Here is a 48,711-nt window from a genome sequence, read left to right as displayed (position 1 = left end):
GGTGATCGTGCCCCGCGCGAAGGCGGCGGGGAACGCCGCAGCTTCGGTGCTGGCGGTGCCGGTGACCGGAAACCGCCCTACAGCGGTGGCGATAACCGGAAACCCTTTGGCAGCCGTGATGACCGGCCCGCGCGCAGCTTTGACCGTGATGACCGGCCGGCCCGCAGCTTTGACCGTGATGACCGGCCGGCCCGCAGCTTTGACCGTGATGACCGGCCGGCCCGCAGCTTTGACCGCGGCGACTCCGGTCCCCGCCAGTTCGGCCGCGACCGGGCAGAAGACCGCCCCGTCCGCGTCCCTAACGCCCGGGACCTCCGCAGCGCCAACCGACCCGACCGCGAGCGTTCACCGCAGATCGACGACGACGTTACGGGCAAGGAACTGGACCGCGCCACTCAGCACCAGATCAAGACCCTCGAGGAAAACAGCGCCGAGTGGGTGGCCCGGCACCTCGTGATGGCCGGCCGCCTCATCGACGACGAACCGGAACTGGCCTTCCAGCACGCCCTCGCCGCCAGCCGGCGCGGAGGCCGTCTCGCGGCCGTCCGCGAAGCCGTGGGCCTGACGGCTTACGCCGCCGGCCACTACGGCGAAGCCCTGCGCGAATTCCGCACCTACCGTCGGATCAGCGGTTCCAACATGCACCTGCCTGTCATGGCCGACTGCGAACGTGGACTCGGCCGGCCCGACCGCGCCCTGGAAATGGCCCGCTCCGAGGAAGCCAAGGACCTCGACGCCCCCGGCAAGGCAGAACTGGCCATTGTGGCCGCCGGCGCGCGCACCGATCTGGACCAGCTCGATGCTGCCGTCTCCGAACTGGAAATCGCCCAGCTCGACATCAACCGGGCGTTCTCCTACAGCCCGCGGCTGTTCCGCGCCTACGCAGAAGCCCTCGCCGCAGTGGGCCGGACAGCCGAAGCGGAGAAGTGGCAGCGCCAGGCCGCCGTCGCCGAGAACGCCCTCGGCCTCGACGTCTCGGAAGATCCGGACATCATCGATCTTGGCTGGGACGAGGAAGAGGAAGCCCGCGAGGAACATCAGCAGCGCCGGCTCCTCGCCGAGCAGGCCGCCCAGCGGTCCGCCGCGGCTGCCCCGCAGGAAGAGTCGCCGCGTGCCGCCAGCGCCGGGGCCGTGGCCGGACTCCCGGAAACGGCTGCGGCAGCCAACACCCTCGACGAAGGAACCGACGACGCCGAATCCGACTTCTGGGAGTCCGACGACGCTGAGTCCGACGACGACTCCGTGGAAAAAGACGCTCTGGACCGCTCCGAGGTCCTCACCGGCGACGATTCCGGACTTGACGATTCCGGACTTGACGATTCCGGCGAGTCCGGAGACGACTCCGGACACAGCGAGTCCCACGACGCCGACTCCCGCGAGCCGGAACGCTCCGAGGGCTGATCCAAAATGGCCGCACCGGAGCTGATCTCCGCCTTCGACGCCCTGATCTCCGCCTTCGACGCCCTGCTCGCCGACCTCGACGGCGTCGTCTATGCGGGGCCGCACGCCATCCCTGGCGCCGTGGAATCATTGCGCCGGCTCGCCGGCATCGGCGTCGGCCTCGGCTACGTCACGAACAACGCCTCCCGGACGCCGGCGCAGGTGGCGCAGCACCTGCGCGATCTGGGTGCCCCGGCGGAGGACCGCCAGGTGGTCAGCTCCTCGCAGGCCGCGGGCGAACTGCTCGCTTCGCTGCTGCCGGCGGGTGCCCGCGTGCTGGTCACCGGCGGAGACTCGCTGGCCCAGGAGATTGAGCTCGCCGGCCTGGTAGCGGTCCGCAGCGAAGCGGAGCAGCCCGTCGCCGTCGTACAGGGATTCCATCCGGACCTCGGGTGGAAAGACCTCGCGGAAGCCGCCTACGTCATTGCCGGCGGGGCCCTGTGGGTGGCCACCAACACGGACATGTCCATTCCCCAGGCCCGCGGCATGGCACCGGGCAACGGGACGCTGGTTGCGGCCGTGGCCGCCGCCACCGGGCAGCGGCCCCTGGTGGCCGGCAAGCCGGAAGCGCCGCTGTTCCACGCCGCCGCGAAACGCCTGGCCGCAGACCGGCCGCTGGTCGTCGGCGACCGGCTGGACACCGACATCCTCGGCGGGAACAGGGCCGGCTTCGCCACCGTTGCGGTGCTGACCGGCGTCGACACCCGCGAAACGATCCTGGCCGCCCGCACGCTGGAACGGCCCGGCTACCTCATCAACGACCTCACGGACCTGTACCGCCCCTACCCGGCGGTTGCGTTCGACGCCGGGCAGCACCGCTGCGGCGCGGCCGCCGCCGTGGTGGACGGGCAGACGGTCCGGGTCAGCGGCGATCCCGGCGACCTTGACGCCTGGCGGGCCGCCTGTTCGGCCTGGTGGACCGCCAACCCCGAGACCGACACTGCCCTGGCACCGGTCCTCGAATGGCAGGATCACTAGACTGGGGACCATGACCGAGCCGAACCACATCGCCGGGACGGACCCCGCAGGGGAAAACGCCGCCCGGGTCACCTGGCCGGCGCTTCCGGCGGAAGCCGGCGGTGCCGCGGGGCATGATCCGTCCCGGGACCCCGCCGTCGGTGCACTTCTCCGCCGTCTCGGTGAACTGCCGGACCTCCCCGTGGCCCGTCACGGCGAGATCTACGCGCTCCTGCACGATGAACTGCTCGCGGCTCTCAACGAGCCCATCGCAGCACCACCAGCCACAGGTCCGGCCGCGGCCGGACCGACCACTTCACCAGGGGATGCCACAAATGAGCAGGCTTGACCAGGCCCTCGTCAGCCGCGGGCTGGCGAGGTCCCGCACCCATGCCGCCCGCCTCATCGCCGAAGGCAAGGTCAGCACGGACGGTGAGGTGCTGGCCAAGGCCTCGCAACAGGTCCACGACGGCACGGTCCTCAATGTCGCAGCCGCCGATGAGGACAACTACGTCAGCCGTGCCGGGCACAAACTGGCCGGCGCGCTGGACGCTTTTCCCGCCGTCGAGGTCGAGGGCAAGCGGTGCCTGGACGCCGGGGCCTCCACGGGCGGATTCACCGAGGTGCTGCTGCGCCGCGGTGCGGCCCGCGTCGTGGCCGTCGACGTCGGCCACGACCAGCTGGTCCCCGTAATCCGGCACGACCCGCGCGTTTCCGTCCACGAAGGCCTCAACGTCCGTTACATGACGCCGGATGAGATCGGCGGACCGGTGGCGGTGACGGTGGCGGACCTGTCCTTCATCTCCCTGACCCTCGTGCTGGCCCCCCTGGCGGCCTGCACCGAACCGGGCGGTGACCTCGTTCTGATGGTCAAACCGCAGTTCGAGATCGGCAAGGACCGGCTGGGCCGCACCGGCGTCGTCACCTCGGAGTGGGAGCGCCGGCTCGCCGTGGGCAAAGTCGCGGCGGAGGCCATGGACACCGGGCTGGAACTGAAAGGCCTCGCCAGCAGCCCGCTGCCCGGCCAGGACGGAAACGTCGAGTACTTCCTGTGGATAAAGCGCGGGATTCGAACAGACCTGCCTAAGATCGAAGAGCGGGACGCAGCCGTTGCTGCGTTACTCGGAACAATCTGGCCCAAGTACTAGAAGCACCAGAAGGCGGAACCCGATGAGCAGGCGTGTCCTCATCCTTGCCCACACAGGCCGTGAGGAGTCCCTCAAGGCTGCCTGGGAAGCGTGCGCCCAGCTCCACGACTCCGGCATCATTCCCGTGATGCTGAAATCCGAGCTCGGCGACATGGTCCGCTTCTTCGGCCGCCTCGACCAGCCCGTCGAGATCCTCCATGACCACGTGATGCTGCCCGACGTCGAACTCGTGATGGTGCTCGGCGGCGACGGGACCATCCTGCGCGCGGCGGAACTGGTGCGCGAGGTCGACGTGCCGCTGCTCGGCGTGAACCTTGGCCACGTGGGGTTCCTGGCCGAGAGCGAGCGGGCGGACCTGGCCCAGACCGTCGAATGGATCGCCAGCCGCGACTACACCGTGGAAGAACGGATGACCATCGACGTCCAGGTCTGGGTCCGCGGGCAGAAAATCTGGCACACCTGGGCCCTTAACGAAGCGGCGATTGAGAAAGGCAACCGGGAACGGATGCTCGAGGTTGTCACCGAGGTCGACGAACGCCCGCTGACCTCCTTCGGCTGCGACGGCGTCGTCCTCGCCACCCCCACGGGCTCCACCGCCTACGCCTTCTCCGCAGGCGGCCCGGTCGTGTGGCCCGAGGTCGAGGCGCTGCTGATTGTGCCGATCAGCGCCCACGCGCTCTTCGCCAAACCGCTGGTGGTCTCACCCCGGTCCCGGCTCGCCGTCGAAATCCTGAACCGCACCGATGCGCAGGGCGTGCTCTGGTGCGACGGCCGGCGCTCCGTGGACCTCCCGCCCGGCGCGCGCGTGGAAGTGACCCGCTCCGCCACGCCCGTCCGGCTTGCCCGCACCCACCAGACGCCCTTCTCCGGCCGTCTGGTCCGCAAATTCGAACTGCCCATACAGGGCTGGCGCGGACCGATGCCGCAAGCGGCCACGGTCCATACCGGGCCGGTGCCGGTGATCCGCACCCCCCGGCCGATGCCCCCGCTGCCCACACCGCCGCAGGCAGGGCCGCCGCACGCAGGGCCGGACGAGACTCCTGATCCATCGACTGCGAAGTGAACCATGCTTGAAGAACTGAGAATCCGCGACCTCGGTGTCATCACCGACGCCACGCTGCCCCTCGGCCCGGGCCTGAGCGTCGTGACCGGTGAAACCGGTGCCGGCAAGACCATGGTGGTGACCGCCGTCGGGCTGCTGCTCGGCGCACGCTCCGACGCCGGCGCCGTGCGCAGCGGCGCGAAAAGCGCCTCCGCGGAAGCGACGGTGAAGCTCGACGCCGGGCACCCGGCCGTGGCGCGCGCCCGTGAGGCCGGGGCCGAGGTCGAGGAGTTCGACGGCGGCGCGGAGCTGCTGCTCGCCCGCAGCGTGGGCGCGGACGGCCGCAGCCGCGCCTACCTCGGCGGCCGCGCCGCGCCGGTGGGGGTGCTAGGGGAGATCGGGGAAACCCTCGTGGTGGTCCACGGCCAGTCCGGGCAGATCCGGCTCAAGAGCCCGGTCGCGCAGCGCGGCGCCCTCGACAAGTTCGCGGGGGAGAGCCTCGCCGCAGCGCTCGGCAGCTACCAGGAGCTGTACGCCCAGTGGAAGTCCAGCCAGACCGAGCTGGACGGGCTCCGCAGCGCCGTCCGGGAACGCCTCCGCGAGGCCGAATCCCTCGAGGTGGCCCTGGCCGAGATCGACGCCGTCGACCCGCAGCCGGGAGAGGACGAATCACTCAAGGCGGAGGCCGTCAAGCTCGCCAACGTCGAGGAACTCCGGATCGCCGCCGCCACGGCACACCAGGCGCTCATCGCCGAGGACTTCGGTGACGGCGCCGACGCCACCGCACTGGTGGATGCCGCCAAACGCACCCTCGAGCACGTCGCCGAACACGACGAGGAACTCGGCTCGGCGGCCGCCCGGCTCGCTGAGGTGGGCTTCCTGCTCAACGACATCGCCACCGAACTCGCCAGCTACCAGGCCGCCCTCGACACCGAGGGCCCGGAACGGCTCGCCGAGATCGAGGACCGCCGGGGAGCCCTGGCGAAGCTGGTGCGCAAGTACGCTCCGAGCATCGACGAGGTGCTGGCCTGGGCCGAGCAGTCCCGGGCGCGGTTCCTGGAGCTGCAGGACGACTCCACCCGGATCGAGGCGCTGGAGGCCGGGGTGGCCCGCGCCGGGGCCGAGCTGGCCAAGCAGGCCGCCGGGATCAGCAAGCTCCGCAAGAAGGCCGCCAAAGACCTCTCCGCCCGCGTCAGCGCGGAACTCAAGGCCCTGGCGATGGCGGATGCCACCCTGGTCATCAACGTTGAATCCGGCGGGAAGCCGGGACCGCACGGCGCCGACGAAATCTCCTTCCTGCTCCAGCCGCACTCCGGCGCCCCCGCCCGCCCGCTGGGCAAAGGCGCCTCCGGTGGTGAACTGTCCCGCGTGATGCTCGCCATCGAAGTGGTGCTGGCCGCCGTCGACCCGGTCCCGACCTTCGTCTTCGACGAGGTTGACGCCGGCGTTGGCGGCCGTGCCGCCGTCGAGATCGGACGGCGGCTGGCGATGCTGGCCCGGCACGTCCAGGTGCTCGTGGTCACCCACCTGCCCCAGGTGGCGGCGTTCGCCGACCAGCACATCCGGGTCACCAAGACCTCCGTGCGCGGCGCTGACGGTGCCACCGCGACCGGCTTCACCTCCAGTGACGTCCGGCTCCTCGACGAGCCCGAACGCGTCCGGGAACTGGCCCGCATGCTCGCCGGCCAGGAGGACTCCGAATCCGCCCGGGCCCACGCCCAGGAGCTCCTCGACGACGCCCGGCCCCTGCCGCAGCAGGCCTGACCACCCCCGTGGGGCGCCCCCGCGCCGGGAGGGACAACCACAGCTGCTTGCCACGAACAGACCCCGGGAGGCTGAATTGGTGATAGGCTCGAACCCCGTGGTGCAGCGATCAAATTCCCGTGTAAATTCCCGGTTTCCGGGCTCGTCCAAGACGACCAAACACATCTTCGTCACCGGTGGTGTGGCGTCCTCGCTCGGTAAGGGACTGACGGCTTCGAGCCTCGGTCACCTCCTGCGGGCACGCGGCTTGTCTGTAACAATGCAAAAGCTCGATCCCTACCTGAATGTGGATCCGGGCACGATGAACCCCTTCCAGCACGGCGAAGTCTTCGTCACTGACGACGGCGCCGAAACGGACCTGGACATCGGCCACTACGAGCGCTTCCTCGATGAAAACCTCGAGGGCTCGGCCAACGTCACGACCGGCCAGGTCTACTCAACGGTCATCGCCAAGGAACGCCGCGGTGAATACCTCGGCGACACCGTTCAGGTCATCCCGCACATCACCGACGAGATCAAGCGCCGCATGCGGCTGCCCGCCGAGGGCAAGCACGCCCCCGACGTGATCATCACCGAAATTGGCGGCACCGTGGGCGACATCGAGTCGCAGCCGTTCCTGGAATCCGCCCGCCAGGTCCGCCAGGACATCGGCCGTGGCAATGTGTTTTTCCTGCACGTCTCCCTCGTGCCCTACATCGGCCCGTCGCAGGAACTGAAAACCAAGCCCACGCAGCACTCCGTTGCCGCGCTGCGCTCCATCGGCATCCAGCCCGAGGCGATCGTGATCCGCTCGGACCGCGAAGTCCCGCAGCCCATGCGCGACAAGATCGGCCGCATGTGCGACGTCGACATCGACGCCGTCATCGGCTGCCCGGACGCCCCGAGCATCTATGACATCCCGAAGACCCTGCACTCCCAGGGCCTGGACTCCTACATCGTCCGCGCGCTCGACCTTCCCTTCAAGGACGTGGACTGGACCAGCTGGGACCGGCTCCTCGATGCGGTCCACAACCCCAAGCACGAGGTTGAAATAGCCCTGGTCGGAAAGTACATCGACCTGCCGGACGCCTACCTGTCGGTGACCGAGGCCCTGCGCGCCGGCGGCTTCGCCAACGACACCAAGGTCAAGATCCGCTGGGTCCCCTCGGACGAATGCGAAACCCACGAGGGTGCGGTCAAGTCCCTGGACGGCGTCGACGCGATCTGCGTCCCGGGCGGCTTCGGCATCCGCGGACTCGAAGGCAAGCTCGGCGCGCTGAAGTACGCCCGTGAGAGCAAACTCCCGGTCCTGGGGCTCTGCCTGGGCCTGCAGTGCATGGTGATCGAGTACGCCCGCAACGTCGTCGGCCTTGAGGGCGCATCCTCGTCCGAGTTCGAGCCGGATTCGAAGTACCCGGTGATAGCCACGATGGAAGAGCAGCTGGACATCGTCGACGGCAAGGGCGACCTCGGCGGCACCATGCGCCTGGGCCTGTACGAGGCCAAGCTGGACGAGGGGTCCGTGGTCGCCGAGACCTACGGCACCACCACGGTCAGCGAACGGCACCGCCACCGCTACGAGGTCAACAACAAGTACCGCGAGCAGATCGCCGCCAAGGGACTGGTGTTCTCCGGAACATCGCCCGACGGCAAGCTCGTGGAGTACGTGGAGCTTCCCCGCGAAGTCCACCCGTACTACGTGGCCACGCAGGCGCACCCGGAGCTCAGCTCACGCCCGACCCGGCCGCACGCCCTGTTCTCCGGACTGGTGAAAGCCGCCCTGGAGCACCAGAAGGGCAACGGCAGCAAGGTCTCCAAGGCAGAGGCAGGCGCGGCCACGGGCGCTCCGGCCCCGGCCAAGCCGTCCCCGGCTGCGTCGAAGTAACCCCAACTGAATCAAAGGACGGCGCGATGCCCGGTACCCCTGAAACCCCCAATGCTGCACGGCAGGTTTCGGATGAACCGAGCCCGCGCCGTCTTTTGTCGTCCCGGACCGTCTACGAAGGCCGGATTTGGGACGTGGTCAGCGACAGCTTCCAGCTCCACGACGACGGCGACCCGCTCGTCCGCGACTACATCGAGCACCCCGGGGCGGTGGCGGTCCTGCCGATGAACGGCGCCGGCGAAGTGCTGCTGATCAAACAGTACCGGCACCCCGTCGGCATGGACCTGTGGGAGATCCCGGCCGGGCTCCTCGACGTTGAAGGCGAGGACTTCGTGGCCGGCGCGGCCCGGGAACTCGCCGAGGAGGCCGACCTGATCGCCGGGCACTGGAATGTGCTGGCCGATTTCTTCAATTCCCCCGGGTCCTCCAGCGAGGCCATCCGCATCTACCTCGCCCGGGACCTGAAGGACGTGCCCGGCCACGAACTCCACGTCCGCACCGACGAGGAAGCCGAAATCGAGCTGCACTGGATCCCGCTCGACGCGGCCGTCCGGGCCGTGCTGGAGGGGCGCCTGCACAACCCGTCCGCCGTCGTCGGAGTCCTCGCCGCCGCAGCCGCCCGGGCAGACGACTTCAAAAGCCTCCGCCCGGGCAACGCCCCGTGGCCAGCGCATCCCAGCCAGCGTTGATGATGGAACCGCTGACAGCCGACCCCCAGGCCCCCGCCCGGCCGCAGCCGGCGATCGACCGGGCCATGACGGACTACCTGCAGCACATGGGGGTGGAACGGGGACTCGCAGCCAACACCCTCTCCGCCTACCGGCGGGACCTCGCCCGGTACGCCCGGCACCTGGCCCACACCGGCCGCCAGCGCCCCGCCGAGATCACCCGGCACGACGTCACCTCTTTCGTCCAGGCGCTCTCCGACGGGTCCGACGGCGGCTCGGCCCTGGGCATCCGGTCGGCAGCACGGACGGTGGTGGCCGTGCGCGGGCTGCACAAGTTCTGGGCACTGGAGGGCGTGACGCCCACCGATCCGGCCAGCGACGTCCATCCGCCCATGCCCGGCAAGCGCCTGCCCAAGGCCATCAGCGTCGACGAGGTGACCAGAATCCTGGAGGCAGTCGGAACGGACACCGCCACCGGGCTGCGGGACCGGGCCCTGCTGGAGTTCCTGTATTCCACCGGCGCCCGGATCAGCGAAGCCGTGGGCCTCGACGTCGACGACATCTCCCTGCACACGGCAGGGGAAGCCGGGGAAGCCGGGCCGGCGATCGTCCGTCTCTTCGGCAAGGGATCCAAGGAACGGCTCGTCCCGCTGGGTTCCTTCGGCGCCCGCGCCCTGGACGCCTACCTCGTCCGCGGCCGGCCGCTGCTGTCCGCCAAGGGCAAAGGGACCCCTGCCCTGTTCCTGAACGCCCGCGGCGGACGGATCAGCCGGCAAAGCGCCTGGACCATCCTCAAGACCGCCGCGGAGAAGGCCCACATCACCAAGGACGTCTCACCCCATACCTTGCGGCACTCCTTCGCCACGCACCTGCTAGAAGGCGGCGCCGACGTCCGGGTGGTCCAGGAACTGCTGGGCCACGCCTCGGTCACCACCACGCAGGTCTATACCCTGGTCACGGCAGACACCCTGCGGGAGATCTACGCCGCCGCGCACCCCCGGGCGCTGGGCTGAGCCCCAGGAACGCGGCCCGCCGCTAGGCTTGGCTTCATGGCCTCCACCCCCGTCACCCTGTGTTTCCTGCTCCGCGCAACAGGCTCCCGCACCGAAGTGCTGCTGGGGCTCAAGCGGACCGGCTTCGGCACAGGCAAGATCGTCGGCATTGGCGGCCACGTCGAAGCGGGGGAGAGCGACGCCGAAGCCGTCGTCCGAGAAGTTTGGGAAGAAGCCGGAGTCCTCGTCCGGCAGGAGGACCTGGCCGACGCCGGCGTCGTCGAGTTCCTCTTTCCGACCCGCCCCGAGTGGAACATGTACTGCCGGCTCTTCACCACGCGGCGCTGGGAAGGCGAACCGGCGGAGAGCCCGGAAATAGCGCCCGAGTGGTTCGACACCGGGGCGCTGCCGCTGCATCTGATGTGGCAGGACGCGGAGCACTGGCTGCCGGCCGCCCTGGCCGGAGAGGTGCTCGACGTCGTGGTTGTCCTGAATGAGGACAACGAGAGTGTGGCATCGGTCAACGGACTGTCTGGGGGTCGATAGAGACGCTGGCCGGGGACCCAATAAACGCAACGGGGCGGCACAAAGACCGGGATGTTCTTCAGTTCGCGTCCTGGCTAAAACTGCAGCGCAGGCATTGCGGGTGTGAAGTGCGACGTGTCCGCCGCATCCCTCCGCCCGCCCGCTCCGGCGAGCCGTGACTGAAAGCCCCTGGTGTGCGGATAGCCTGCTGTCCGTATGTGCAAGAACTAATGGGAGCTGACATGGATTCGACACAAAGCAACGGCGCGGAAACGGCTGTCTTCAGTGACGACGGACCGCCGCGGGACCCCGCCGCCACGCGACGCCGGTGGCCATGGGTGGTTGCGATCGCAGCCACCGCCGTGGCCGCCGCCACGGCCGGTGTGCTGGTCGCCGGCAACCCGGGCTCCGAGCCGGCCGGAACGGCCGGAGGCGTGACGGCTCCCACCGCCTCCGCGTCGCAGCCGACGGGGCCGGGCAGGGCACCCTCGGTGAGCCCAAGCATGCAGCCGACTGTTCAGCCAACGTCCCCGGCAACGGAGGGAACCGTCGCCGGGCCTGCAGCCGGGCGCTACGACAGCTCCGCGGCCGGAGCCTCATTCGACCTGCCCGACGGCTGGACGGCGGAGGAGTCCACCGTCGGGTCCGCCGACAAGCCGGGAGCCCGCATCATCGTCTTCAACGAAGCCAGGATGCAGGTGGCGGAGCTCTATCACGGTGGCTCCGGCGGGGTTGGCGGCGCGTGCGGTCCCGGTCCCTACCCGATGACGGAGCTGGACACAGCGCCCGCCCTGGACAACCTGTGGGCCAGGGGAGCCGGCGTGCGGTTTTCCTACCGCGTCCTTGATATGCGGGCCGACGGCGGTGCCTTCGATTACCAAATAGGACTGGTCGACAAGGTAAACGGGCAGCTGAAGGACAGTTGCCTGATGTCCTCCTTCGTGGCCGGTGCGCCCCAGGGCACGCTGTCCTTTGCAGACCGGGCGGCCCAGAGTCCGGCGCACGATGACCCCATCTTCACCTCCATGGCCGAAGCCAGGGACTACCTGCTGACACCCGAGTACCGGAAGCTCAAAGGCATGATCCTCAGCCTGGAGATGCAGGACTAGCAAGAAACGACAAACGGGCCGGCCACCTCCCAGAGGTGACCGGCCCGCCGTCGTGCGTGCTGCAGGAACCGGGGCTAGGCCAGGTGCCGTTCCTCGACGCCGTTGTATTCGCTCAGCGGGCGGATCAGGGAATTCGCATCCAGCTGCTCCATGATGTGCGCGGTCCAGCCGGTGATGCGGCTGGCGACGAACAGCGGAGTGAAGGTCGGGGTGTCGAAACCCATCAGGTGGTACGTGGGACCGGCGGGGTAGTCGAGGTTGGGCTTGATGGCCTTGGCCTCGTCCATCGCCGACTCCAGACCGTTGTACAGCCCCAGCAGTTCCGGCCGGCCGTAGTACGCGATCATCTTGTCCAGGGCCGCCTTCATCGTGGGCACCCGGGAGTCGCCATGCTTGTACACGCGGTGCCCGAAGCCCATGACCTTCTTCTTCTGCGCCAGGGCGTCCTCCATCCACGTCTTCGCGCGGGTGGCGGCCTCATCCAGGGATTCCTCCGGACGGATGCCGATCTCATCGAAGGTATGCATGACGGCCTCGTTCGCGCCGCCGTGCAGGGGGCCCTTGAGCGCGCCGATCGCCCCGGTCACGGCCGAATGCAGGTCCGAGAGCGTCGAGGTGATCACACGGGCCGTGAACGTCGAGGCGTTGAAGGAGTGCTCGGCGTACAGGATCATCGAGACGTTGAAGGCCTCGACGACTTCCTGGACCGGCTCCTCGCCAAAGGCCATCCAGAGGAAGTTCGCGGAGTAGTCCAGATCGTCGCGGGGTTCCACGGCCTCCTGCCCGTGCCTGCGGCGCTGGTCGTAGGACACCACCGCGGGCATCGCGGCGAACAGGTCCGCCGCCTTGGCCATGTTCGCCTCGCGGGAGGAGTCCTCGGCGAGCGGGTGCCGGGCACCCATCACGGAGGCAGCCGTGCGGCAGACGTCCATCGGGTGCGAGGAAACCGGCAGCGCGTCGATGACCTGCTTGACCACGGGGTCCAGCGCGCGCCCGGCACGTTCCCGGGCCGTAAACTCCGCCAGCTGCTCCGGGTCCGGCAGTTCGCCGTTCCAGAGCAGGTAGGCGACTTCCTCAAAGCTGCACGTGGCGGCCAGTTCCTGCACGGGGTAGCCGCGGTACAGCAGTGAATTTGTGTCCGGGTTTACCTTGGAGACCGCGGTGTAATCCACCACGACGCCGGCGAGGCCCTTTTTGATCTCTTGTTCAGCCATGCTGAAACTCCTTTGTTCCTGTCGCCTGTTGAACCGGCCGGAGCCGGAAGTCCGATGCGGGGCTTACTGACCCGGGATCTGGAAATTGAATACCCCGGTATCGAAGCTGTTGTATGCCTCGTAGTCCACGAGGTCATACAAACGCGCCCGGGTCAGCATGTTCCCGACCTGGGCCTCCTGGGTACCGTCAGCCTTGATCGATTCCAGCGTACGCTCCGCAGCACCCATGGCACTACGGAGCAGCGTCACCGGATAGATGATCATGTTGACGCCGACGCCGGCGAGCTGTTCCACCGTGAACAGGGCGCTCTGCCCGAACTCGGTCATGTTGGCCAGGATCGGCACGTCCACGGCGTCACGGATCGCCTGGAACTCGCTGAGGTCCTTCATGGCCTCCGGGAAGATGGCGTCGGCCCCGGCCTCCACGAGCGCCCTGGCGCGGTCCTGCGTCGCCTTCAGCCCGTCCGTGGCACGGATGTCGGTCCGCGCCATGATCAGGAAGTTCGGGTCCCGCCGGGCGTCGGCCGCCGCGCGGATACGCTTGGTGGCCGTGTCCAGGTCCACCACGTTCTTGCCGTCGAGGTGGCCGCAGCGCTTGGGGTTGAACTGGTCCTCGATGTGCAGGCCGGCCAGGCCGGCGTTCTCGAGCTCCTGAACCGAGCGGGCCACGTTCATCGGCTCGCCGAAGCCGGTGTCGGCGTCGACGATGCTGGGCAGGTCCGTCATCCGGGCGATCTGCCCGGCGCGGGTGGCCACCTCGGTGAGCGTGGTCAGCCCGATGTCGGGCAGGCCCAGGTCATTGGCCAGGACGGCGCCGGAGATGTAGACCCCGGCGAAGCCCTTTTCCTCAATCAGCCGGGCCGAGAGCGGGTTGAACGCACCCGGAAACTGCTGGATCGTCCCGGAGGCCAGGAGCTCGCGGAAGCGGACCCGTTTCTGCTCCGGGGTGACCTTCGAGTACAGCATTTAGAAAAGTCCCTTCGGTGCGGCGGCCAGGTCGATCACGCCGTTGGCGGCCTGGATATTGAGCTGGTCCAGCTCACCGGCAGCCAGCTCGGGCAGGCGGGCGGCGGCGGCGAGGAAGCGTTCGATTTCCGCTTCGGTGACGAGGCCGGCGGCGAGGGTGCGGAACTTGTTCACGTACTGTTCCCGTGCGAACGGCCGGGCGCCCAGCGGGTGGGCGTCGGCGACGGCGATCTCGTCGGTGATGACCGTGCCGTCCTTGAGCGTGATGACAACGGTCCCGCCGAAGGCCTTCTCCGCGATGTCCAGGGAGTGGTAGCGCCGGGTCCATTCGGCGTCCTCGACGGTGGTGACCTTGTGCCACAGTTCCACGGTGTCCGGGCGCATGGCGCGCTCCGGGGCGTAAGAATCGACGTGGTGCCAGGCGCCGTCCTGCAGGGCGACCGTGAAGATGTACGGGATGGAGTGGTCCAGTGTTTCGCGGCTGGCCGTGGGGCTGTACTTCTGCGGATCGTTGGCGCCGGAGCCGATCACGTAGTGCGTGTGATGGCTGGTCTTGATCAGCACGGACTCCACGTTGGCCGGATCCGTGACCTCCGGGTGCCCGCCGTGGAGCTTGCGCGCCAGGTCGATCCAGGCCTGCGCCTGGTACTCGGCCGAGTGCTCCTTGGTGTAGGTGTCCATAATGGCGCGCTTGGCTTCGCCCGGTGTCGGCAGCGGCACAGTGTAGGAGGCGTCGGGGCCGTCCAGCATCCAGGCGATGACGCCGTCCTCGCCTTCGTAGATCGGCACGGGGGAGGTCTGGCCGCGCATGGCCCGGTCCGCGGACTCGACGGCCATCTTGCCGGCAAACGCCGGGGCGTGCGCCTTCCAGGTGGAGATCTCGCCCTTGCGGGACTGCCGGGTGGCGGTCGTGGTGTGCAGGGCCTGGCCGATGGACTGGAAGATGGTCTCGACGTCGAGTCCCAGCAGCGTGCCGATGCCGGCGGCCGCGGAGGGGCCGAGGTGCGCGACATGGTCGATCTTGTGCTTGTGCAGGCAGATGGCCTTGACCAGGTTGACCTGGATCTCATAGCCGGTGGCGATGCCGCGGATCAGGTCCTGGCCGCTGGAACCCACGTGCTGGGCGACGGCGAGGATCGGAGGAATGTTGTCGCCCGGGTGGGAGTACTCCGCGGCGAGGAAGGTGTCGTGGTAATCGAGCTCACGGACGGCCACACCGTTGGCCCAGGCAGCCCACTCGGGGGCCACCCGCTCATCGATGCCGAAGACCTTCGAGCCCTGGCCGCCGGTGGTGGGGCCGTGGGTCAGGGCCTGCGCGCGGGCCGCGACGATCGGGGCGCGGTTCAGCGACGCAATCGCAACCGAGGCGTTGTCGATCACCCGGTTGATCACCATGTCGGTGACCTCGTCGGAGACGGCGACGGGATCGGCGGCCACCTGGGCGATCTTGAAGGCGAGCTGGTCCTCGCGGGGCAGGTTTTCCTCGCTCTTGTAAACGCGGACGTGGTGTTCCTTGACCATGGTGCTCCTTTTATTGCGGTTTATTGAGGCGGGTTGCTATTGAGGTGTATGCGTGGCTTTGACGTGGGAAAGGCTGCGGTGCAGGTGGAGTGTGGTGGCGGCCTCTGCCAGCCGGGGATTGCCGGCGGCGATCGCCTCGGCGATGGCGGCATGTTCCGCGGCCGCCGCGGTGAGCCGTTCGGCGTCGTCGGCCGCCAGCCGGCGGACCCGGACCAGGTGGACGCGCAGGCTGCGCATCGCCTGGGCGAGGTAGGAGTTGTGGATTGCCGCGTCAATGGCTGCGTCCAGCCGTCCGACCAGCCCGTAGTAGTCGTGCCGGGCCGGATCCCCGGCGCTGATCAGCGAGGGGGCCTGGCACAGTTCGTTGCGGAGCTGTTCGAAGGTGGCGGCGTCGCCGCGATCGGCGGCCAGCGCCGCTGCCTTCCCCTCGAGGGTTTCGCGCAGCTCGAACAGTTCGTCGATGTCCTCCAGCGAGATGTCGGTAACGACGACGCCGCGGCCGCCCGCCGTCGTCGTCAGGCCCTCCGCGGTGAGCCGGCTCAGGGCCTCCCGCAGCGGGGTGCGGGAGATGCCGAGCCGCTCGGACTGCTCCACTTCGGCGAGCACTGTCCCCGGCGCCAGACGCCACTCGATGATGTCATCGCGCAGGGCCGCATAGGCCTTGTCGCTGGCGCGCATCCTGACTCCTTCGTTGGCTGACGTTGTCCACTGTATACACGAATCGTCATTTTGCCCAGCATTTGCCCGGAATTAGCGCCAAGTCCGGCAGCTTTGTATACACAAGCCTTGTGCCGGGACCCCGTACGGGGCTACCATGAGCACCATCACATCGTCGTGGACGGGACTCATTTTCATGGTTAGCAAGAACTACCGGGACAGCTACGCACGCAGCCTGGATACGCCCGAAGCATTCTGGCTGGAAGCCGCAGGGAAGATCTCGTGGACCACTCCACCGCAGCGTGCCCTCGATTCCAGCAGGAAGCCGCTGTACGACTGGTTCCCCGATGGCGTGCTCAACACGTCCTACAACGCGCTGGACCGCCACGTGGAGGAGGGGAGGGGCGGGCAGGACGCCCTGATCTATGACTCCGCCATGCTCGGCACGCAGCAGCGCTTCAGCTACGCGGAGCTCACGGACCTCGTCGCCCGTTTCGCCGGGGTCCTGCGCAGCCACGGCGTGGGCAAGGGCGACCGCGTCGTGATCTATATGCCGATGATCCCCGAGGCGGCCATCGCGATGCTCGCCACTGCCCGGCTCGGTGCCGTGCACTCCGTCGTCTTCGGCGGCTTCGCCCCCAAGGAACTCGCCGCCCGCATCCGCGACGCCGCCCCCGCCGCGGTGGTCACCGCCTCCGGCGGCATCGAACCCTCGCGCCGGATCGAGTACCTCCCCGCCGTCGGGGAAGCCCTCGGCCTGGCCGGGGTGCCGGAGACCCCCGTCCTGGTGAAGGGGCGCGAAGGCTTCGCCTCCTCGGTGGCCGACCACGCCGGCTGGCTGGACTGGGACACCGAGATGGCCTCGGCCGCGCCCGCCGCGCCGGTTGACGTCAAGGCCACCGACCCGCTGTACATCCTCTACACCTCGGGAACCACCGGCGCCCCCAAGGGCGTCGTACGTGACAACGGCGGCCACGCCGTGGCGCTCAGCTGGACCCTGGAGAACATCTACGACATCGGACCCGGCGACGTGATGTGGACGGCCTCCGACGTCGGCTGGGTGGTGGGGCATTCCTACATCGTGTACGGCCCGCTGCTGGCCGGCGCCACGACCGTCCTTTACGAAGGCAAGCCCGTGGGCACGCCCGACGCCGGGGCGTTCTGGCGCGTCATCCAGGACCACAAGGTCAACGTGCTGTTCACCGCGCCCACCGCCCTGCGCGCCATCCGGAAGGCCGACCCCGAGGCCGGTCTGCTCGGCGGGTATGACATTTCCAGCCTGCGCACCCTGTTTGCCGCGGGCGAACGGCTCGACACCGACACCTTCCATTGGGCCTCCCGGATCCTGGGCGTCCCGGTCGTGGACCACTGGTGGCAGACCGAGACCGGCTGGGCCATCTGCGCCAACCCGCGCGGGCTCGATGGCCTGCCGATCAAGGCAGGCTCGCCCAGTGTGCCGATGCCCGGCTTCAAGCTGAACATCATCGACGGAGCTGGGGCGGACGTCGAGGCCGGAATGGAGGGCAACATCGTGCTGGAACTTCCGCTGCCACCGGGCACGCTGACGACGCTCTGGCGCAACGATGAGCGCTACATCTCCTCCTACCTGCAGGCGTTCGAGGGCTACTACGCCACCGGCGACTCCGGCTACCGGGATGAGGACGGCTACCTCTTCGTGATGGGCCGCACCGACGACATCATCAACGTCGCCGGCCACCGCCTGTCCACCGGCGCCATGGAACAGGTCATCGGCCAGCACCCGGCCGTTGCCGAATGTGCCGTGATTGGACTCGCGGACCCGTTGAAGGGCCAGCGTCCCAGCGGCTATGTGGTGCTGAAGTCAGGGGTCGATGTGCCCGAGGAGATCCTGGTCAAGGACCTCATCGCCCTGGTCCGGCGCGACATCGGCGCCGTCGCCGACTTCAAGCACGTCACCGTGGTGGAAGCCCTGCCCAAGACCCGCTCCGGCAAGATCCTGCGCAAGACCATGCGCCAGATTGCCGACGGCGAGGACTACGTGGTGCCCTCGACGATCGAGGACGCCGGCGTGATCGACCAGCTCATCGGAACGCTCCGGCCCGCCGCCACGAAGTGACGGCCCGGGCGTCCGTTACGGCGCCGTCCGGGTCCAGCGGTACTCGTTCTCCGGCCGGCCGGGCGCGCCGTAGCGCGCGGACCGGGTGACCGTGCCAGCGTCGGCGAGGTATTCCAGATAGCGCCGGGCTGTCACCCTGGACATGCCCAGGGCGTCCATCACCTCGCTGGCCGACACGGCGCCGGACTGCAGCTTCAGAAAGTCCTGCACCGATTCCAGCGTGGACGCGGCCAGCCCCTTGGGCAGCGGCAGTTCCGAGGGCGCCCGCAGGCTCGCGAAGGCCTGGTCCACGTCGCTCTGCGACGCGCCGGGGCCGGCGTTCCCGGCGGCGGGGGAGGCCAGCTGCTCCCGGAAGAGCCGGTAGCTGGTGAGCTTGTCCGCGAAGGTGGCGAACGTGAAGGGCTTAATCAGGTACTGCACCACGCCGGTGGCCACCGCGCTGCGGACGATGTTCAGTTCCCGGACGGCGGTGATGGCGATGATGTCCGCGAACAGTCCGGCGGAACGCATCCGGCGGGCGATGTCGAGGCCATGCAGGTCCGGCAGGTTCATGTCCAGCAGGACCAGGTCCACCGGGGTGCCCGCCGCCGCGAAGTCCGTCATCAGCCGCAGCGCTGACTGCCCGTCCGGGGCCGTGCCCGCCAGCGTGAATCCCTCCAGTCGGCCGGTATAGGCGGCGTGGGCGGCCGCGGCGATGGGCTCGTCTTCGACTACGAGTACACGGATGTCGCTCATTGCTGTCCCTCGCTGGTCAGTGAAGCCGGCGTTGCTGCCGCCGGCGCAGCCGTTGGCAGCGTGACACGGAACAGCGCCCCGGCCGGGCTGGTGATTGTCATGGTACCGCCCAGCCGCTGCACCGCCTGGCGGACCAGGGCCAGGCCGAGGCCCCGGCCGAACGGCCCTGCGGCTTTGGTGCTGAAGCCGTGCCGGAAGATGTCCTCGACGGCCTGCGGATCGATCCCCGGCCCGCTGTCCTCCACCGTGATCTCCAGGGCTCCGGCGGACGTTTCGACCGTGAGCTCGACGAGTTTCGGGGCCGGGGCCTCGGCCGCGGCGTCGATGGCATTGTCCAGCAGATTGCCCAGGATCGCCACGAGGTCCTGCACGGCCAGCCCGGACACGCCGGCCGGGCCGCTCCCGGTCTCCGCGGTGTTCAGGGTCAGCTCGACGCCGCGCTCGTGGGCTTCTGCGGCCTTGCCCATGATGAGCGCGCCGAGCACGGGCTCCTCCAGCGAGCCCACCACATCATCGGTCAGCCGCTGGCTCAGCTCAAGGTCCTGGGTGGCAAAGTCCAGGGCCTCCGCGCCGCGCCCCAGCTCCATCAGCGAGACGATGGTGTGGAGCCGGTTGGCGTGCTCGTGGGTCTGGGCGCGCAGGGCATCGGAGAGGGTGCGCATGGTTTCCAGCTCGCTGCCCAGCGACTCGATTTCGGTGCGGTCCCGGATCGTGGCCACGGTCCCGTACACGGCCGCGCTGCTGCGCCCGCCGGCGGAACCGGGCCCGACGGCCGGCCCCTGGTTCACCACGAGGATCCGCGGGCCGGTCAGGTGGATCTCGTCGAGGGCGGTCCGGCCCGATTCGAACAGCTCCCTGAGGCTGGGGGCCAGCGGGAGCTCCGCGAGCGACGGCGCCTCCTGCCGCCCGCCGCCGGCCCGTGCGCCGGCGCCGTCGGACGCGCGGGGAGTGAGCCCCAGCAGTTCGGCGGTCTGGTCGTTGTACATCACCACCTTGCCCTTGGGATCGATCAGGATGACGCCTTCGCGGACCGAGTGCAGGACCGATTCGTAGTAGGCGAAAAGCTGGGCGAGCTGCTCCGGTCCCCAGCCGCGGGTGACCTGGCGCAGGTACCGCCCCAGCAGCCAGGACGCCACCGCTCCGCCTGCCAGCAGGGCCAGCCCGATGGCCGCGAGCGCCGGCAGCCTGCCGGAGACGGCGATGTCCACGGTGCGCACGGTCACGCCCGCCGCCACCAGCGCCCGCACCGTGCCGTCCGCGTCCCTGACCGGGGCGATGGTACGCACCGAGGGGCCAAGTGTGCCGGCCGTAATCTCGGTGAACACCTGCCCGTCCAGGGCGGCATCGATCGAGCCGATATAGGGTTTCCCGAGTTCCTCTTCCCGGGGGTGGGTCCACCGGGTGCGGTCCGGTGCCATGATCGTGATGAAATCCGCGTCCGCGTCCGCTGTCACCTTCAGGGCGTAAGGCTGCAGCAGGGCGGTGGGATCCGCGGTGTCCGCCGCCTCCAGAACGTGGGGGCTGTCCGCCACCGCCGTCGCGACGGCGGCCATCCGCCGGCCGGCCTCGTCGTAGGCGTGGTCTCGCGCATCAACGAACGTCGCCGTCCCGACGATCGCCGTGAGGGCCAGCATAAACAGCAGATGGGCAACAAACAGCCGTCTGGCGATGCTCCAGCGGTGGATCATCCACACCTTCCATGACCAATATGAACGCAACGGTGATGCGCGTCACTCCATCCCCAATGATGGTGGGACACGCAGAACGGACGCGATGGGCCTACAGCCTGTGCCGCACCGACGTCCAGCCTATCCAAGGAGAACACCATGACCTCTCGAAGAGGAGAGTCGGCGGCATCGGCCGCGACACCGGTCAAGAAGCGCAAGGGTCTCGACAAGTCCCATTATCTCTACATCGCGGTCATCGCGGCCGTCATCCTCGGCGCCCTGGTCGGGCTGATGTTCCCCGAGTTCGCCAAGTCCCTGAAGCCGCTGGGCGACGGGTTCATCAAGCTCATCAAGATGATGATCGGCCCGGTCATCTTCTGCACCATTGTGCTGGGCATCGGTTCGATCGCCAAGGCGGCCACGGTCGGCAAGGTCGGCGGCCTGGCCCTGGGCTACTTCATGGTGATGTCCACGTTCGCGCTGGCCATCGGCCTCGTCGTCGGCAACCTGATCCACCCGGGCGAGGGCCTCAAGCTCGCCCCCTACGACCCGAGCAAGAAGGCGGCCACGGACAGCACGGTCGAGTTCCTGCTGGGCATCATCCCGGGTGACATCCCGGTCCTGCCGACCCTGCTCGCCGCGCTGCTGGTCGGTTTCGCCCTCCAGCAGATGGGCACCCAGGGCGCTCCGATCCTCAAGGCCGTCGGCTACGGCCAGGCCCTCGTCTTCCGCATCCTGGTCATGATCATGTGGCTGGCCCCGGTCGGAGCCTTCGGGGCGATCGCCGCCGTCGTCGGTGCCACCGGCATGCAGGCCATCCTCAGCATGGCCACCCTGATGGGCGCCTTCTACATCACCTGCGCCCTGTTCATCGTGGTGATCCTCGGCGGCCTGCTCAAGGTCGTCGCCGGACTCAACATCTTCCGGCTGATGAAGTACCTCGGCCGTGAATACCTGCTGATCTTCTCCACCTCGTCCTCCGAAGCCGCCCTGCCCCGCCTGATCGCGAAGATGGAACACCTCGGTGTGTCCAAGCCCGTCGTCGGCGTCACGGTCCCGACCGGCTACTCCTTCAACCTCGACGGGACCGCCATCTACCTGACCATGGCTTCCCTGTTCGTCGCCAACGCCATGGGCACCCCGCTGGACCTCGGCGCCCAGGTCTCGCTGCTGATCTTCATGATCATCGCCTCCAAGGGCGCTGCCGGAGTCACCGGAGCCGGCCTGGCCACCCTGGCTGCCGGGCTCCAGGCCCACAAGCCGGAACTGCTCGGCGGCGTCGGCATGATCGTGGGCATCGACCGCTTCATGTCCGAGGCCCGCGCCCTGACCAACTTCACCGGCAACGCCGTTGCCACCGTCCTGATCGGCACCTGGGTCAAGGAGATCGACGGCGCCCAGGTCGAGCGGGTCCTCTCCGGAAGCGAACCGTTCGACGAACAGACCATGATCGCCGGACACGGCGCACCCGAGGAAGCACCGGCACCGGCACAGCCCGTCCTGGCCAACGCCTGAGCTGATCCAGCACCCCTCACGAACCACCAATGACCGCCCGGACGCCGCCAGCGTCCGGGCGGTTTTTCGCGCCGCGACGGGAACCTTCGACTTCTACCAGAGGGTTGAGGCTCAAAGATTGGCCGCTGTCAAGGTCCGCGGAATACCGTGTCGGGCGCTGTAACCTTGGGAGGAATAAGATCGGCGCTGGACCTCCAGGGCTTCAATATCAAGCACGCAGCAATATCAAGCACGACAATCACCAGGCACGACCATCACCGTCATCGAAAGTGTGGATAGATACGTGAGCAGCGAACAGGGTTCAGCAACTCTGGAAGGCACCGGACTCGATCTGGAAGACGCCGTCATGGGCCCCACCGGGCGCCCTCACCGCGACTTTCCGGAGCCGGCACCGCTGTCATCCCACGGTCCCGCGCGGGTCATCGCCATGGTCAACCAGAAGGGCGGAGTGGGGAAAACCACCTCCACCATCAACCTCGCGGCCGCGCTGGCGGAATTCGGCCGCCGGGTGCTTGTGGTGGACTTCGACCCGCAGGGTGCCCTCTCCGCAGGCCTGGGCATCAACCCGCACGAACTGGACCTCACGGTCTACAACGTCCTGATGGACCGCAAGGTCGACATCCGCGATGCCATCCACAAAACCGGCGTGGACAACCTGGACCTGCTGCCGGCCAACATCGACCTCTCCGCCGCGGAGGTCCAGCTCGTCAACGAGGTCGCCCGCGAACAGGTGCTGGACCGGGCCCTGAAGAAGGTCGAGGATGACTACGACGTCGTCCTGATCGACTGCCAGCCCTCCCTGGGCCTGCTCACGGTCAACGCCCTGACGGCCTCCCACGGCGTCATCATCCCGCTGATCTGCGAGTTCTTCGCGCTGCGCGCCGTCGCGCTGCTGGTGGAGACCATCGACAAGGTCCAGGACCGGCTGAATCCGCGGCTCCAGGTCGACGGCGTCCTCGCCACCATGTACGACGCCCGCACCCTGCACAGCCGCGAGGTGATCTCCCGCCTGGTGGAGGCGTTCGGCGACAAGGTCTTCGAAACCGTCATCAAGCGGTCCATCAAGTTCGCTGACGCCACTGTCGCGGCGGAGCCGATCACCAGTTACGCCGGCAACCACATCGGCGCCGACGCCTACCGCAACCTGGCCAAGGAACTGATCTCGCGCGGCGGCGCGCCCTAGTCAGGGCCGTGGCAGCGACAGGGACCCCGACGGCGGAGCTTTCCCCGGCCGGGAAGAAACCCGGCTTCGAGGTCCGGCTGGCCAACTTCACCGGCCCCTTCGACCTCCTCCTGGGTCTGATCTCGAAACACCAGCTGGACATCACGGAGGTGGCACTTTCCACCGTCACCGATGAGTTCATCAAGTACATCAAACGCCTGCAGAACCTGGGCGAGGAATGGGCCCTTGATGAAGCCAGCGAATTCCTCGTTATCGCCGCCACGCTGCTCGACCTCAAGGCAGCCCGGCTGCTGCCGGCCGGCGAAGTCGAGGACGAGGACGACATTGCCCTGCTCGAGGCGCGCGACCTGCTCTTCGCCCGGCTCCTGCAGTACAAGGCGTTCAAGCACGTCGCCGGCATGATCGGGTCCACCCTCGAGCTCGAGGGCCGCCGCTACCCGCGCCAGGTCGCGCTCGAAGGGCACTTCGCGGCGCTGCTTCCGGAGCTGCTCTGGAAGCACACCCCACAGCAGTTCGCCGCGCTGGCCAGGAAGGCCCTCACGGCCAAGGACACCGCGCCTACCGAGGTCGGCGTCGCCCACCTCCACGGCAGCCCTGTCAGCGTCAGGGAGCAGGCCGAACTGCTGGGCCTCCGGCTGCAGCGCGGCGCCCCGCTGACCTTCCGGGCGCTGATCGCGGACGCAGAATCCACCCTCGTGGTGGTGGCACGCTTCCTGGCGCTGCTGGAGCTGTTCCGGGACAAGGCGGTGGCCTTCGAGCAGCTGCAGGCGCTGGGGGAGCTGACGGTCCGCTGGACCGCCGACGGCGGGTCCTGGCGCAGCGACACACTCAGCGAAGAATATGAGGAGCAGCAGTGAACGATGACCGGTCCGGACACGGCGCTGACAACGCGGCAGCAGACAACGCCGGTCCCGGCGTCGACGGCCTGCCCGGCGGCGGCCGGGCAGCCCTCGAAGCCGTCCTGATGGTGATCGACGAGCCGGCGACGGCGGCCGAACTCGCCTCCGGGCTGAACCTGACCGTCGACGTCGTCGAGAAACTGCTCGCGGAACTGCAGCAGGAGTATAACGGCTATACTGTTAATGCCCCGGATGTGCACGACGCCAGTTTCAACGGCTTCGGTGCCACCCCCCGGGGCTTTGAATTGCGGAATATCGCCGGAGGCTGGCGGATCTATTCCCGCGCTGAGTTCGCCGATATCGTCGGTGGATTCGTGCTGGAGGGACAGACAGCCAGGCTGACGCAGGCGGCGCTCGAAACGCTCGCCGTCATCGCTTACCGCCAGCCCGTATCAAGGGCGCGGGTGTCTGCAATTCGAGGAGTCAATGTTGACTCTGTCGTGCGGACGCTGACGCAGCGGGGGCTGATCGAGGACTCGGGAACAGATCCCGAATCCGGGGCCATCCTCTACCGCACGACGTCGTATTTCCTGGAGCGGATGGGAATCGGCTCGGTGGCGGAATTGCCGCAACTTTCACCCCATCTTCCGGGGCTGGAAGGCATCGAAGAGTTCTACGACGCAGCAAGAATGTAGGCAGGAACAACTGCCTGCGCACCAGTAACCACCAGGGCAGAAGCTTTTTGCCCCAGCAGGCGGGTGTTGTCGGGAGACAGCGGCCGTCGGCCAACAAACGAAGGACGGGTCATGACACAGGCGGGACGCCAGGGTTCACCACGTAACGGTTCGGGACGCAACAGTGCCGGACAAAACTCAGCGCAGGGCTCAGGCCGCGGCGCACCGGGCGGCTCAGGCCGCGGCGGCGGAGCCGACTACAAGGGCGGCTCAGGCCGCGGCGCGCAGGGCGGCGGAAGCCGCACCGGGGGCGCAGGCTTCAAGGGCGGCGGAGACCGCCCCTTCAAGCACCCCAAGCCCCGCGAAGAGGCCTTCATCGATCCGGACCTGCAGGGTCCTGATGGCACGCTGCCGGCAGGCAGGCCGGTTTCCGGCGACTGGAAGTCCAAGGCTCCCTCCGGCAAGGAGGCAGCCCGGAAGGCCGCCGCCCGCAAGCCCGGCTTCGGCAAGGCCCCCGGCACGCCCGGTGCGCTCAAGCCCAAGCCGCGCACCGGCGCCCCCAAGGCCGTCGGCCCCCGCGCCTTCGGCAGCGAACGCTTCGGCCAGAACCTCGGGCCCGTGCGCAAGCCGGCCCGCAAGCGCGGCCCCCGCGCCGAGGTGCCCCAGTCCGACCTGCACGACCAGGACGGCATCCGCCTCCAGAAGGTCATGGCCTCGGCCGGCGTCGCCTCACGGCGTGTCTGCGAGGAAATGATCGCCGAGGGCCGGGTTGAGGTCGACGGCCAGGTCGTCACCGAGCTCGGCGTCCGCGTCGACCCGAAGAACGCCGTGATCCACGTGGACGGGCTGCGCATCCAGCTCGACGAGAACATGGTTTACATGGTGTTCAACAAGCCCAAGGGGGTTGTCTCCACGATGGAAGACCCGGACGGCCGCCCCTGCATCAGCGACTTCGTCCGCAACAGCCACGGCGAACGCCTGTTCCACGTCGGACGCCTCGACGTGTCCACCGAGGGGCTGCTGCTGCTGACGAACGACGGCGAACTCGCCAACCGCCTGACGCACCCCTCCTACGAAGTGCCCAAGACCTACCTGGTCCAGGTCCGCGGGCCGTTCCCGCAGGGCATCGGCGCCGAGCTCAAGGCCGGCGTCGAACTCGAGGACGGCATCGCATCGGTTGACTCCTTCAAGCTGGTGGACTCCACCCCGGGCCACGTGCTGATCGAGGTCGTGCTGCACTCGGGCAAGAACCGGATCGTCCGTCGTCTTTTCGACGCCGTCGGTTTCCCGGTGCTCCGCCTGGTCCGCGTGAAGGTCGGCCCCATCGGCCTGGGCGACCAGCGCCAGGGCAGCATCCGCAACCTCGGCAAGCAGGAAGTCGGCCACCTGCTGGCATCCGTAGGGCTCTAGGCATGTCCGCCTTTCGCACCCACGGCCGCGGCCACCTCAACGGCCCGGTGGTGGTCGTGGGGACCGGGCTCCTTGGCACCAGCATCGGGCTGGGGCTGCGGGGCCGCGGAGTGGCAGTCTTCCTCTCCGACCCTTCGCCCACGAACCAGGCCGTCGCCGTCGATATCGGCGCGGGCCTGCCTTTGGCGCGCCTTGACGGCGAGCAGCCGGAACTCGTGGTGGTCGCTGCACCGCCCGACGTCACGGCGGACGTGGTGGAACGCGCCCTCAAGGACTATCCGGCGGCCACAGTCGTGGACATTGCCAGCGTGAAGGCGGCCATCCTGGCCGAGCTCCGCGCCCGGGGCGCTGACCTCGGCCGCTACGTGGGCACCCACCCGATGGCCGGCCGGGAAAAGTCGGGCCCGGTCGCAGCCCGCGGTGAGCTCTTCACCTCGATGCCGTGGGTCCTGTGCCCCGCGGACGAGACCCTGCCCCAGTCCCTGCAGGCGGCGCGCGCACTGGCCGTGGACCTGGGCGCCGTGGTGTCCGAATTCGGCGCCGAGGAACACGACGAGGCCGTGGCGCTGGTGTCGCACGTGCCGCAGGTGGTGTCCTCGCTCGTGGCCAGCCGGCTGCAGGGCACGCCCCTGCACGCGCTGTCCCTCGCCGGGAACGGCCTGCGGGACGTCACCCGGATCGCGGCAAGTGATCCGACCCTGTGGGTGCAAATCCTCGGCGCGAACGCGGACAAGGTAGTCGAGATCCTGCACGGGGTCCGCGAGGACCTCAACCGGCTCATCGGGACGCTTGAGAACCCGACTGCGCCCGGTGCCCGGCTCGACCTTGCCCAGCTGATCAGCGAAGGCAACGCAGGCCAGGCCCGCATCCCGGGCAAACACGGCGGACCTCCGCAGGCCTACTCCTGGCTGACCGTCCTGGTGGATGACACGCCTGGACAGATCGCCAGGCTGCTGACGGAGATCGGCGAGATCGGCGTCAACCTCGAGGACCTCCGGCTCGACCACTCCTCCGGCCAGAACGTGGGCATGGTGGAAATCTCCGTGCTGCCGAACAAGCACGAACTGTTAATCGAAGCCCTCAATGACCGTGGATGGCGGGTACTCCAGTAATGACCCAGGAACTTATCGAAACCGTGGACGTCCTCCGCCCCGGAAAGAGCCTTGTCGTCGCCATCGACGGGCCGTCCGGATCGGGCAAGTCCAGCGTCAGTAAAGAGGTGGCACGCCGGCTCAAACTGGCCTACCTCGATACCGGCGCCATGTACCGTGCCCTGACCTGGTTCTGCCTGGACAGCGGCACGGACCTGGGCGACGGCGCCGCCGTCGAGGCCGCCTCCAAAAGCTTCCCGCTGGACATCAGCACCAGCCCGCTGGAGGAACACGTGCTGGTCGGCGGCACCGACGTCACCCTCGCGATCCGCGAACCGTCGATCTCCGCCGCCGTCAGCGCCGTCGCCACCACCCTCGGCGCCCGCACCGAGCTGATCCGCCGGCAGCGCGAGCTGATCGAAAAGCACCACCGCCGCATGGTGGTCGAAGGCCGGGACATCACCACCGTCGTCGCGCCCCACGCCGAGGTGCGGATGCTCCTCACCGCGAGCGAAGAAGCGCGACTGCGCCGCCGCGGCATCCAGCTCGGCGGCAGCCAGAGCGTCGAACAGCTCGCAGCGCAGGTCACCGGACGCGACGCGAAGGACTCGACCGTGGTGAACTTCACCCGGGCAGCCGACGGTGTGGTGACGTTGGACTCCTCGGAGCTCGACTTCGCCGAAACCGTCGACGCCGCGCTCAGTATCGTGGACAGCATCGTCAACCATCAGGGCCTCCACCGTGACTGACGCCGCGCAGCAGCCGGCTGTTCCGTCCGCGGCCCGGGCCACGCTGCCGGCCCGCTGGACCACCATCTGGAGCCGGCCCGTGGGCTGGACCCTGAACCATGTCCTCTACCGGACGTCGGTCACCGGGCGGTCCAACGTGCCGGCGACAGGTCCGGTGATCTTCGCCGGCAACCACATCAGTTTCCTGGACGGACCGGTGATGTTCGGGGCGTCACCGCGCGCCATGCACATCCTGGTCAAGCAGGAAATGTTCACCGGCTTCCTCGGCCGCGTGCTGCGGGCCTCCGGGCAGCTGGCGGTGGACCGCTCGGGCGACCGGGCGGCGCTCCTCGCAGCCAAGGGTGTGCTCGACGCCGGACGGTGCGTCGGCATTCTGCCCGAAGGCACGCGGGGGAGTGGTGAAGCCTCCGCCATCAACAAAGGGGTGGCCTGGCTCGCCCTGAACTCCGGCGCGACCGTGGTGCCCGTGGCCATCCTCGGGACCCGGACGGGCGGGGAACACCTCGACGCCGTGCCCAGGCTGCGCCGGAGGCTGCACGTCAGCTTCGGCGGAGCCCTCAATGTCAGCCGCAGGCCCGGCGAGACCGGGCGTGTTTCAATGGACAGGGCCGGAACCGAGATCCGCGCCGCGCTGGCCCGCCATGTCCAGGACTCGATCCAAAGAACCGGGCAGCCCTTGCCCGACGCGGATTCCCCGCAAGAACGTCATGAAGCAGTAGCCGGGACGCCGGCAGATCACCCCATAAGGAAAGTGCAATGAGCGATACGACTCAAACCTCCGGCCAATTTGGCGCCGGCGAAGACGAATACACGCCCACCGGCACGGACCAGGTGGCCGAGCACCTTGCCGCCCTGGACGATGAGGAAGCCGAGGTCCGCGCGGCCTCCCTCCGGGCCGGCCTGGACGACTACGATCTGGACGAAGACGACGCCGCCCTCCTGAGTGGCGAGTACGACGATGAGGAATTCGACGGTCCGGTCAAGCTTGATCCGGTCCTGGCCATCATCGGCCGGCCCAATGTGGGCAAGTCCACCCTGGTGAACCGCATCCTGGGCCGCCGCGAAGCCGTGGTGGAAGACACCCCGGGCGTCACGCGCGACCGGGTGATGTACTCGGCCACCTGGAACGGCCGGAACTTCACGGTCGTCGACACCGGCGGCTGGGAGCACGATGCCCGCGGCATCCACGCCCGCGTTGCCGAACAGGCCGAGATGGCCGTGGAACTCGCTGACGCCGTGCTGTTCGTCGTCGACTCCGCCGTGGGCGCGACCGCCACGGACGAAGCCGTCGTGAAGATGCTCCGCAAGTCCAAGAAGCCGGTCATCATGGTGGCCAACAAGGTGGATGACTTCGCGCAGGAAGCCGACTCGGCCACGCTTTGGGGCCTCGGTTTCGGCGAGCCCTACCCGGTCTCGGCACTGCACGGCCGCGGGGTCGCCGACCTGCTGGACCATGTCATGGACACACTTCCCGAGTTCTCCACGATCGAAGGCCTGGAGCGCTCCGGCGGTCCGCGCCGCATCGCCCTGATCGGGCGGCCGAACGTGGGCAAGTCCTCGCTGCTGAACAAGCTGGCCGGTTCCGAGCGGGTTGTCGTGGACAACACCGCCGGCACCACGCGTGACCCGGTCGACGAATTCATCGAACTCGGCGGCCGCACCTGGCGTTTCGTGGACACCGCCGGTATCCGCCGCCGCCAGCACATGGCGCAGGGCGCCGACTTCTACGCCTCGCTGCGCACGCAGAGCGCGCTCGAAAAGGCGGAGGTCGCCGTCGTGCTCCTCGCAGTGGACGAAGTGCTCAGCGAGCAGGACGTCCGCATCCTGCAGCTGGCCATCGAATCCGGCCGTGCCCTGGTGCTCGCGTTCAACAAGTGGGACCTCCTGGACGACGAACGACGCATCTACCTGGAGCGTGAAATCGAGCAGGACCTGGCCCACGTGGCCTGGGCGCCGCGCGTCAACATCTCGGCGCTGACCGGGTGGCACAAGGACAGGCTGGTCCCGGCCCTCGACACGGCCCTGGAAAGCTGGGACAAGCGCATTCCCACCGGGCGGCTCAACGCCTTCCTCGGCGAGCTGGTCGCGGCACACCCGCACCCGGTCCGCGGCGGCAAGCAGCCCCGCATCCTCTTCGGCACGCAGGCCTCCAGCCGACCGCCGAAGTTCGTGCTCTTCACCACGGGCTTCCTGGACCCGGGGTACCGCCGCTTCATCACGCGCCGGCTCCGGGAAACCTTCGGATTCGAGGGCACGCCGATCGAGGTCAACATGCGTGTGCGGGAAAAGCGCGGCAAGAAGCGTTAATTCCGGCACACCTGGCCCGTGGCATGCGGAAAGTGTCACGGGCACCCTCCGGAATCGTGTAAGCTTTTGGAGGTGGTTCGGCCGGACTGCTCAGACGAAATTCTCCTCGATACACAAGGGAATGACGTCGGGAGCGGAGAACGGCGGAACCAGCGGGCTGTAGCGCAGCTTGGTAGCGCACTTGACTGGGGGTCAAGGGGTCGCAGGTTCAAATCCTGTCAGCCCGACCAGCAGAAAGTACCCCGCCATTCCCGACCAGGGAGTGGCGGGGTTTTCTGTTGTCCGGGTGCTGCTGGCGGCTGGCCCCTTACCTGCTGCCGCTGGTTCCGGCGGCTACTTCAGGAACCGCGACGTCCGGCGGTCGGCCAGGATTTTTCCCTGCGTCTGGCAGCCGGGACAGTACTGCAGGGCCGTGTCAGCGAAGGACACCTCGCGGACGGTGTCCCCGCACACCGGGCACGCTTCGCCGGTCCGCCCGTGGACCCTCATGTGGGTCCGTTTGGTGTCCTTGAGTTCACCGGGCGGTTTGCCGCTCGCCTCCCGCAGCGCTGTTCCCAGGATGCCGTGGATCGAGTCGTAGAGCCGCTGGACCGCCTCCCGGTCCAGGGTCCTGGCAAGGGCGAACGGTGACGTCCGGGCAGCGTGCAGGATCTCGTCGCTGTAGGCGTTTCCAATGCCGGCGATGATGCTTTGGCTTCGCAGGACCCCCTTGATCTGCTGCGAACTGGAACCAAGGATCCGCGCCAGGGCATCGGCGTCGAACCCGGCGCTGAACGGGTCCGGCCCCAGCGCGGCAATCCCGGGAACGTCGGGGGGATCCCGGACGACGTACACCGCCAGGCTCTTCTTCGTGCCGGCCTCGGTCAGGTCGAGATCCATGGGGCCGGACGGGCCGGAAAACGACAGCCGCACCGCGATGTGCCCCTTTCCCATTTTCAGGGGGGTGCCGGTGGGGGCGTCGGTGAAGCGGACCCAGCCGGCCCGCGCCAGGTGGAAGACAAAACACAGCCCCCCGGCCTCCAGGCTGACGAACTTGCCGAAGCGGCGCACCCCGGTCACGGTCCGGCCCTCCAGTTCGGAGATAGGGGGATCCGCCGTTTTGAGCACGGCGAAGGAGACGATCTGGATCTTCGTGACGGCAGCGCCGGCCAGACGCGCGGCCAGGAAGTCCGCCAGGGCAGCCACCTCCGGAAGTTCGGGCATGGCCTAGCCGTTACCGGGAATTTCCGTCATCGCCCCATCATGCCAGAGTCCTCCCCGGGTCCGACGGGATGTGCCTATACTTTCAGCGGCGGACCGTTCACATACCCCGCCGCCGATATTGGTGATTGATCCGACGAAAGGCCCGTCATGAGCATCATTCCCGAAGAGCTGTCCTACACCGCAGAACACGAGTGGGTTTCCGCCCCTAACGCCGACGGCGTCGTGCGCGTAGGCATCACTGATTTTGCCCAGGACGCCCTTGGGGACGTCGTCTATGCCCAGATGCCGGAGGCAGGCACGACGATCAAGGCAAACGACGTGATCGGCGAGGTCGAGTCCACCAAGAGCGTCAGCGACATCTACGCCCCGGTGTCCGGTGAAGTGGTGTCCCGCAACGATGCCCTGGACACGGATTCCGCCCTGATCAATTCGGATCCCTACGGCGAGGGCTGGCTGATGGAAATCAAGCTGGCGGAAGCCGACGCGATCGAGTCGCTCCTCAGTGCATCGGAGTACGAACAGCAGGTAGGCTAAAGCTAAACGCCATTCGGTCCGGGTCGTTGTTCCCAACGTTGGGAAACCAGCCAAACGACGCCCCGCCGGAGGGTTGAATCCCGGATTTGCCAGGCACTTCCGGACGGCATGCGTTGTTTGCAGGGGGGACACCTGCACGAATGGAGGAATCAATGTTTGGGCACGAACGCAACAACACCGGTGACGGTTTTGGCACGGGTGGAGTGAAGTCTTCGGAGACCACGTCGATCAACCTCACGCCGGTCCGCGATGAACCCACGATCACCCCGAAGCTCTCGGCTGAGGAGCGGACCGCCGTGGAGGCGCTGCCGTACGGCTCGGCACTGCTGGTCGCGCACAGCGGCCCGAACATGGGCGCGCGCTTCCTGCTGGACTCGGACGTCACGACGGCGGGCCGGCACCCGGACGCCGATATCTTCCTTGACGATGTCACGGTCTCGCGGCGGCACGTCGAGTTCCGCCGTACGCCGCTCAGCTTCGAAGTGGTGGACACCGGCAGCCTGAACGGCACCTACGTGAACCACGACCGCGTCGACAGTGTCGGGCTGAAGTCCGGCAACGAAGTGCAGATCGGGAAGTTCCGCCTCACCTTCTACCTCAGCCCTGCCCGCGCAGCAGGCAACGTCTGATTCCGGGGTAGCTGCCTGTGGCCATGGCACAAGCGGAACGGCGCGGACCCCAGGTTCTGAACATCGGGGAGGTCCTGGCTCAGCTAAGCGACGACTTCCCCAGCATGACCGCGTCAAAAATTCGGTTCCTCGAGGAAAAGGGACTGATCAACCCCCAGCGGACCCCCGCCGGGTACCGGCAGTACGGCGAGAACGACGTCGAGCGGCTGCGATTCGTGCTCGCCCTCCAGCGCGACCAGTACCTGCCGTTGAAGGTCATCAAGGACTACCTCGACGCCATCGACCGGGGCGAACGGCCGGACAACCTGCCCCCTGGCGTGACGGTCTCGCCGCGGATCGTCTCCGAGGAGCTGGCCTCCGAGCTCCAGAACCGGGTCCGCCGGCTCAGCGAGGAACAGCTCCGGGCCGAGTCCGGCGCCAGCGTGCCGCTGGTCGAGTCGCTCCTGAGCTATGGCCTGATCGGCCACGTCAACGGCAAATTTGATGAGCACGCCCTCCAGGTCGCACGCGCCTGCGTCCAGCTGGAGAGCCACGGCCTGGAGCCACGGCACCTGCGGCCGTTCCAGGCCGCCGCCGAACGCGAGTTCGGGCTGGTGGAACGCGCGGTGGCCACCCTGACCTCGCGCAAGGATGCCGCTTCGCAGGCCCGCGCCGCCGAAGCCGCCCGGGAGATCAGCGAGCTGTGCCTGACGCTGCACCGCGCCCTGGTCCAAGACCGCATCTCGAGGATGGACATCTGATGATTGAGGTGGAAATTGTTGGCGTGCGGATAGAGCTTCCGTCCAACCAGCCACTCGTCCTGCTCAAGGAGATCCACGGGGAGCGGCATGTGCCGATCTGGATCGGCACCCCCGAGGCCAGCGCCATCGCCCTGGCCCAGCAGGGGGTCGTGCCGCCGCGCCCCATGACCCACGACCTGCTGATCGACGTCGTGGAAACCCTCGGCCACACGATCGTCAGCGTCAACATCGTCGCCGTGGAGGACAATGTCTTCTACGGGCAGCTCCAGTTTGAGAACGGGACCACGGTCAGTTCCCGGGCCTCCGACGCCCTCGCGCTGGGCCTCCGCGCCAAGTGCCGGATCTGGTGCGCCGACGCCGTGATGGAAGAGGCCGGCGTGCGGATCACCGAACACGACGAGGGCGAGGACACCCATCCGGGTCCCGCCGTCGACGAGGAAGGGGAGCTGCGCCGTTTCCGCGAGTTCCTCGACGACGTGGAACCTGAGGATTTCGCGGGCTGACATCACGTTAAGGTTAAAGTCGAGGCTGAAAGTTTCGACACGCCCCGGCAATACCCCGAACGTCTTTGACCTTGGGCCCTGGCAGGCCTAACGTCAGAAGTACAGGTTCCCATTGCACGCAACAGCCGCTCAGGTCACACTGGAAGGTGCAGCCCGGCGGAATTACACGGATGAATTTTATCCACCCGTGGTTTCTTTTCGCTAGGGATAACGGGTTGTTACTGCAAATGTCCGCAGGGGAGCCACGACAAGGAGGATCCACGTGAGTCCGAAAGGCGAAGCAGGCGAGCTTAACCAGCCCTCGACGGCCGGTGTGGCCGTGCCGGCCAGCGGTGCCCAGGGTCTGCTGTTCACCGAGGATCTCCCTGTTCTGGACGAGGATGCGGGCTACCGCGGCCCGACGGCCTGCAAGGCAGCGGGCATCACCTACCGCCAGCTGGACTACTGGGCACGCACCGGGCTGGTCGAACCCGCCGTTCGCGGCGCCGCCGGTTCCGGTTCGCAGCGCCTCTACGGTTTCCGCGACATCCTGGTCCTCAAGGTCGTCAAGCGGCTCCTTGATACCGGCGTGTCCCTGCAGCAGATCCGCACCGCCGTCGAGCATCTCCGGGAGCGCGGCGTCGAGGATCTTGCCCAGATCACCCTGATGAGTGACGGCGCCAGCGTGTACGAGTGCACTTCGGCCGACGAGGTCATCGACCTCGTCCAGGGCGGACAGGGCGTCTTCGGCATCGCCGTCGGCCGTGTCTGGCGGGAAGTGGAAGGCAGCCTCGCAGCGCTTCCCAGCGAACATGTCAGCGTCCAGTCCTTCCCGGACGACGAACTCAGCAAGCGCCGGGCCACCCGCAAGATCGGCTAGGCGCCGGCCCCCACCAACGCCCCAAAAAGCAACGCGGGGTCACCTGGCGCCCATCACGGCATGATGGATGGGCGGCAAGTGACCCCGCGTTGCTTTTGCTTTGGGGGTTCCCGGGGCTGGCTAGCGGTGCAGGCGGTCCCGGGCGGCCGTCGGCCGGCTGTCCGCGGCCAGCAGGTTGGCCAGCAGGGCGTCGAACAGGGCGGCGGCGTTCTTGGCCGACTCCCCGGGCCAGTGGTGGATGGAGTGTGCGGCGCCCTGGATTTGCTGCCAGTTGGCCTGCTCCGGGATGTGCGGTGAGAGCAGCAGCCGGCCGAACATGGACTCCATCTCGGCGAGGCGGAAGGTGTGCTCGGCGGATCCGCTGCGTACCCGGTTCGCAACGATGCCGGCCGGGGAGAGGTTCGGGGCGAATTCCTGCCGGAACAGCTGGATGGCGCGCAGGGTGCGTTCCGTGCCCGCAACCGAGAAGAGCCCGGGCTCGGCCACAAGGGTGACCTTGTCGCTGGCGGACCAGGCCATCCGGGTGAGCCCGTTCAGGGAGGGCGGGCAGTCCACGAGGACCAGCTCGTACTTGTCCGCGCCGGCCAGCACTGCGGAGAGCCGGCGCAGGTCGCGTCGTCCGAGGTCCGGGCGGTCATAAACGCCGGTGAACGCGGAGCCGACGGCCACATCCAGAACGGCGGGCGACGAGCCTGCGGGCGCCACACCGTAGGCGGCGGTGCGCTCCACCCAGCCGCTGGGGACCACGTTTTCGGACAGGCGGGCCCGCCGGGGCGCCTTGAGCATCCGGCCGATGTCCTGCTGGTCTCCAGGCCGGACTCCGAGGGCCGTGCTCGCATCCGCGTGCGGATCAAGGTCGACGACGAGGGTGGGGATGCCGGCGGCCAATGCCGCGGACGCCAATCCGGTGGTCACCGATGTCTTGCCGACACCGCCTTTGAGGCTGCTGATGCTGACTACTTGCACTTGAAAAACCAATACCTAACGCCGGTTGCCGGGACGGGGTCCTGCCGGCTCCTGCGTTCTCCGGAGCCGGGGCGAGAATGCGCCACCCATCTCTCATCATATGTTGCCGTCCCGCCTAATCCCTGCCTCATCTTGTGCCGGGGCGGCAGATCATGGATAAGCTTCAACCGGGGCCGGGATCCGGCCCTCCCTGGTGAAGCTGTTTGATGTACCTGCCTGACGTACGTGCCTAATCCGGCATACGTGACGTGCGCCGCTGTGACCGTCGACACAATAATTTGTGTTTGTCCGTGCAGGTCCTAGACACTGTGACCAATTACCGATACACCCGCGATGATGCAGGAGAAGTATGTTTTCGAAGATTCTGGTGGCCAACCGCGGCGAAATCGCGATCCGTGCCTTCCGTGCCGGCTACGAACTCGGTGCCAAAACTGTAGCCGTCTTCCCGAACGAGGACCGCAACTCCATTCACCGCCAAAAGGCCGACGAGGCGTATCTGATCGGTGAAGAGGGCCACCCCGTCCGGGCCTACCTCGATGTCGACGAAGTGGTGCGTGTGGCCAAGGAATCCGGAGCCGATGCCATCTATCCCGGTTACGGCTTCCTTTCCGAAAACCCGCGCCTGGCCCGGGCCGCGGCCGCGGCCGGCATCACCTTCGTGGGGCCGCCCGCCGAGGTCCTCGAACTGGCCGGCAACAAGGTCGCCGCGCTCGAGGCGGCCCGCAAGGCCGGCGTCCCGGTCCTGAAGTCCAGCCAGCCCTCCAAGGACGTCGACGAGCTCATCGCGGCCGCCGACGAGATCGGTTTCCCCATCTTTGCCAAGGCCGTCGCCGGCGGCGGCGGGCGCGGCATGCGCCGCGTCGAATCCCGCGACGCCCTGCCCGAAGCACTGCAGGCCGCCATGCGCGAAGCCGACGCGGCGTTCGGCGACCCGACCATGTTCCTGGAGCAGGCCGTTCTGCGCCCCCGCCACATTGAGGTCCAGATCCTGGCCGATGCGGAGGGCAACGTCATGCACCTCTTCGAGCGCGACTGCTCCATCCAGCGCCGCCACCAGAAGGTCATCGAGATCGCCCCGGCGCCGAACCTCGACGAAGGCATCCGGCAGGCGCTCTACCGCGACGCCGTGAAGTTCGCCAAGGCGCTGAACTACGTCAACGCGGGCACCGTGGAATTCCTCGTCGACACCGTGGGGGAGCGGGCAGGCCAGCACGTCTTCATCGAAATGAACCCGCGGATCCAGGTTGAGCACACCGTCACCGAGGAAGTCACCGACGTCGACCTCGTCCAGGCGCAGCTGCGCATCGCCGCCGGCGAGACCCTCGCGGACCTGGGCCTCTCCCAGGAGACGGTCCAGCTCAAGGGCGCGGCCCTGCAGTGCCGGATCACCACGGAGGACCCGGCCAACGGCTTCCGGCCCGACGTCGGCAAGATCACCGGCTACCGTTCGGCCGGCGGCGCCGGCGTCCGGCTCGACGGCGGCACCGTCTACTCCGGCGCTGAAATCAGCCCGCACTTCGACTCGATGCTGGTCAAGCTGACCTGCCGCGGCCGCGAGTACCCGGCCGCTGTGGCCCGGGCCCGCCGGGCCCTCGCCGAGTTCCGCATCCGCGGCGTCTCCACCAACATCTCGTTCCTGCAGGCCGTCCTGGACGACGCGGACTTCATCGCCGGCAACGTGGCCACCTCCTTCATTGACGAACGCCCGGAACTGCTCAACGCCCGGGTCTCCGCGGACCGCGGCACCAAGCTGCTGACCTGGCTCGCCGAAGTCACGGTGAACAAGCCCAACGGCGAGCTCACAGTCCACAGCGATCCCGCCGCCAAGCTCCCGGCACTGGACGACGACGCCGCCGCGCCGGGCTCCCGCCAGCGGCTGCTGGAGCTGGGCCCGGAAGGCTTCGCGCAGGCCCTGCGCGCGCAGAACGCCGTCGCCGTCACGGACACCACGTTCCGCGACGCGCACCAGTCCCTGCTCGCCACCCGCGTCCGCACCCGCGACCTCGTGGCCGCCGGCCCGGCCGTGTCCAAGCTCCTCCCGGAACTGCTCTCCGTCGAGGCCTGGGGCGGCGCGACCTACGACGTCGCGCTGCGCTTCCTCGGCGAGGATCCCTGGGACCGGCTCACGGCGCTGCGCAAGGCGCTGCCGAACGTCTGCCTGCAGATGCTCCTCCGCGGCCGCAACACAGTCGGCTACACCCCGTACCCCGAAGAGGTGACGGTGGCCTTCGTCAACGAGGCCGCCGCCACCGGCATCGACATCTTCCGCATCTTCGACGCGCTCAACGACGTCAACCAGATGGCCCCGGCCATCCGCGCCGTCCGCGACACCGGCACGGCCGTCGCGGAGGTGGCCCTCTGCTACACCGCCGACATGCTGGACCCGGACGAGACGCTCTATACCCTGGACTACTACCTGGAGCTGGCCCAGAAGATCGTCGACGCCGGCGCGCACATTCTGGCGATCAAGGACATGGCCGGGCTCCTGCGTCCCGCCGCCGCTGCCCGCCTCGTGACGGCCCTGCGCGAGCGCTTCGACCTCCCGGTCCACCTGCACACGCACGACACCGCCGGCGGCCAGCTGGCCACGCTGCTGGCAGCGGTCGACGCCGGAGTGGACGCCGTGGACGTGGCCTCCGCCTCGCTCGCCGGCACCACCAGCCAGCCCTCGGCGTCCGCGCTGGTGGCAGCCCTGGTCCACACGCCCCGCGACACCGGGCTGAGCCTGGCGAACGTGTGCGCCCTGGAACCCTACTGGGAGGCCGTCCGCCGCGTCTACGCACCGTTCGAATCCGGCCTGCCGGGCCCCACCGGCCGGGTCTACCAGCACGAAATCCCCGGCGGCCAGCTCTCCAACCTGCGCCAGCAGGCGATCGCGCTTGGCCTCGGGGAGCGGTTCGAGGCCATCGAGGACATGTACACCGCCGCCGACCGGATCCTCGGCCGGCTGGTGAAGGTCACCCCCTCCTCCAAGGTCGTCGGAGACCTGGCCCTGCACCTCGTGGGACTCAACGCCGACCCCGCGGACTTCAACGAAAACCCGCAGAAGTACGACATCCCGGATTCCGTGATCGGCTTCCTCTCCGGTGAACTGGGCGATCCTCCCGGAGGCTGGCCGGAACCGTTCCGGACCAAGGCGCTGCAGGGCCGCACCGTCAAGGTCCGCGACGTCGAGCTCAGCGCCGAGGACAGCGCCGCCCTGAGGTCCGATTCAAAGACCGTGCAGCAAACCCTGAACCGGCTGCTCTTCGCCGGTCCCGCCAAGGACTACCAGAAGAGTGTGGAGTCCTACGGCAACCTCTCGGTGCTGGACACCCGCGACTACCTCTTCGGGCTGCAGCGCGGCGCCGAGCACGAGATCGAGCTGGAGAAGGGCGTCCGCCTGATCGCCTCGCTCGAAGCGGTCTCGGAACCGGACGAGAAGGGCATGCGCACCGTGATGTGCACGCTCAACGGACAGTCCCGCCCGGTCGTGGTCCGCGACCGTTCCGTGGTCAGCAACGTCAAGGCCGCCGAACGTGCCGACACCTCCCAGCCCGGCCAGGTGGCCGCACCGTTCGCCGGCGCCGTCACCCTGACCGTCAAGTCCGGCGACGAGGTCAAGGCCGGCGACACTGTCGCCACGATCGAGGCCATGAAGATGGAGGCGTCCATTACGACGCCGGTTGCCGGCAAGGTCTCGCGCCTCGCCGTGGGTGCGATCGAACAGGTCCAGGGCGGAGACCTGCTGCTGGTCGTCGAATAACCGCCACGCACCACCGCGCGAGCGCCACCGCGCGAGCACTGCACGACAAGAAGGAAGGGTCCTTCCGGCCGAGAGGCTGGAAGGACCCTTCTTGTTCGAACACTTAAAGCAACGCGGGGTCAGATGCGGCCCATCAGCAGGCCGCTGACGGGCGGTATCTGACCCCGCGTTGCTTCGGCGGGTTGCTTTGGCGCCGCTTAGACCTGGGCAGGACGCGGGGTGCCGTACATTTCCTCGATGACGTTCTCGAAGTCCTTCATCACCTGGGCCCGCTTGACCTTCATCGACGGCGTGAGGTGTCCGGAGGCCTCGGTGAAGTCGGCCGGCACGATCCGGAAGGACTTAATGGCCTCGGCCTGGGACACCGTCTGGTTGGCACCGTTGATGAGTTCCTGCACCGCGGCCTTGACCACCGGGTTGTCGGTGGCCTCGGCAAGGGTCGTGGAGGCGGGCAGCCCGTGGCGGTGCAGCCAGCCGGGCAGGGCTTCCTCGTCGAGGGTGACCAGCGCGCCGATGAAGGGGCGGTTGTCACCGACCACCAGCACCTGGGAGACCAGCGCGTCGGCACGGATCTGGTCCTCGAGCAGGGCCGGCACAACGTTCTTCCCGCTGGCCGTGACGATGATTTCCTTTTTGCGACCGGTGATGGTCAGGAACCCCTGCGCATCGAGCTGTCCGATGTCGCCGGTCCGGAACCAGCCATCGACAAAGGACTCGCCGGAGAGGTCTTCGCGCTTGTAGTATCCGCGCATGACGCACACGCCCTTGGCGAGGATTTCGCCGTCGTCGGCGATCTTCACGGCATTGCCGGGAATCGGGGCGCCGACGGTGCCGATCTTAATCAAATCCGGCGTGTTAACCGTGACGGGTGCCGTGGTCTCGGTGAGCCCGTAGCCTTCCAGGATCTGCATGCCAATGCCCTGGAAGAAGTGCCCCAGCCGCTCGCCCAGCGGGCCGCCGCCGGAGACGGCGTGGGCCACCTCGCCGCCCATGGCCGCGCGGAGCTTGCTGTAGACGAGCTTGTCGAAGACGGTGTGCTTGAGCTTGAGGCCCAGACCGATCTTGCCGGCCTGGCGTGCGCGGGAGAACTCGATGGCGGTGTCCGCGGCGCGGTGGAAGATGGCGCCCTTGCCGCCGTCCTCTGCCTTGGTCAGTGCCGAGTTGTAGACCTTTTCGAAGACCCGCGGCACCGCCAGGATGAAGGTCGGCTTATAGCTCTGCAGGTCCGGCAGGAGGTTCTTGATGTCCGGCGTGTGCGCCACCGTGACGCCGGCGGCGACCGCGAGCACCGAGATGTAACGTGCGAACACGTGGGCCAGGGGCAGGAACATGATGGTCCGGGCATGCTCGTGGACGATCGTGTTCAGCGAGGTGGCGAGCGCGTTTTCGGAGAGTTCCACGAAGTTGCCGTGGGTCAGCTCGCAGCCCTTGGGCCGTCCGGTGGTCCCCGAGGTGTAGATGATGGTGGCGAGGTCCTTGAGGGAGGCCAGGCTGCGCCGTGCCTCCAGCTCCTCATTACTGACCGTCGCGCCGGCGGCGCGGACCTCGTCCAGGCCGGTTCCCTCGAGCTGCCAGACGTGGGCCAGCGCGGTGAGGCCTTCGGAGGTTGCGGCCTGCCGGATGACGGTCTCGTGGTGGGCGGACTCGCCGAACGCGGCAACGGCGCCGGAATCGCCCAGGTTCCAGGCGACCTGGGAGGGGGATGAGGTCTCATAGATCGGCACGGACACGGCACCGGCGAACCAGATGGCGAAGTCGATGAGGGCCCACTCATACCGGGTGCGGGACATGATACCGACCCTGTCGCCGGCACCCACGCCGCTGGCCATCAGGCCCTTGGCGAGCAGCGAGACATCCGCCAGGAAATCGGTGGCCCGGATGTCCTGCCATTGTCCGGCCGCGTCCAGGCGGGAGAACAGGGCCGGGTTGGACGCCTTCGCAGCCTGGCGCAGGACCAGGTCGGTGACGTTCATTTCCGGGGGGACGGTGACCAGGGGCGGGACACTGATTTCTCGCACGTTAGCTCCTTTGATATCCATGGACCCGCAAGGGGTACGACTAACACTAGTATGCGGTCGAAAGCATGTGTGTTCCACCACACCTACTGGCGAGTAACCTTACGGTTTGATAACCACTTGGTTCCGGCCGCGGCCGTGATCCGGCCTCTGCCCTCCGTTCCGGCGAATAGGATAAGGAACCATGCACACACCTACATCCGGGCAGCAGCCCGGCCCGTACCGGAGGACGGCCGCCTGGCGGCGCAGGACGCTGGCGGGCGCAGCCGCCGGACCGGCCGGCCAGGGCTTCCGTGAGCACCTGCGGCTGGGCCGCAAAGGCCTCGCCATCGGGGTGGACATTGGCGGCACCAAGGTGGCGGCCGGTGTGGTCGATGCGGAGGGCAGGATCCTCGCCCAGGCCAAGCGGTCCACTCCCGGCAACGACCCCCGTGCGGTCGAACAGGTGATTGTGGAGCTGGTGGAGGAACTGGGCGAAGGTCATCGGATCTGGTCGGTCGGGATCGGTGCGGCCGGCTGGATGGACCTTGACGGCGGGACCGTACTGTTCAGCCCCCATCTTGCGTGGCGCAACGAGCCCCTCCGGGACAACCTGCAGCGGCTGCTCCGCCGGCCGGTGCTGCTGACCAACGACGCCGATGCGGCCGGCTGGGCGGAGTGGCGCTTTGGGGCCGGGCAGGGCCAAAACCGCCTGGTCTGCATTACCCTCGGCACCGGGATCGGCGGTGCCATGGTGATGGACGGCCGGCTGGAACGCGGGCGCTTCGGCGTGGCCGGTGAGTTCGGCCACCAGATCATCATGCCCGGCGGCCACCGCTGCGAGTGCGGCAACCGGGGCTGCTGGGAGCAGTACGCCTCCGGCAACGCACTCGGCCGGGAAGCTCGGGAACTCGCCGCCGCCAATTCCCCGGTGGCCCAGGAGCTGCTCAAAGCGGTGGACGGCCACGCGGAGCGCATCACCGGGGTGATTGTCACCGAACTGGCCAAGGCCGGTGACCCGACCTCCCGGGAGCTGCTGGAGGATGTCGGGGAGTGGCTCGGTTTGGGCCTCGCCAACCTCGCCGCGGCGCTGGATCCGGGCAAGTTCGTGATTGGCGGCGGACTCTGCGACGCCGGTGAACTGCTGGTTGGCCCGGCCCGGAAGGCCTTCGCCCGGAACCTGACCGGCCGCGGGTTCCGGCCCGCGGCGGAAATCGAGCTCGCAGCCCTGGGCCCGAATGCGGGCCTGATCGGTGCAGCGGACCTGTCCCGGGTCAGCAGCCGCATGCACAGCTAGCCGATCCTGGGCCGGCCGCGGCCTGCACCGGGTGCGGCCGGAGGCGCACGGCCGATCGGGCGGACCCGGTCAGCTAGATGCGTGCGCCGTCGTCGTGTTCGTCCTTTTCGCCCGGCAGCTTCATGATCAGGAAGACCACCGACGCCGCGAAGGCGGCCACCATGCCCAGGATGGCCATCAACGGGGCGGAGCGCCAGAACATCGCGGCGATCAGGAGCGCTACGGGGCCACCGACGGCCCCCAGCCAGGCCAGCACCGTCAGCGGGTCGGTTCCGGCGAGGCTGGGCGGTTCCTCAGGCACGAACTCGCCCGGGCCCAGCGGGTCGTCCTCCGTGCCCTCGTAGTCCCGCGGCCCGGGGGCAGCCCCGGGGCGGTCGGCGGCGGCGCCGGCCGGGGGGCCGCCGTCCGCGTGGCGCTGCGCCTGCCGCTCCTCGGCGGAAAGCTCAATCGGCACCCCGACGGAAAGCCCCAGCGGGTCGAAGTCGCTGAAGGGCCGCGGGGCGGAGCCGGCAGGGTCGGCGGCGGGCGGGTCGTCCGCGCCGGGTGCGTCCGGCACTCCGGGGCCCTCCGCACGGTCCGCGGCACCGCTGCCTTCCCGGACGTCCGCGGCACCGCTGCCTTCCCGGACGTCCGGGCCGCCAAGGCCGTCCCGGGCTTCCGGGCCTTCCGGGATCACGGGGCGGGCAGCCGCAGCCGTGTCCCTGCCTTCCAGCCTCGCGACCAGGTCCAGCCAGACGGCGTCGTCCTGGTTGGCGCTGGAATCCGCGGAGTTGGGGTCCGGTCTAGTCATCTGCCGTGTCCTTTTGGCTAGCGTGGGCGGCGTCCGGGCCGCCTCCCGCACCCAGTGACCGGATAAATTCGGCCGTGCCGCGGAAGATCTCGGGCGCGTCGTTGTCCATCGTAGCCACGTGGTAGCTGTTTTCCAGCCGGATCACCTCCAGCGGCGCGTGGGTCAGTCCCCGGCGGAGGGCCACCATGCTCGAGTCGGAGACCACATGGTCCACCGCGGAGCGGTACACCCGCACCGGGGCGGTGATCCGGGGGAGCAGCCGCACGGTGTCCTTGAACATCCTGTTCAGTTCGTGCGCCGCGGCAACGGGTGTGCGGGGGTAGGCACCCTCGACGATGCCTTCTTTGAGGATGTCGTTGGCAATCGCCGGGGTGCTCTTGAGCACGAATTTCAGGATGCCGGCCAGCGGTGCCCGGGGATCGTCAATGACCAGGCCGGGGTTCACCAGCACGGCGCCGGCGACCGGCCGCGTGGCCGCAATCCGCAGCGCCAGCGCCCCGCCCATCGACAGCCCGGCCACGAAGACCCGCTCACATTCCCCGGCGAGCTCAAGGTAGGCGGCGTCCAGCGCCGCGTGCCAGTCCTGCCAGCGGGTCCGGGCCAGGTCCTGCCAGCTGGTGCCATGCCCGGGCAGCAGTGGCATCCGCACGGCGTAGCCGGCGTCGGCCAGCGACCTGGCCCAGTCCCGGACGCCGTGCGGGCTGCCGGTGAAACCATGCGACACGACGACGCCGGTGCGGGGCCCGGTTCCGGTGAACGGGCTGCTGAACGGTGTGTGGTCCAGGGGGATGGTCATGGAGTCTCCGGGTTGCTGGTGGCGGGCTGGTCCGGTCCCGCCGCGGACGGCGTCGCGGCGGCTGCATGGTGCAGGAAGAACCGGGCGGACCGCTCGAAGATCAGCGGGGCGTCGACGTCGAGCGTGGCCACGTGCCCGCTGGCCGGCAGACGGACCACTTCCAGCTCGCGCGACCCCAGTCCCTTCCGCAGCAGCTCGAGCGAGGAGGGCGGGACCACGATGTCGGTGGCGGACTTGAACACGAGCGCCGGGGCGGCGACGGCAGGCAGTTCGCGCCGCGCCGCCTTGAAGAGCCTGCTCAGCTGGTGGACGGCTTCCAGCGGAGTGAGCGTGTAGTCGCCGTCCTCGGTGGCGGGCGCCGCCGGCTGCGGTTCCTGGACGGGGACGGTGGTGCGCTGGATGTGTTTGAGCAGGCCGATGTAGCGCACCCTGCGGTCATAGAAGCTCAGTCCCGGATTGACGACGGCGACCCCGGTGACGTCGTGGCGCGCCGCCGTGCGCAGAGCAATGGTTCCGCCCATGGACAGCCCTGCCACGTAGCAGTGCCCGGTCCCGGCGGAGAGCTCCAGATAGGCGGCTTCAAAGGCCCGGTACCAGTCCTGCCAGCCGTGCCGGGCCAGGTCGCGCCAGTCCGTGCCATGTCCCGGCAGCAGCGGGACGGACACCGCGAAGCCCAGCCCGGCCAGATGCTCCGCCCAGGGCAGGACGCTCAGGGGGCTGCCGGTGAAGCCGTGGCAGATGGCCACGCCGATGCCCGCGTTGGCGCCGTGGCCGGGATAACGGAACGCTGCGGGCGCCAGGGGAGTGCTTGCGGTCATGTGCCCATCGTGTCACTGTTCCGGACAAAACTCACTAGAGTAGGGTGTCATTGAAGTGCTGGCCGGGTCCGATGGAGGGCCGGCCAGACGCCTTCCGGAGAGGTTCCGCCACGTGTTTTATTGGTTCATGAAGACGTTCGTTCTCGGACCCGTCCTGAAGACGCTTTTCAGGCCGTGGGTCAAGGGCCTGGACAACGTCCCCAGCCAGGGCGCAGCCATTCTGGCGTCCAACCATCTCTCCTTTTCCGACTCCATCTTTATGCCGCTGATGGTGCCCCGCCCCGTCGTGTTCCTCGCAAAGTCGGAGTACTTCACCGGCAAGGGGGTCAAGGGCAGGCTGACGGCCGCCTTCTTCCGGCTGACCAACCAGCTGCCGATGGACCGTTCCGGCGGCGCGGCTTCCGCCCGCTCACTCGATGCCGGCATGGACGTGCTGAAGAACGGCTCGCTCCTGGGCATCTATCCCGAGGGCACCCGCAGCCCGGACTCCCGGCTGTACCGCGGCAAAGTGGGCGTGGCGCGGCTTGCCCTGCAGGCCCGCGTCCCGGTGATCCCGGTCGCGATGATCGGCACGGACAAGGTTCAGCCGATCGGCAAACGGATGCCCAACATCCGGCGCATCGGGATGATCTTCGGCGAGCCGCTGGACTTCAGCCGGTACTACGGCATGGAGGACGACCGGCTGATCCAGCGGTCCGTGACCGATGAGATCATGTACGAACTCATGCGGCTCTCCGGCCAGGAATACGTCGACGAGTACGCCGCCGTCGTCAAGCTCCGCCTCGCCGGGAAAGCCACCGAAGTGCCCGGGGACGGCGCCGCCGGCACCGGACCTGCTGCCCCGGAGAGTGTGTGACCGGAGCGTGTGACGGGCCGGGCGCAGTCAATGACGGCCCGGGTCCGACGATCGCCACGGAGGCAACTATCCTTAGAGGGTGACTGAGCTATCTGCGCCTTCGGCCTCCCCCCTGAACAGTTCCCTGAGCGGCTCGCCCGTGGCGGGCTCTGCCCTGACCAGCACCGCCCAGAGCGGTGCCGCTAACTATCCCGGCCTGGACCACTGGCGGGAGCTGCCGGCCTCCCAGCAGCCGAGCTGGTCGGACAAGGCCGTTTTCGAAGCCTCCGTCAAGGAACTCTCCGTGCTTCCCCCGCTCGTGTTCGCGGGCGAAGTGGACATCCTGCGCGAACGCCTCGCCGCTGCGGCGCAGGGCAAGGCGTTCCTGCTCCAGGGCGGCGACTGCGCGGAAACGTTCGAGGCCGCCACGGCGGACAAGATCAGCGCCCGCGTCCGCACCATCCTGCAGATGGCGGTGGTCCTCACCTACGGTGCCGCCATGCCGGTCATCAAGATGGGCCGGATGGCCGGGCAGTTCGCCAAGCCGCGGTCCTCCAACGATGAGACCCGTGAGGGCGTCACGCTCCCGGCCTACCGCGGCGACATCGTCAACGGCTACGACTTCACGCCGGAATCCCGGGCTCACGACGCCGGCCGGATGCTGAAGGCTTACCACACCTCCGCCTCCACCCTGAACCTGATCCGTGCGTTCACCCAGGGTGGCTTCGCGGACCTCCGGCTGGTGCACCAGTGGAACAAGGGTTTCACCGAAAACCCCGCCCACGCACGCTACGAGTCGCTGGCGCGGGATATCGATCGTGCCATCAAGTTCATGTCCTCCTGCGGCGCGGACTTCGAGGCCCTCAAGCGCGTGGAGTTCTACGCCAGCCACGAGGCGCTGCTGCTCGATTACGAGCGCGCCCTGACCCGCATCGACTCCCGCACGGGCTTCCCGTACGACACCTCCGCTCACTTCCTCTGGATCGGTGAGCGCACGCGCGAACTGGACCATGCCCACGTCGACTTCCTCTCGCGGGTCCGCAACCCGATTGGTGTGAAGCTGGGGCCGGGCACCAGCGGCGATGACGCGCTGCGCCTGATCGATAAGCTGGACCCGGACCGCGAACCCGGCCGCCTGACCTTCATCACCCGGATGGGCGCCGGCAACATCCGCGAGAAGCTGCCCCCGATCGTGGAGCGGGTCACCGCGTCCGGCGCCCAGGTCCTCTGGGTCACCGATCCGATGCACGGCAACACGGTCACCTCGCCGAACGGCTACAAGACCCGCAACTTCGACGACGTCATCGATGAGGTGCGCGGCTTCTTCGAGGTCCACCACGCGCTCGGCACGGTCCCTGGCGGGCTGCACGTCGAAATGACCGGCGACGACGTGGCCGAGTGCCTCGGCGGGGCCGATCCGGTCGACCAGGAGTCCTTCCTGGACCGCTACGAATCGGTCTGCGATCCGCGCCTGAACCACATGCAGTCCCTCGAGATGGCCTTCCTGGTGGCCGGGGCCCTGGCCAAGCGCTAAGAAAAGGTCCCGGCACCCGGGAGCTCCGCCCGGCTGGTTTCAGCCGGGCGGAGCCTCTTTAACCCTTGAACATCAACACTGGGCCGGCCCGGTCAGACCACGGTCAGGGTGATAACGGAGCCTTCCGGAACCTTCTTGTTCACGGGGTCCTGGTAACGGACCGTGCCGAAGAACCCGCCCAGAATATCCTCGACCTGGACTTCAAACCCCAGGCCCTCAAGTGCCTTGCGGGCCTCGTCGACCTGCTTGCCCACGAAGCTCGGAACGTCAACGAGCCTGGGCCCCTTGGAAACGGCCAGGGTCACAGTCCCGCCCCGGGTGAGGTTGCCGGAGGCCGGATCCTGTGACACCACGGAACCCTTGGGCACGGTCCGGTCGAAGACGGTTTCCGGCGAGACCACAGCCTTCAATCCGGCTGCTTCGATGGCCTTGACCGCGTCCCCCTGCTCCTGGCCCCGCACGTCCGGCACCGGAAGGGGCTGCGGGCCCTTGGACACGGTGAGGTCCACCGGGGTGCCGTGCCGGACCGGATTGCCGCTGCGCGGTGCCTGCGCCAGGACGGTGCCGGCGGGCTCGGATTCGTCAAAGGTCTCAGAGATCTGTCCGAGGGCCATGCCCGCGCCGTTGAGGGCCGTCTTGGCCTCGTCCAGGGACGTCCCGACCAGCTCCGGCAGGGGGAACAGCTCCGGGCCCCTGGACACCGCGAGGGACACCGGCTGGAACTTCCGGATGACTTCCCCGGCTGCGGGCTTAGATCCCACCACCAGCCCGGGGGCGACGTCGTCGTGGAACACGTCCTGGGTGGTGGACTGGAAGCCCGCCGTGCGGAGCAGCTGCTGGGCCTCAGCGACCGTCTTGTTCGTGAGTTGCGGAATCGTGCCGGGGGAGCCCGGCCCCATGCCGAAGAACCAGCCGGCCCCGCCGGCCAGCAGCGCCGCGGTGACCAGGACAAGTACCCAGAGCAGCCCCCGGCGCCGGGGGTTCCCCTCGCGCAGGCTCCGGACCGGAGTGGCCGCAGCACGCTGCCGCGCCTTTTCCTCGTCACGGTCGTGTTTGCGTTGCGCCCGCTTGCTGGCATGAACTGCCGCATCGTCCGTGTCGCCGTGGCTGTTGTAGGTGTCCGGGTAGGCCACGTCGTCAGGGGCGGATAGCGGGCCGTAGCCGGGGTGCCGTGGGGCCGCGGACATCACCGTGGTCGGGTTGCTGCCGCGGGCGATGAACTCGGTGGGCTGCTGCCGTCCGCCAATGATTTCGGTGGCGCCGTCGCCGTCGAGCGGTTCCGGCGAGCCGGCCGGGCGCCGGGCCGGCGGGCCCGGCGGGGGCGGCACGGCCGGCA

At 68.4% G+C, this 48,711-nt stretch carries 43 protein-coding genes and 1 tRNA gene; 31 read left to right on the top strand and 13 right to left on the bottom strand.

Going from position 1 to position 48,711, the window contains the following annotated elements; all coding sequences use genetic code 11:
- From ACZYZ3_RS16970 to ACZYZ3_RS16920, 11 genes are all read left to right on the top strand, one after another.
- Positions 1–1,401, top strand: a 1,401-nt coding sequence (locus ACZYZ3_RS16970) for a tetratricopeptide repeat protein (protein ID WP_463964976.1), incomplete at its 5' end; no start/stop codon positions are given.
- A 6-nt stretch (positions 1,402–1,407) separates the two neighbouring features.
- On the top strand, positions 1,408–2,418 hold the full coding sequence (locus tag ACZYZ3_RS16965; protein WP_463964975.1) for an HAD-IIA family hydrolase: 1,011 nt from the start codon (positions 1,408–1,410) through the stop codon (positions 2,416–2,418).
- A gap of 10 nt (positions 2,419–2,428) precedes the next feature.
- Positions 2,429–2,746: a hypothetical protein gene (locus tag ACZYZ3_RS16960; RefSeq protein WP_463964974.1), complete on the top strand. Its 318-nt coding sequence runs from the start codon at positions 2,429–2,431 to the stop codon at positions 2,744–2,746.
- Positions 2,733–3,545, top strand: coding sequence for a TlyA family RNA methyltransferase (locus ACZYZ3_RS16955; RefSeq protein WP_463964973.1), 813 nt, complete (start codon positions 2,733–2,735; stop codon positions 3,543–3,545). Before ACZYZ3_RS16960 ends, ACZYZ3_RS16955 begins: the two co-directional genes overlap by 14 nt.
- 22 nt (positions 3,546–3,567) lie before the next feature.
- A complete protein-coding gene (locus ACZYZ3_RS16950) occupies positions 3,568–4,608 on the top strand; it encodes an NAD kinase (protein ID WP_463964972.1) in 1,041 nt (346 codons plus the stop codon).
- A 3-nt stretch (positions 4,609–4,611) separates the two neighbouring features.
- On the top strand, positions 4,612–6,351 hold the full coding sequence (gene recN / locus ACZYZ3_RS16945) for a DNA repair protein RecN (RefSeq protein ID WP_463964971.1): 1,740 nt from the start codon (positions 4,612–4,614) through the stop codon (positions 6,349–6,351).
- 79 nt (positions 6,352–6,430) lie between these two features.
- On the top strand, positions 6,431–8,215 hold the full coding sequence (pyrG, locus tag ACZYZ3_RS16940) for a CTP synthase (RefSeq protein WP_463964970.1): 1,785 nt from the start codon (positions 6,431–6,433) through the stop codon (positions 8,213–8,215).
- Between the two features lie 26 nt (positions 8,216–8,241).
- Positions 8,242–8,904: an NUDIX domain-containing protein gene (locus ACZYZ3_RS16935; RefSeq protein WP_463964969.1), complete on the top strand. Its 663-nt coding sequence runs from the start codon at positions 8,242–8,244 to the stop codon at positions 8,902–8,904.
- Positions 8,904–9,896, top strand: a complete 993-nt coding sequence (gene xerD, locus ACZYZ3_RS16930) for a site-specific tyrosine recombinase XerD (protein WP_463964968.1) — start codon at positions 8,904–8,906, stop codon at positions 9,894–9,896. Before ACZYZ3_RS16935 ends, xerD begins: the two co-directional genes overlap by 1 nt.
- 36 nt (positions 9,897–9,932) lie before the next feature.
- Complete coding sequence (locus tag ACZYZ3_RS16925; protein ID WP_463964967.1) at positions 9,933–10,421, top strand: 8-oxo-dGTP diphosphatase; 489 nt, start codon at positions 9,933–9,935, stop codon at positions 10,419–10,421.
- Positions 10,422–10,642: 221 nt separating this feature from the next.
- Positions 10,643–11,509 (top strand): hypothetical protein, encoded by an 867-nt coding sequence (locus ACZYZ3_RS16920; protein WP_463964966.1) that lies wholly within the window; start codon positions 10,643–10,645, stop codon positions 11,507–11,509.
- A 74-nt stretch (positions 11,510–11,583) separates the two neighbouring features.
- Here the strand turns inward: ACZYZ3_RS16920 and ACZYZ3_RS16915 are convergent, their stop codons facing one another.
- The 4 genes from ACZYZ3_RS16915 to ACZYZ3_RS16900 form a co-directional block, all read right to left on the bottom strand.
- The gene (locus ACZYZ3_RS16915) at positions 11,584–12,723 is read right to left on the bottom strand and encodes a bifunctional 2-methylcitrate synthase/citrate synthase (RefSeq protein ID WP_463964965.1); all 1,140 of its coding nucleotides are present in this window, start codon (positions 12,721–12,723) and stop codon (positions 11,584–11,586) included.
- 63 nt (positions 12,724–12,786) lie between these two features.
- Positions 12,787–13,689 (bottom strand): methylisocitrate lyase, encoded by a 903-nt coding sequence (gene prpB / locus ACZYZ3_RS16910; protein ID WP_463904235.1) that lies wholly within the window; start codon positions 13,687–13,689, stop codon positions 12,787–12,789.
- Positions 13,690–15,210 carry an MmgE/PrpD family protein gene (locus ACZYZ3_RS16905; RefSeq protein WP_463964964.1) on the bottom strand — a complete coding sequence of 507 codons (1,521 nt, stop codon included), beginning with the start codon at positions 15,208–15,210 and terminating at the stop codon, positions 13,690–13,692. It lies immediately after the preceding gene.
- 36 nt (positions 15,211–15,246) lie between these two features.
- On the bottom strand, positions 15,247–15,888 hold the full coding sequence (locus tag ACZYZ3_RS16900) for a GntR family transcriptional regulator (RefSeq protein WP_463964963.1): 642 nt from the start codon (positions 15,886–15,888) through the stop codon (positions 15,247–15,249).
- Positions 15,889–16,063: 175 nt separating this feature from the next.
- Here ACZYZ3_RS16900 and ACZYZ3_RS16895 point away from each other — a divergent pair, with 175 nt between their 5' ends.
- Positions 16,064–17,962 (top strand): propionyl-CoA synthetase, encoded by a 1,899-nt coding sequence (locus tag ACZYZ3_RS16895; RefSeq protein WP_463964979.1) that lies wholly within the window; start codon positions 16,064–16,066, stop codon positions 17,960–17,962.
- Positions 17,963–17,977: 15 nt separating this feature from the next.
- Here ACZYZ3_RS16895 and ACZYZ3_RS16890 read toward each other — a convergent pair whose 3' ends face one another.
- Together ACZYZ3_RS16890 and ACZYZ3_RS16885 are read right to left on the bottom strand one after the other, a co-directional pair.
- Positions 17,978–18,697, bottom strand: coding sequence for a response regulator (locus ACZYZ3_RS16890; protein WP_463964962.1), 720 nt, complete (start codon positions 18,695–18,697; stop codon positions 17,978–17,980).
- Positions 18,694–20,385 carry a sensor histidine kinase gene (locus tag ACZYZ3_RS16885; RefSeq protein WP_463964961.1) on the bottom strand — a complete coding sequence of 564 codons (1,692 nt, stop codon included), beginning with the start codon at positions 20,383–20,385 and terminating at the stop codon, positions 18,694–18,696. The genes ACZYZ3_RS16890 and ACZYZ3_RS16885 overlap by 4 nt, the downstream gene beginning before the upstream one ends.
- Positions 20,386–20,523: 138 nt before the next feature.
- Here ACZYZ3_RS16885 and ACZYZ3_RS16880 point away from each other — a divergent pair, with 138 nt between their 5' ends.
- The 10 genes from ACZYZ3_RS16880 to ACZYZ3_RS16835 all read left to right on the top strand — a co-directional run bounded on the left by ACZYZ3_RS16880 (position 20,524) and on the right by ACZYZ3_RS16835 (position 30,362).
- On the top strand, positions 20,524–21,879 hold the full coding sequence (locus ACZYZ3_RS16880; RefSeq protein ID WP_463964960.1) for a cation:dicarboxylate symporter family transporter: 1,356 nt from the start codon (positions 20,524–20,526) through the stop codon (positions 21,877–21,879).
- Between the two features lie 283 nt (positions 21,880–22,162).
- Positions 22,163–23,062 carry a ParA family protein gene (locus tag ACZYZ3_RS16875; RefSeq protein WP_463964959.1) on the top strand — a complete coding sequence of 300 codons (900 nt, stop codon included), beginning with the start codon at positions 22,163–22,165 and terminating at the stop codon, positions 23,060–23,062.
- A gap of 8 nt (positions 23,063–23,070) precedes the next feature.
- Positions 23,071–23,919 carry a segregation and condensation protein A gene (locus ACZYZ3_RS16870; RefSeq protein WP_463964958.1) on the top strand — a complete coding sequence of 283 codons (849 nt, stop codon included), beginning with the start codon at positions 23,071–23,073 and terminating at the stop codon, positions 23,917–23,919.
- A gap of 68 nt (positions 23,920–23,987) precedes the next feature.
- Positions 23,988–24,596 carry an SMC-Scp complex subunit ScpB gene (scpB, locus tag ACZYZ3_RS16865; RefSeq protein WP_463964978.1) on the top strand — a complete coding sequence of 203 codons (609 nt, stop codon included), beginning with the start codon at positions 23,988–23,990 and terminating at the stop codon, positions 24,594–24,596.
- Positions 24,597–24,707: 111 nt separating this feature from the next.
- Complete coding sequence (locus ACZYZ3_RS16860) at positions 24,708–25,985, top strand: pseudouridine synthase (protein ID WP_463964957.1); 1,278 nt, start codon at positions 24,708–24,710, stop codon at positions 25,983–25,985.
- A 2-nt stretch (positions 25,986–25,987) separates the two neighbouring features.
- Positions 25,988–27,097: a prephenate dehydrogenase gene (locus tag ACZYZ3_RS16855; RefSeq protein WP_463964956.1), complete on the top strand. Its 1,110-nt coding sequence runs from the start codon at positions 25,988–25,990 to the stop codon at positions 27,095–27,097.
- Positions 27,097–27,825: a (d)CMP kinase gene (gene cmk / locus ACZYZ3_RS16850; protein ID WP_463964955.1), complete on the top strand. Its 729-nt coding sequence runs from the start codon at positions 27,097–27,099 to the stop codon at positions 27,823–27,825. The genes ACZYZ3_RS16855 and cmk overlap by 1 nt, the downstream gene beginning before the upstream one ends.
- 79 nt (positions 27,826–27,904) lie before the next feature.
- Complete coding sequence (locus ACZYZ3_RS16845) at positions 27,905–28,585, top strand: lysophospholipid acyltransferase family protein (protein WP_463903259.1); 681 nt, start codon at positions 27,905–27,907, stop codon at positions 28,583–28,585.
- Positions 28,582–30,132 (top strand): ribosome biogenesis GTPase Der, encoded by a 1,551-nt coding sequence (gene der, locus ACZYZ3_RS16840; RefSeq protein ID WP_463964954.1) that lies wholly within the window; start codon positions 28,582–28,584, stop codon positions 30,130–30,132. Before ACZYZ3_RS16845 ends, der begins: the two co-directional genes overlap by 4 nt.
- A gap of 153 nt (positions 30,133–30,285) precedes the next feature.
- A tRNA-Pro gene (locus ACZYZ3_RS16835) sits at positions 30,286–30,362 on the top strand.
- A 103-nt stretch (positions 30,363–30,465) separates the two neighbouring features.
- Here ACZYZ3_RS16835 and ACZYZ3_RS16830 read toward each other — a convergent pair.
- Entirely contained in the window at positions 30,466–31,335 is an 870-nt protein-coding gene (locus ACZYZ3_RS16830) for an Fpg/Nei family DNA glycosylase (protein ID WP_463964953.1), read from the bottom strand.
- A 147-nt stretch (positions 31,336–31,482) separates the two neighbouring features.
- Between ACZYZ3_RS16830 and gcvH the strand changes: the two genes are divergently transcribed.
- From gcvH to ACZYZ3_RS16805, 5 genes are all read left to right on the top strand, one after another.
- Positions 31,483–31,869, top strand: a complete 387-nt coding sequence (gcvH, locus tag ACZYZ3_RS16825; RefSeq protein WP_463964952.1) for a glycine cleavage system protein GcvH — start codon at positions 31,483–31,485, stop codon at positions 31,867–31,869.
- A 152-nt stretch (positions 31,870–32,021) separates the two neighbouring features.
- Complete coding sequence (locus ACZYZ3_RS16820; RefSeq protein WP_463964951.1) at positions 32,022–32,498, top strand: FHA domain-containing protein; 477 nt, start codon at positions 32,022–32,024, stop codon at positions 32,496–32,498.
- A gap of 23 nt (positions 32,499–32,521) precedes the next feature.
- Entirely contained in the window at positions 32,522–33,238 is a 717-nt protein-coding gene (ftsR, locus tag ACZYZ3_RS16815; RefSeq protein ID WP_463964950.1) for a transcriptional regulator FtsR, read from the top strand.
- A complete protein-coding gene (locus ACZYZ3_RS16810) occupies positions 33,238–33,741 on the top strand; it encodes a bifunctional nuclease family protein (protein ID WP_463964949.1) in 504 nt (167 codons plus the stop codon). The genes ftsR and ACZYZ3_RS16810 overlap by 1 nt, the downstream gene beginning before the upstream one ends.
- 262 nt (positions 33,742–34,003) lie before the next feature.
- Positions 34,004–34,600: a MerR family transcriptional regulator gene (locus ACZYZ3_RS16805; RefSeq protein ID WP_463964948.1), complete on the top strand. Its 597-nt coding sequence runs from the start codon at positions 34,004–34,006 to the stop codon at positions 34,598–34,600.
- Between the two features lie 120 nt (positions 34,601–34,720).
- Here the strand turns inward: ACZYZ3_RS16805 and ACZYZ3_RS16800 are convergent, their stop codons facing one another.
- The gene (locus ACZYZ3_RS16800) at positions 34,721–35,566 is read right to left on the bottom strand and encodes a ParA family protein (protein ID WP_463964947.1); all 846 of its coding nucleotides are present in this window, start codon (positions 35,564–35,566) and stop codon (positions 34,721–34,723) included.
- 349 nt (positions 35,567–35,915) lie between these two features.
- Here ACZYZ3_RS16800 and ACZYZ3_RS16795 point away from each other — a divergent pair, with 349 nt between their 5' ends.
- The gene (locus ACZYZ3_RS16795; RefSeq protein WP_463964946.1) at positions 35,916–39,311 is read left to right on the top strand and encodes a pyruvate carboxylase; all 3,396 of its coding nucleotides are present in this window, start codon (positions 35,916–35,918) and stop codon (positions 39,309–39,311) included.
- A 197-nt stretch (positions 39,312–39,508) separates the two neighbouring features.
- On the opposite strand, the gene ACZYZ3_RS16790 is transcribed toward ACZYZ3_RS16795, so the two are convergent.
- A complete protein-coding gene (locus ACZYZ3_RS16790; RefSeq protein WP_463964945.1) occupies positions 39,509–41,329 on the bottom strand; it encodes an AMP-dependent synthetase/ligase in 1,821 nt (606 codons plus the stop codon).
- 181 nt (positions 41,330–41,510) lie between these two features.
- On the opposite strand from ACZYZ3_RS16790, the gene ACZYZ3_RS16785 reads away from it, so the two are divergent.
- On the top strand, positions 41,511–42,602 hold the full coding sequence (locus ACZYZ3_RS16785) for an ROK family glucokinase (protein WP_463964944.1): 1,092 nt from the start codon (positions 41,511–41,513) through the stop codon (positions 42,600–42,602).
- Between the two features lie 73 nt (positions 42,603–42,675).
- Here ACZYZ3_RS16785 and ACZYZ3_RS16780 read toward each other — a convergent pair whose 3' ends face one another.
- Genes ACZYZ3_RS16780 through ACZYZ3_RS16770 form a run of 3 tightly spaced genes read right to left on the bottom strand, consistent with a single transcriptional unit; the run spans position 42,676 to position 45,006 of the window.
- On the bottom strand, positions 42,676–43,392 hold the full coding sequence (locus ACZYZ3_RS16780; RefSeq protein ID WP_463964943.1) for a hypothetical protein: 717 nt from the start codon (positions 43,390–43,392) through the stop codon (positions 42,676–42,678).
- Positions 43,385–44,188 (bottom strand): alpha/beta hydrolase, encoded by an 804-nt coding sequence (locus tag ACZYZ3_RS16775; protein ID WP_463964942.1) that lies wholly within the window; start codon positions 44,186–44,188, stop codon positions 43,385–43,387. The genes ACZYZ3_RS16780 and ACZYZ3_RS16775 overlap by 8 nt, the downstream gene beginning before the upstream one ends.
- A complete protein-coding gene (locus ACZYZ3_RS16770; protein ID WP_463964941.1) occupies positions 44,185–45,006 on the bottom strand; it encodes an alpha/beta hydrolase in 822 nt (273 codons plus the stop codon). The genes ACZYZ3_RS16775 and ACZYZ3_RS16770 overlap by 4 nt, the downstream gene beginning before the upstream one ends.
- Positions 45,007–45,118: 112 nt before the next feature.
- Between ACZYZ3_RS16770 and ACZYZ3_RS16765 the strand changes: the two genes are divergently transcribed.
- Positions 45,119–45,862, top strand: coding sequence for a lysophospholipid acyltransferase family protein (locus tag ACZYZ3_RS16765; RefSeq protein ID WP_463964940.1), 744 nt, complete (start codon positions 45,119–45,121; stop codon positions 45,860–45,862).
- Between the two features lie 124 nt (positions 45,863–45,986).
- On the top strand, positions 45,987–47,375 hold the full coding sequence (locus tag ACZYZ3_RS16760) for a class II 3-deoxy-7-phosphoheptulonate synthase (RefSeq protein WP_463964977.1): 1,389 nt from the start codon (positions 45,987–45,989) through the stop codon (positions 47,373–47,375).
- Between the two features lie 92 nt (positions 47,376–47,467).
- On the opposite strand, the gene ACZYZ3_RS16755 is transcribed toward ACZYZ3_RS16760, so the two are convergent.
- The coding region (locus ACZYZ3_RS16755) for a PASTA domain-containing protein (protein ID WP_463964939.1) at positions 47,468–48,711 on the bottom strand (1,244 nt) is incomplete at its 5' end.

The organism is Pseudarthrobacter linnaei (assembly GCF_055412825.1).
Note: the sequence above shows the minus strand (reverse complement) of the source record. Positions and strands in the feature narration are given on the sequence as shown.

Excerpts from the sequence above, each read along its gene's own strand:
- ACZYZ3_RS16830 (WP_463964953.1), bottom strand. The coding sequence starts at position 31,335 with ATGCCCGAACTTCCGGAGGTGGCTGCCCTGGCGGACTTCCTGGCCGCG.
- ACZYZ3_RS16900 (WP_463964963.1), bottom strand. The coding sequence starts at position 15,888 with ATGCGCGCCAGCGACAAGGCCTATGCGGCCCTGCGCGATGACATCATC.
- ACZYZ3_RS16885 (WP_463964961.1), bottom strand. The coding sequence starts at position 20,385 with ATGATCCACCGCTGGAGCATCGCCAGACGGCTGTTTGTTGCCCATCTG.
- ACZYZ3_RS16775 (WP_463964942.1), bottom strand. The coding sequence starts at position 44,188 with ATGACCATCCCCCTGGACCACACACCGTTCAGCAGCCCGTTCACCGGA.
- ACZYZ3_RS16915 (WP_463964965.1), bottom strand. The coding sequence starts at position 12,723 with ATGGCTGAACAAGAGATCAAAAAGGGCCTCGCCGGCGTCGTGGTGGAT.
- der (WP_463964954.1), top strand. The coding sequence starts at position 28,582 with ATGAGCGATACGACTCAAACCTCCGGCCAATTTGGCGCCGGCGAAGAC.
- cmk (WP_463964955.1), top strand. The coding sequence starts at position 27,097 with ATGACCCAGGAACTTATCGAAACCGTGGACGTCCTCCGCCCCGGAAAG.
- ACZYZ3_RS16855 (WP_463964956.1), top strand. The coding sequence starts at position 25,988 with ATGTCCGCCTTTCGCACCCACGGCCGCGGCCACCTCAACGGCCCGGTG.
- ACZYZ3_RS16810 (WP_463964949.1), top strand. The coding sequence starts at position 33,238 with ATGATTGAGGTGGAAATTGTTGGCGTGCGGATAGAGCTTCCGTCCAAC.
- ACZYZ3_RS16960 (WP_463964974.1), top strand. The coding sequence starts at position 2,429 with ATGACCGAGCCGAACCACATCGCCGGGACGGACCCCGCAGGGGAAAAC.
- ftsR (WP_463964950.1), top strand. The coding sequence starts at position 32,522 with ATGGCACAAGCGGAACGGCGCGGACCCCAGGTTCTGAACATCGGGGAG.
- ACZYZ3_RS16950 (WP_463964972.1), top strand. The coding sequence starts at position 3,568 with ATGAGCAGGCGTGTCCTCATCCTTGCCCACACAGGCCGTGAGGAGTCC.
- ACZYZ3_RS16890 (WP_463964962.1), bottom strand. The coding sequence starts at position 18,697 with ATGAGCGACATCCGTGTACTCGTAGTCGAAGACGAGCCCATCGCCGCG.
- ACZYZ3_RS16955 (WP_463964973.1), top strand. The coding sequence starts at position 2,733 with ATGAGCAGGCTTGACCAGGCCCTCGTCAGCCGCGGGCTGGCGAGGTCC.
- ACZYZ3_RS16925 (WP_463964967.1), top strand. The coding sequence starts at position 9,933 with ATGGCCTCCACCCCCGTCACCCTGTGTTTCCTGCTCCGCGCAACAGGC.
- xerD (WP_463964968.1), top strand. The coding sequence starts at position 8,904 with ATGATGGAACCGCTGACAGCCGACCCCCAGGCCCCCGCCCGGCCGCAG.
- recN (WP_463964971.1), top strand. The coding sequence starts at position 4,612 with ATGCTTGAAGAACTGAGAATCCGCGACCTCGGTGTCATCACCGACGCC.
- prpB (WP_463904235.1), bottom strand. The coding sequence starts at position 13,689 with ATGCTGTACTCGAAGGTCACCCCGGAGCAGAAACGGGTCCGCTTCCGC.
- ACZYZ3_RS16905 (WP_463964964.1), bottom strand. The coding sequence starts at position 15,210 with ATGGTCAAGGAACACCACGTCCGCGTTTACAAGAGCGAGGAAAACCTG.
- ACZYZ3_RS16920 (WP_463964966.1), top strand. The coding sequence starts at position 10,643 with ATGGATTCGACACAAAGCAACGGCGCGGAAACGGCTGTCTTCAGTGAC.
- ACZYZ3_RS16770 (WP_463964941.1), bottom strand. The coding sequence starts at position 45,006 with ATGACCGCAAGCACTCCCCTGGCGCCCGCAGCGTTCCGTTATCCCGGC.
- ACZYZ3_RS16860 (WP_463964957.1), top strand. The coding sequence starts at position 24,708 with ATGACACAGGCGGGACGCCAGGGTTCACCACGTAACGGTTCGGGACGC.
- ACZYZ3_RS16880 (WP_463964960.1), top strand. The coding sequence starts at position 20,524 with ATGACCTCTCGAAGAGGAGAGTCGGCGGCATCGGCCGCGACACCGGTC.
- ACZYZ3_RS16785 (WP_463964944.1), top strand. The coding sequence starts at position 41,511 with ATGCACACACCTACATCCGGGCAGCAGCCCGGCCCGTACCGGAGGACG.
- ACZYZ3_RS16935 (WP_463964969.1), top strand. The coding sequence starts at position 8,242 with ATGCCCGGTACCCCTGAAACCCCCAATGCTGCACGGCAGGTTTCGGAT.
- ACZYZ3_RS16820 (WP_463964951.1), top strand. The coding sequence starts at position 32,022 with ATGTTTGGGCACGAACGCAACAACACCGGTGACGGTTTTGGCACGGGT.
- ACZYZ3_RS16795 (WP_463964946.1), top strand. The coding sequence starts at position 35,916 with ATGTTTTCGAAGATTCTGGTGGCCAACCGCGGCGAAATCGCGATCCGT.
- ACZYZ3_RS16780 (WP_463964943.1), bottom strand. The coding sequence starts at position 43,392 with ATGACTAGACCGGACCCCAACTCCGCGGATTCCAGCGCCAACCAGGAC.
- gcvH (WP_463964952.1), top strand. The coding sequence starts at position 31,483 with ATGAGCATCATTCCCGAAGAGCTGTCCTACACCGCAGAACACGAGTGG.
- ACZYZ3_RS16965 (WP_463964975.1), top strand. The coding sequence starts at position 1,408 with ATGGCCGCACCGGAGCTGATCTCCGCCTTCGACGCCCTGATCTCCGCC.
- ACZYZ3_RS16895 (WP_463964979.1), top strand. The coding sequence starts at position 16,064 with ATGGTTAGCAAGAACTACCGGGACAGCTACGCACGCAGCCTGGATACG.